Here is a 55,991-nt window from a genome sequence, read left to right as displayed (position 1 = left end):
CGCATGAAGGCGCTGAAGGCCGCCAAGCCCGACCTGGTGATCGGCGTGGGCGGCTGCGTGGCCAGCCAGGAAGGCGCCGCAATCGTGTCGCGCGCCCCGTACGTGGACGTCGTGTTCGGGCCGCAGACGCTGCACCGCCTGCCCGACCTGATCAACCGCCGCCAGTCCACCGGCCTGTCGCAGGTCGATATCTCGTTCCCCGAGATCGAGAAGTTCGACCACCTGCCGCCGGCCCGCGTGGATGGCCCGAGCGCCTTCGTGTCGATCATGGAAGGCTGCTCGAAGTACTGCAGCTACTGCGTGGTGCCCTACACGCGCGGCGAGGAAGTGTCGCGTCCGTTCGAGGACGTGCTGGCCGAAGTGGCCGGTCTGGCCGACCAGGGCGTGCGCGAGGTGACGCTGCTGGGCCAGAACGTGAACGCCTACCGCGGCACGATGGGCGGCACCAGCGAGATCGCCGACTTCGCCCTGCTGATCGAGTATGTGGCCGAGATTCCCGGCATCGAGCGTATCCGCTACACCACCAGCCATCCGAAGGAATTCACCTCGCGCCTGGTGGAACTGTACGAACGCTGCGACAAGCTCGTGAACCACTTGCACCTGCCCGTGCAGCATGCGTCGGACCGCGTGCTAATGGGAATGAAGCGCGGCTACAGCGTGCTGGAGTACAAGAGCATCATCCGTCGCCTGCGCACGATCCGCCCGGACATGTCGATGTCGTCGGACTTCATCATCGGCTTTCCCGGCGAGACCGATGCGGACTTCGACAAGCTGATGGCCATGGTCCACGAGATCGGCTACGACACGTCGTTCTCGTTCATCTTCAGCCCGCGCCCCGGCACGCCTGCCGCGAACCTGCACGACGTCACGCCGCATGACGTGAAGCTGCGCCGCCTGCAGACCCTGCAAGCCGCAATTGAAGAAAATGTGGTGCGGATCAGCCAGAACATGGTTGGCACGATGCAGCGCATCCTGGTGGAGGGCCCGGCCCGCAAGGACCCGACTGAATTGCACGGCCGCACCGAGAACAACCGGGTGGTCAACTTCGCGCTGCCGGGCATTCCCCAGGCCCAGCGCGACCGCATGGTCGGCCAGATGGTGGATGTCAGCATCACGCAGGCGTTCCCGCACTCGCTGCGCGGCGAAATCGTCGTGCGCCAATAAGCTTTATGAAGATTCCGACAGCAGAATTCGTCGCGCCGAAGAACGACAACACGCGCCTGCAGAACCTGTGCGGCCCGCTGGATGAAAACCTGCGCCAGATCGAACAGGCGCTGGACGTGACGATCCAGCGCCGCGGCCACCGCATGACGGTGCGTGGCGAGCGCGCGCAGGATGCCGCGCTGGCGCTGGAGCGCTTCTACAACAACGCCAAGGTGGCACTGTCGATCGACGACGTGCAGCTGGGCCTGGTGGAATCGCGCCAGATCGCCGCGCACGGCGCCTACCTGCCCGGTAACGAGGACAACGCCGGATCGTCGAATCCTGAAGACGATTCGCCGGTGCTGCACACACGCCGTGCCGGGCTGCAGGGCCGCACGGCCATGCAGCGCGAATACCTGCGCAACGTCCTGTCGCACGACCTGACGCTCGGCGTCGGCCCCGCCGGTACCGGCAAGACCTACCTGGCCGTGGCCTGCGCGGTCGACGCGCTGGAACGCGATTCAGTCAAGCGCATCGTGCTGACGCGCCCGGCCGTTGAAGCCGGTGAGCGACTCGGCTTCCTGCCGGGCGATCTGGCCCAGAAGGTGGACCCGTACCTGCGTCCGCTGTACGACGCGCTGTACGACCTGCTGGGTTTCGATCGCACGCAGAAGATGTTCGAGCGCCAGATGATCGAGATCGCGCCGCTGGCCTACATGCGCGGCCGCACGCTGAACCACGCCTTCATCATCCTGGACGAAGCCCAGAACACCACGCCGGAGCAGATGAAGATGTTCCTGACGCGGATCGGCTTCGGCTCCAAGGCCGTGATCACCGGCGACACCACGCAGATCGACCTGCCGCGCGGCCAGAAGAGCGGCCTGGTGGAGGCGCAGCACGTGCTGCGCGAAGTGCGCGGCGTCGCTTTCACCCGCTTTTCCAGCATCGACGTGGTGCGCCATCCGCTGGTGGCCCGCATCGTCGATGCCTACGACGAATATCACGCCCAGCACAAGGACGCCTGATCTTGACCAAGAAGTCTCCCGCAACAAAGACGCCCGACGCCACGCGCGTTGTCCTGTTCGATGCCGACGGCCGTGCCCGCAAGGCATCGGCGCACGCGCTGCGCATCCAGCTGGCCGACGGCCGCAGCCTGACGCTCGACCTGTCCCAGGCCAATGACGGCGTGGTGGCGCTGCTGGCCGAACACACCGACACCCGCCAGCAGGCCGGCCTGCTGGTGCGCCCGGACAACGCCGACGCGCTGTCGGTGGCCGTAACCGCCACGCCGATCGTCACCACCACGGGCACGCCGGCCACGCCGGCCGAGGTGGAACTGGACATCCAGTTCGGCGACGGCACGCGCAGGCGCCGCGGCGTACCGACCCCGAAGCAGATCGAAAAGTGCGTGAAATCGGCCTTGTATGACGATGCCGCGCTGACCATCCGTTTTGTCGACGAGGAAGAAGGTCGCACGCTGAACCGCACGTACCGAGGCAAGGACTACGCGACCAATGTCCTGACATTTGCCTATGCCGAGAGCGCCGACGATCCGGTGACCGGCGACATCGTGCTGTGCTGCCCGGTGGTGGAAGCCGAGGCGAAGCAGCAGAAGAAGCCGCTGGAGGCGCATTACGCCCACCTGATCGTCCACGGCGTGCTGCACGCGCAGGGCTACGAGCACGAGGACGACGCCGAGGCCGAGGAAATGGAGGCCATCGAGACCGAAACGCTGCAGGCGCTGGGCTTCAGCGATCCGTACCAGCCAGTGCGCGAATAAGCACAAAAGGCTGACACCCGTGCCGCCGGCGCCGTTGCAATCCTGGCGTCACGGGGCTGCAAGCCTTTTAGTGTATGCTTCAGACGATCTCCACCACGCGCTAGCCGCGACATGAACGACCCCTATCCCAGTTCGAAGCCTGCCAGCTACAGGCAGCAGGATCGGCCCCGATCCCTTCTCGAACGCCTTTCGGATTTCATTTCCCCCGAGCCGGACACCCGCGCCGAACTGCTGGAAGTGCTGCAGGACGCGCATGAGCGCAACCTGATCGACGCGGATTCGCTCTCGATGATCGAGGGCGTGTTCCAGGTATCGGAGCTGACGGCGCGCGACATCATGGTGCCCCGCGCCCAGATGGATGCGGTCAACATCGCGGATACGCCAGAAGCGTTCATTCCCTTCATGCAGCAGACCGCGCACTCGCGCTTTCCGGTGTATGAGGGCAATCGTGACAACATCATCGGCATCCTGCTGGCCAAGGACCTGCTGCGCTACTACACCGACGAGAATTTCGACCTGCGCGAGACACTGCGCCCGGCCGTGTTCATTCCGGAGTCGAAGCGACTGAACATCCTGCTGCGCGAATTTCGTATCAATCGCAACCATATTGCGATCGTTGTCGACGAGTACGGCGGCGTGGCAGGGCTGGTCACGATCGAGGACGTGCTCGAACAGATCGTTGGCGACATCGAGGACGAGTTCGACCTGGACGAAGACCAGGACATGATCCTGCCGACCACGGACGGCGCATGGCGCGTGCGTGGCCTGACCGAGATCGAACAGTTCAACGAGTCGTTCGGCACGGCGTTTCCGAACGACGACGTCGATACGGTGGGCGGCCTGCTGACCAATCACGTGGGCCATGTGCCGCATCGCGGCGAGATCATCACCTTGCCGCCGATCCGCTTCGAGGTACTGCGCGCCGACGCGCGCCAGGTGCATCTGCTGCAGGTACACCGCGAGGCTCCGGCCGAAACCAACGGCGTGGCCGACGCATGAAGCGCGCCGGCGCGCCCGACGCCGTGGGTACCCGCCGCGCCGATCCGCTGATCGGCGCCGGACCATCTTCCCCTTCCTCCCAGCCGGCCGGCGCCGCCCAAAGCGGATCGCGCCAGGGTGTGCTGTTCCGGCTGCTGATCGCCGCCGCGCTGGGCGTGGCCCATACGCAGGCTTTCGCGCCACATGACTGGTGGTGGCTGCAGATCCTGTCGCTGGCCGGGCTGGTGGCACTGGTTGCCGATGCGGGCCGCCCGCGTGCGGCAGCCGCCACGGCGTACGCATTCGGCATGGGCTGGTTCCTGTCCGGCATCTGGTGGCTCTATATCAGCATGCACGTCTACGGCGAGATGCCGGCGTGGATGGCCTCGCTGGCCGTGGTGCTGTTCGGCGCATACCTGTCTCTATGGCCGGCACTGGCCGCCGGCGTCTGGCATTGGCTGACCCGGCGCGGCCGGGGCGGCATCCAGGCTGCGCTGGCGTTCGGCGCGGCCTGGGCCTTGGCGGAATGGCTACGCGGTGTGGTCTTTACCGGCTTCCCCTGGCTGGGTAGCGGCTATCCCCATACCGACGGCCCGCTGTCGGGCTTTGCGCCGCTGGTCGGCGTCTACGGCATCACGTTCCTGGCGGCGACGACATCGGCATTGCTGGTCACGGCCGTCCGGGCCGCGCTGCGCCGCGCCGAACCGGGCGCCCGCCGCGCCGCCGGCTGGTCGGTCGGACTGGTGGCCGCCACGCTGGGCGGCGGCCTGGCGCTGGTGCCGGTGGCGTACACCACCCCAATCGGCATGCCTGTCAGCGTGCGGCTGCTGCAGGGCAATGTGGCACAGGACATCAAGTTTGAACCGGTGGGCATCCAGCGCTCGCTGGAGTTGTACCGCGACATGATTACGGCGGCCCCGGCGGACCTCGTCGTGACGCCAGAGACCGCATTCCCGGTGATCCTGCAGGACCTGCCGGTGGATATCGCCCGGGATGTGCGCACCTATATGGAGAAGACCGGCACGACGGTCGTCTTTGGTGCGGCAGGCGCCGATTCGCCAGTGGACTTCACCAACAGCGTGTTCGCGATCGGGCCGGAACTGGACGCCCTCTACCGGTACAACAAGCACCACCTGGTGCCATTCGGCGAATTCATCCCGTTCGGCTTCCACTGGTTCGTCAACATGATGAAGATGCCGCTGGGCGACTTCCGGCGCGGCACGCTGGATCAGCCGGCCGTGCCGGTGCGCGGCATCCATGTGGCGCCCAATATCTGCTACGAGGATCTGTTCGGCGAGGAAATCGCCGCTACCCTGCGGCAGCAGGCCACACCCGCCAACCTGCTGGCCAACGTGACCAACCTGGCCTGGTTCGGCGACACCATCGCGCTGGACCAGCACCTGCAGATCTCGCGGATGCGGGCCCTGGAAATGCGCCGGCCGATGCTGCGCGCCACCAATACCGGCATGACGGCCGTGGTCCGGCCAGACGGGACGGTGCAGGCGAAGCTGCCGACATTTGAAGTGGGTACGCTGACGGCCGACGTACAGGGCATGCGGGGCCTGACGCCGTATATCCGCTGGGGCAACGTGCCGGCACTGGCCGGCAGCGTGCTCGTGTTGTTGCTGGCGCTGCGGGGGCGGCGCCGGGTGCTGGATTAACCGACCAGCGCGGTCGCCATCGACACGGCGGCGGCCGCCACCATCACGGCGATGGCAACGATATAAGGCTTGCGAGACAGCAGCGACATGACCAATCCCCTAAAGTTGTTGTTTCAAGCCCGCATCGCGTTATCGGCTGACAAGGCTGAAAGCTGACGCTTCCGGCCCCACCGGCCCGCAATCCGACCTGGCGGCCATCTGTTTTTTGATTCGGTGACCGCGTGCTTTAACTGTATACAAAAACGGTATCGGCACCTATCGGACAGTTCTGAAACCCATGTCAGGATTTACCCGACCCGTTGCGCCCGCCCGACACCCGTCACATGCACGATTCGTGCCCTGCGACACCGTTTTCCTGCCTGTTCGCGGCTGAGACAGGCCAAAAACCCGATAGAATCCAAGGTTTGGCAAACCCGGCGCGAGACGGTTCGCGCACTTGCCCGCCAGCTTTCCATTTCGTCTTCCTATGCTGACCTTCCAACAAATGATTCTGACCCTGCAGGCCTACTGGGACCGGCAGGGCTGCGCATTGCTGCAACCGATCGATCTGGAGGTCGGCGCCGGTACATCGCACGTGCATACGTTCCTGCGCGCGATCGGCCCCGAGCCGTGGCGGGCCGCCTACGTGCAGCCGTCGCGCCGGCCCAAGGACGGCCGCTACGGCGAGAACCCGAACCGCCTGCAGCACTACTACCAGTACCAGGTGGTGCTCAAGCCGGCGCCCGAGAACATCCTGGAGCTCTACCTGGGCTCGCTGGAGGCACTGGGCCTGGACCTGAAGCAGAACGACATCCGCTTCGTCGAGGACGACTGGGAAAATCCGACCCTGGGCGCCTGGGGCCTGGGCTGGGAAGTCTGGCTCAACGGCATGGAAGTGACGCAGTTCACGTACTTCCAGCAGGTGGGCGGCATCGACTGCAAGCCGATCACCGGCGAAATCACCTACGGCATCGAACGCCTGGCGATGTACCTGCAGAAGGTGGAAAACATCTACGACCTGGTCTGGACCGAGTGGGAAGAGAACGGCGTGACGCGCCGCCTGACCTATGGCGACGTCTACCACCAGAACGAGGTGGAGCAGTCCACCTACAACTTCGAGCACAGCAACACCGAAATCCTGTTCCGCCATTTTGCCGAGCACGAGGGCGAAGCCCGTCGCCTGATGGGGGATGCCGGCGAAAAGAACGAGGATGGCACCCCGAAGCTGACCGACACCCGCCTGGCGCTGCCGGCGTACGAACAGGTGCTGAAGGCCGCCCACACGTTCAACCTGCTCGATGCACGCGGCGCCATCTCGGTGACCGAGCGCGCCGCCTATATCGGCCGCATCCGCAATCTGTCGCGCATGGTGGCGCAGGCCTACTACGATTCGCGCGAGGCGCTGGGCTTCCCGATGTGCAACGCCGGGGCTCGCGCATGACGGCCCGCGTGCGCGGCACGCTGGCACTGATGGCGTTTGCCGTGCCGGTTGCGCTGTCGCCTGCCGGCAGCGCGCTTGCCGCCGCGCGGACATCGCCCGCGCCGTCGCCGCAGGCCCTGTACCTGCCGGCCGACCTGGCCAATATCTGCGAGGCGGATACCCAGGCGCTGCAGCAGGCCATCACGCGGCACTGGCGGCCGTCGCTGTCGTCGATCGACCAATGGACGCAGCTGGTGCGCTCGTTCTCGTGCGACCTGTCCGGGTCGCGCGACCTTGGCTGGCACCGCGTGCCGCTACGCGCCTACGAGAGCGCCATCCGCTACCCGCTGCAGTGGGTCGAATGGGAAGACAACGCCGGGCGCTCGCGCCGCACGGTACGGACCTACTATTCCGCCGCGCAGCTGCCCGCGAAGATCGATTTCTGGGTGGGCGGGCGCATCGACGAGATCCGCTACGACCGCCGGACCCATCGCATCGACGCACGCTTCCCGGCCGCGGGCACCCGCGGCGCTTCCGGCGTGGCCGCGCAATGCGCCTACACCACGCTGCAATTCCGCCAGCAGAACGGCCTGTGGCTGCTGTCTGGCGTGGAACCCAATCTCGCGCCGCGCTGCTGACGCGCGCGCCCATACCTGTTGGATAGATTCATGTCGCAACCCATGACCGATTCGCTGCTGATCGAACTGTTCACCGAAGAACTGCCGCCGAAGGCGCTGTCCCGCCTGGGCGAAGCCTTCGCACAGGGGCTGTTCGATGGCCTCGGCGCACGCGATCTGCTCGAAGCCGGCGCCGCCGTGACGCCGTTTGCCACGCCGCGCCGCCTGGCCGCGCTGGTGACCGGCGTGCGCCGCACCGCGCCGGACCGCGAACAGCGCGAAAAGGTGCTGCCGCTGACCGTGGCGCTTGACGCCAATGGCGCCCCGACCGCCCCGCTGGCCAAGAAGCTGGCCGCCCTGGCCAAGTTGGTGGGCGTGGCCGAGATCGACTGGCAGACGCTGGAGCGCGCCTCGGACGGCAAGGCCGACGCGTTCTTCTACCGCTACACCGCCAAGGGCGCCACCCTGGCCGACGGCCTGCAGGCCGCACTGGACGACACCCTGGGCAAGCTGCCGATTCCGAAGCTGATGAGCTATCAGCGCCCGGACGGCACCACGGTGCATTTCGTGCGCCCGGCGCACAGCCTGATCGCGCTGTACGGTGCCGAAATCGTGCCGGTGTCGGTGCTCGGCCTGCCGGCCAGCAACCTCACGCAGGGCCACCGCTTCCTGTCGCAGGGCGTCATCGAGATTCCGCACGCCGGCGAATACGCGGGCCTGCTGGAGTCGCGCGGCCGCGTGGTCGCCAGCTATGCCGACCGCCGCGAGCGCATCCGCAGCGCACTGCTGAAGGAAGCCGGCGCCGACCAGGTGGTCATGCCCGAGTCGCTGCTGGACGAAGTGAATTCGCTGGTCGAATGGCCGGTGGTCTACCCCTGCCACTTCGAGGAAGCCTTCCTGGCCGTGCCGCAGGAGTGCCTGATCCTGACGATGCAGACCAACCAGAAGTACTTTGCGCTGACCGATGCCGCCGGCCACCTGCGCAACCGCTTCCTGATCGTCTCGAACCTGGCCACCGACACGCCGCAATCGATCATCTCGGGCAACGAGCGCGTGGTGCGCCCGCGCCTGGCCGATGCCAAGTTCTTCTTCGACCAGGACCGCAAGAAGACGCTGGCGTCGCGCGTGCCGCAGCTGGGCAACGTGGTCTACCACAACAAGATCGGCAGCCAGCTGGACCGCGTGCAGCGCCTGCAGCAGATTGCCGGCCATATTGCCGACGCGATGAATGCCGCCGGCGCGCCGGTGGACAAGGCCGCCGCGATGCGCGGCGCCGAACTGGCCAAGGCCGACCTGCTGACCGACATGGTGGGCGAATTCCCCGAGCTGCAGGGCACCATGGGCACGTACTACGCGCGCCATGACGACGAGGCCGAGGACGTGGCGCTGGCCTGCTCCGAGCACTACCGCCCGCGCTTTGCCGGGGACGCGCTGCCCGAGGGCAACGTCAGCACCGCCGTGGCGCTGGCCGACAAGCTGGAAACGCTGGTGGGCATCTGGGGCATCGGCCTGCAGCCCACGGGCGAAAAGGACCCGTTCGCGCTGCGCCGCCACGCGCTGGGCATCCTGCGCATGCTGATCGAGAAGCCGCTGGCGGTGTCGATCGACACGCTGCTGGGCCTGACCGCACAGGCGTTCGCGGGCATTGCCACCGTGAAGCCGGCCGGCGAGGCGATCTCCGACTTCCTGTACGACCGCGTGCGCGGCTACCTGAAGGACAAGGGCTACACCACGAACGAGGTGGAAGCCGTGGTGAGCCTGCGTCCGCAGAGCCTGCACGACATCCTGGCCCGCATGGAAGCCGTGCGCACGTTTGCCGCGCTGCCCGAGGCCGAGGCCCTGGCCGCCGCGAACAAGCGCATCACGAACATCCTGAAGAAGACCGACGAGGCCATTGGCACCGTCGACCGCGCGCTGTTCCAGGAAGCGGCCGAAGGCGCGCTGTTCGACGCCATCGAACAGGTGCGTCCGGGCGTGGAAGCCGCCTTCGCGGGTGGCGATTTCACCGCCGCGCTTCGCGACCTGGCCCAGTTGCGCGACGCCGTGGACCGCTTCTTCAACGACGTGATGGTGATGGCCGACGACGCGAAGCTGCGCGCCAACCGCCTGGCGCTGCTGGCCACGCTGCACGGCCTGGCCAATCGTGTGGCAGACATTTCCAAGCTGGCCGCCTAAGCTGTCTTCAAGCCGCCCCGGAGCCGCCATGCCACAGTCCCAGCCGAAGTTCGTGATCCTTGACCGCGATGGCGTGGTCAACCTGGACAGCGACCAGTTCATCAAGACCCCCGACGAATGGGTGCCGATCGCCGGCAGTCTCGAAGCCATCGCCATGCTGAACCAGGCTGGCTATCGCATCGTCATTGCCAGCAACCAGTCGGGCATCGGCAGGGGGCTGTTCGAGATGAGCGCGCTCAACGCCATGCACGAGAAGATGTACAAGGCGCTGGCCGCGCTGGGCGGCCGCGTCGAGGCCGTGTTCTTCTGTCCGCATACCGCCGCCGACAACTGCGACTGCCGCAAGCCGAAGTCGGGCCTGTACGAGCAGATCGGCGAGCGTTTTGGCGTCGAACTGCGCAACGTGGCCACCGTGGGCGATTCGCTGCGCGACCTGGAAGCCGGTGTGGCCGTGGGCTGCGTGCCGCACCTGGTGCGCACCGGCAAGGGCCTGCGCACGCTCGACAAGGGCGGCCTGCCCGCCGGCACGCGCGTGCATGACGACCTGGCCGCGTTCGCGCGCTGGCTGGTCGCCGAAGGGACGCACAAGACCCCCGCCCCGACCGCCCACGCCGCGCAGCCCGCGCCCTGAGGCACTGCCCCGCCCCCTGATTTTCGCCCCCATCGATGACCTTTATCCGCTCCCTGCTGTTCGCGCTGTACCTGGTGGTGCTGACCCCGCCCTACGCGTGCATGTGTTTCATCGTCTTCCCGTTCATGAACGCGGAAAACCGCTTCCGCTTCGTGCGTGGCTGGCCGCTCCTGGTGATCTGGGCCGCGCGCCTGATCTGTGGCATCCAGTACCGCATCGAAGGCATGGACAAGATGCTGGCGATGCTGGACAAGCCCGTGGTGCTGCTGTCCAAGCACCAGTCGGCCTGGGAAACCGTGGCCTACGTGGCGCTGATGCCCAAGCCGCTGTGCTTCGTGTTCAAGCGTGAACTGCTGTTCGTGCCGTTCTTCGGCTGGGCGCTGGGCATGCTCAAGATGGTCCACATCAACCGCAAGGACGGCACCCGGGCCTTTGCCTCGGCAGCCCGGCAGGGCCGCGAGCGGCTCAACGAGGGGGCGTGGATCATCATGTTCCCCGAAGGCACACGCACGCCGGCCGGCAAGGAAAACCCGCGCTACAAGAGCGGCGGCGCACGCCTGGCCGTGGAAACCGGCGCCTGGGTCTTTCCGATGGCGGTCAATTCGGGGCGCGTCTGGCCGCGCAATTCGTTCCTGAAGTACCCGGGCATGATCACGATCTCGATTGGCGACGCCATTCCGTCGGCCAACAAGACCGCCGACATGCTGAACCAGGAAACGGAAGCCTGGATCGAGGCCGAGATGCGCCGCATCGATCCGGAAAGCTACCGCCGCGCAGGGAGTCAGGCCACAGCATGAAGCTGCTGCGTCCCACCGCCGACCCCAACGCGCAGCTGGAGCTGCCGCTGGCCGACGCCACGCCAGCCGTCCAGCCCGGGCAGCAGAATTCGCTGGCGCCGACGCCCGACGCGCTGCCGGAGGCCGAGCGCGCCGGGGACCGGGTTGGTGACATCTGGCCGCCAGTGCTGCCGAATGGCCGCGTGCTGCAGGTGGGCGAACGGACCCTGCACTATTCGCTCAAGCGCTCGTCGCGCCGTACCATCGGATTCACGGTCGATGACCGCGGGCTGTCGATCACGGCGCCGCGCTGGGTGACGCTGGTCGACGTCGAGTCGGCCATCCTTGAAAAGCAGCGCTGGATCTTCGCCAAGCTTGGCGAATGGCGCCACCGCGAGTCGCGCCGCGTGCTGCCCACGGTGCAGTGGCGCGACGGCGCCGAACTGCCGTTCCTGGGCCAGCCGATCACGCTGCGGCTGGAATCCCCGGCCGGCGTGCTGTGTTTCGACGCCGATACGCGCGTGCTGCACCTGGCGCTGCCGGCGCACGTCGAAGAGCAGCAGATCAAGGACCGCGTGCAGGGGTGGATGCAGAACCAGGCCCGCCGGCTGCTGGCCGAACGGCTCGACGTCTACGCCGTCAAGCTTGGCGTGCGTCATACCGGCTTTGCGCTGACTTCGGCCGCCACACGATGGGGTAGCTGTACTGCCGATGGCAAGATTCGACTCAACTGGCGGCTGATGCACTTCCCGCTGTCAATGATCGACTATGTGGCCGCGCACGAGCTGGCGCACCTGAAGGAAATGAACCACAGCCCGCGCTTCTGGGAAACGGTGGAATCGATCTTCCCCGAGTTCCGCGACGCCCGCGCCCGCTTGCGCGCGCATCCGCCCGAACTGCTGCCGACGTTCTGACGTTCTGACGGCCCAACGTTCCGACGGGCCGAAGCGTGCCGACCCGCGCCCGATTCACCAGGCGTAGCGCGCGCCCAGCCGCAGCGCATATTGCCGGTAGCCCTGGCTGCCCCACTGCCCGCCGATGTTCCCCCATCTGCTCCAGCCGCGTGACAGCCTGGCATCGAGCCCGAGCTTGAGCTCGTAGCGGTCGCGCGGGAACAACTGCCCCAGCACCGTCTCGCTGAATCCCACCGATGTACTGGCCAGGTCGTGCCACCAGTTCAGGGTGGCGTACGGCTGCAGCCGCCCGCCATCGCCCCGATCCAGCGTGCGGAAGATCCGTACGCCGAGCCGGGTCACCACGCAGTTGGTATCGCCGCCATGGATCTGCGCGCCACCCGGTTCGGTCACGCTGACGCCGCGATGCCGCAGCCATGCCACCTGCGCCTGCGGCGCGACGCGCCATGACGACGACGCCAGCGGCAGGGCCCATCCCCCTTCGAGCGACACGTTCCACGCCTGGCTGTGATAGCCGACCTTGGGCAGCTGGTCGCCGCGCACGATGCTATCGAACCAGGTGTACTGGAACCAGGTATCGACATAGGGTCCCAGACCGGAAGCCGCCTGTTCGAACCACGTGGCGTACATGCCCGCACCATAGCCGTTCACCTCGCCTTGCGCCCGGGCGGTGTTGTCGGCGGCCAGGCCATCGGTTCGCACATTGCCGTAGCCCTGCATGGCGCCCACGTGCAGCCGGTCAGTGGCGCCGAGCAGCGAACCACGCGCGATGTCGCCACCGCCTTGCAGGATCACCGTATTGGCCCGCGCGCCGTAGTCATTGCCACGACTGCCGCTTTCGGCCGTCTTGCCCACCAGCCGCAGCCATCCGCCCGGTGCCGACGAAAAGGGCAGCTCGCCCATGCGGTCATGCAGGCTGTGCAGGAACAGGCTGGCGGCCGCGTACTCGTTGGCGATGTAGGCGGGCACTTCGGGCCGGTACATCGGCCGGAGCGGGGCTGGGGGCGCCGGGGATCGGGCGGCGTGGGTGGCGCAGGAGGGTCGGGTGGCGTCGTCAACTGCTGGGATCTCAGGTACCAGTTGCCGTCGGCAGGGTTCTGCGTGCTGCCCCGATACAGCCGGTACTCGTAGGGCCCCGCCACGGCGCGGCCCGCCAGCGCAAACGTGCCGGCCGGGGCGCTGCCGCCGTTGATGGCCTCGATCACGCGGATCCCCTCGCTCGTCAGCGCGCCCTTGCCGCCGGCGTTGACGATGCGCAGGGCGGTCGCACCGGTGACGGTACCGCCGTCGATCACGAGCTTGTCTGCCGGCGATCCGTCGCCGGCCAGCGCCGCCATCAACCCCAGTGCGCCCCCCTCGCTGTGGTATCCCCCCAGCGTGAGCGAGTGAAACGCGCCGTCCGTGGGCGGCACAAAGGCGACCGCGCTGCCGATGCTCTCAAGGCGCGTCAGGTTGGAGTCGCCGGTGGTCAGCCAGGCCGAGTTGTCGCGCAGTGCCAGCCGCACCGCATGCTGCCCGCCACCCTCGGCAGGCATGACCAGCGATGCCCCGCGCAGCGCCGAGCCGCTGGCGGTGACATCCACCACGATCGGGCCGATACGGGCATCGACGCTCAGCAAGTAGGCGCCCGCCACGCTGCTGCCCGTGATCGCCGCCGCTGCCGGGCCTCCCAGGAACGCCAAGGCACTGCCCTGGTTCGCCAGGAGCGTGCTGCGCGTGATTTCGGCCGTCTGCACCATCGAATCGTCGGTGCTATACATCGACAGCGCACTGCCCCCCCCAGGCCGGCGCTGATCGCGCTGCCGTTACGCAACGCAATATGGGCCTGGTCGATGACCTGCATCGCCGTTGCGGCCGTGCCCGACACCGTCACGGCCGTGCCATCGGCCACGATCTGGCTGCCGGCCCCGCGAGCGGAAAGGCCTTGCGCCCCCGCATCAGCGTGGTGACGCTGCCGCCCGCCAGGGTCACGTTGCCGCCGTCGATGGCCTCGACGCCCACCGACCCGGGCCCCGTCGTGACGATCGTCGAATTCTCGGCCTGCACGGTCGTGGCACTTTGCGCCAACACGCCGAAGGCGGCGACGCCGCTGGTAGTGATATCCACGCCGCGCAGCACGATCGTGCCCGAGCCTTTTGCCGATGCCGCGCCCGGCGATTCCATGCCACTGGTCTGGATGGGAATGCGTGCGCCCTGCCCGTCGACGACGACATTCGATTTCGACGACGTCAGCGCCACGCCGGGCGCGATATCGCCGGTGGTGGTGATGGCACTGGCCCCGAGCAACGAGATCGAGCCCGTGGCCACGGCAATGCCGGTACTGTCCCGGAAGCATCGCGTCATACAGTTTCCCCTCTGTCAGAGAAAGCCTGTCGCGCGACCTTCGGCGCCGCGCCGTGATGGACCGGCGTAGGCGTTCGTGCAGCTGTCGAAGCAATGTGGAATGTAGCAATTGCCCGGCATCCGCGCGGGCGCCGTCGATGTGAAATTTTCTTTGCGGCATGTTTAGCGGTGCCACCGTGGGCAATCCGGCACGATGGCGCAGGCAGGACTAAAATGACGGACTCTGTTGTCTCAACAACCCACAGAAGGTCCCCCCTATGCGACTCCTCCACACCATGCTGCGCGTTGGCGACTACCAGCGCTCGATCGATTTCTACACCCGCGTGCTGGGCATGCAACTGCTGCGCGAGAGCGACAACGCCGAGTACAAGTACCGCCTGGCCTTTGTCGGCTACGGCCCGGAAAGCGAGACCGCCGTGCTGGAACTGACCTACAACTACGGCGTGGACCAGTACGACCTGGGCACCGCCTACGGCCATATCGCCCTGGAAACCCCCAATGCCGCCGAAGCCTGCGACCGCATCCGCGCTGCCGGCGGCAAGGTCACGCGCGAGGCCGGCCCGGTCAAGGGCGGCACAACGGTAATCGCCTTCGTCGAAGACCCGGACGGCTACAAGATCGAGCTGATCGAACGCAATTCCACCCGCGACGCCGCCCGTCCGTAAGCGACGCGGCGATGTCCACACAACTGATAACAAGGCGCCCGCTGGACAGCACGGCCATCGGACTGATGGTCTTGCTGTGCGCCGCATGGGGACTCCAGCAGGTGATCATCAAGGTCACCGCTCCGTTGATGGGCGCCGTGCTGCAGGCCGGCGTCCGCTCCGCCATCGCCGCGCTGCTGGTATTCGCCTTCGCCGCGTGGCGTGGCACCCCGCTGTGGGAGCGCGACGGCACGCTGCGCGCCGGGCTGGTGGCCGGCCTGCTGTTTGGCGCGGAGTTCTTCTGCATCTTTGTCGGGTTGGGCCACACCACGGCATCTCGCATGGCCGTGTTCCTCTACACGGCGCCGATCTTCACCGCGCTGGGTCTGCACCTGTTCGTGCCGGGCGAACACCTGCAGCGCAGCCAGTGGACCGGCGTGGCACTGGCGTTCCTGGGTATGGTGCTGGCTTTCGCGGACGGCATCGTCGCGGCATCCACGCAGTCGAGCACGCTGCTGGGCGACGCGCTGGGCGTACTGGCCGGCGCCCTATGGGCCGCCACGACGATCGTGGTACGCGGCAGCAAGCTGTCGCACGCGCCCGCCAGCAAGACGCTGCTCTATCAGCTGGCGGTTTCCGCCGTCCTGCTGCTGGTGATGGCAGTGGCCGCCGGCCAGATTCATCGCGTGGAAGTCACGGGGTTCGTAGTCGCCAGCCTGTTCTACCAGTCGGTGCTGATCGCATTCGCCAGCTATCTGATCTGGTTCTGGCTGCTGCGTCAGTATCTGGCATCGCGGCTATCGGTATTCTCGTTCCTGACCCCGCTGTTCGGGGTCGCCTTCGGCGTGCTGCTGATGCACGACCAGGTCGGCGTGCGATTCGCGCTGGCGGCAGTGATGGTGCTGGGGGGGATTGTGCTGGTGAACCGGAAGGCCTGAGCGGCCTGTCGGGGACGCGCCCCTCCCGTCTGGCGGGAGGGACGCCTGGCGCGGCAAGCGCCGATTACTTCGGGAACGAGAACATGCCCACGGCGTTGCGCACTTCGTCCAGCGTCTGCTGGGTCAGTTCGCGGGCGGTTTCCGTGCCCTGCTTCAGGATGTCGAACACGTAGCCCGGGTCCTGCGCCAGTTGCTCGCGGCGCTCGCGGATCGGGCGCAGCATTTCCTGCAGGATGCCTTCCACACGGCGCTTGAGCACCATGTCGCCCAGGCCGCCGCGCTGGTAGTGGTCCTTGAGCGCCTGCACTTCCTCCACGTTCGGATCGAACGCGTCCAGGTACGTGAACACGATGTTGCCTTCGACCTGACCCGGGTCCGACACCTTGAGGTGGTTCGGATCGGTGTACATCTTGTGCACGGCCTCGCGGATCTGCTCCGGCGAGGCGCCCAGCGGAATCGAGTTGCCCTGCGACTTGCTCATCTTGGCCTTGCCATCGACACCGGGCAGGCGGCCATGCTTCGGAATCAGCGCGGCGGCCTCGGGCAGGATGTCACGACCCACCTGATGGTTGATGCGGCGCACGATCTCGTTGGTCTGCTCGATTAACGGCGCCTGGTCCTCGCCCACCGGCACCAGCACGGCCTTGAAGGCGGTGATGTCAGCGGCCTGCGATGCCGGGTAGCACAGGAAGCCGGCCGGGATGTCGCGGCCAAAACCGCGCGCCTGGATTTCTTCCTTGATCGTCGGGTTGCGCTCCAGGCGCGACACCGTGACGAAGTTCAGGTACATCAGCGTCAGTTCGGCCAGCGCCGGCAGGTGCGACTGCACCGTGATCGTGGTCTTGGCGGGATCGATGCCCACGGCCAGGTAGTCCAGCGCCACTTCCAGCACGTTGCGGCGGACCTTGTCCGGGTCATGCGCGTTGTCGGTCATCGCCTGCGTGTCGGCCAGCAGCACATACTGCTTGTGCGTTTCCTGCAAGGCCACGCGGCTCTTCAGCGAGCCAACGTAGTGGCCCAGGTGCAGCGGGCCGGTGGGACGATCGCCAGTCAGGATGACGGGACGCGGATCGGTCTTGGTCTGTTCGGTCATGAGCGTCGCGATTGCTTCAGGATGTTCGGGATATTCAGCGAAAAAATCGAAATCGATGTCGGCGGCGGTGGGTTGCGGTCTCAGGCCGCGCCGCGCGCCGGCGGCACAGAACTGTTGCCGACGATGCGGGCCAGTTCAACATACTCGGCCACCGGCACTTCCTCGGCACGGCGGCCCAGGTCGAAGCCGAGCGCATCGAAGTCCACCTGGTCGCGCAGGAACGACAGCGTGTTGCGCAGCACCTTGCGGCGCTGCGAAAACGCGGCCGTCACCACATCGCCAAGCACGCCGGGATCGCACGCCGGATACGGCGAGCGCAGCGTACCGTCTTCGGCACGCGGCCACGGAATCATGCGCACCACGGCCGAGTCGACCTTGGGCGGCGGGTTGAACGATGCCGGCGGCACGTCGAGCACGTGCTCCATGTGATAGCGCACCTGCAGCATGATCGACAGCCGGCCAAACGCCTTGCTGCCCGGCTCGGCCACCATGCGCTCGACCACTTCCTTCTGCAGCATGAAATGCTGGTCGCGGACGTGATCGGCGAAATCCATCAGATGGAACAGCAGCGGGCTCGAGATGTTGTAGGGCAGGTTGCCCACGATGCGCAGTGCGCGGCCCGACTCCTTGAGCTTGCCGAAGTCGAACGCCAGCGCGTCGCCGGCATGCACGGTCAGGCGGTCGTTGTAGCGGTTGCGCAGGCGCTCCACGAGATCGCGGTCCAGCTCCACGACCTGCATGCTGGGCAGGCGTTCGAGCAGCGGATTCGTCAGCGCGCCCAGACCTGGCCCGATTTCGACGACAACGTCGTCCGGCTGCGGATCGATCGCGTTGACGATGCCGTAGATGATGCCGTCATCGACCAGGAAATTCTGGCCGAATCGTTTGCGGGCCACATGGCCCTGATGCACGTTTGGACGCATAAGTCAGTGCCGACCGTTGGCGGACGCGCCGTTGCCGTGGCGTCCGCTGGCATGGCCGGCCATGGTAATGGCACACCGGATGGCCTCGATCATGCTGCCGTGCTCCGCCCGGCCGGTGCCGGCCAGGTCGAGCGCGGTGCCATGATCCACCGATGTGCGGATAAAGGGCAGGCCCAGCGTGATATTGACGCCGTGGCCGAAGGTGCCGTACTTGAGGGGGGCCAGACCCTGGTCATGGTACATCGCCAGCACGCAGTCGGCATCGCGCAGGTGGCGGGGCTGGAACAGCGTGTCGGCGGGATACGGCCCGCGTGCGTCGATATCGGCGTCGCAGGCCAGCGCCAGCGCCGGTCCGATGACGTCGATCTCCTCGCGGCCCATATGCCCCGATTCCCCGGCATGCGGGTTGAGCCCGGTGACGAGGATGCGGGGGCGGGCAATGCCGAAGTGGCGCCGCAGATCGTGGTCGACGATCTTCAGCGTTTCCTGCAGCAACGGGATCGTCAATGCGTCGGGCACGGCGCGCAGCGGCAGATGCGTGGTGGCCAGCGCCACGCGCAGCATGGCGTTGTCATGCGCGGGCTGCGGCCCGGCCAGCATCATCACCACGCGCGGCACGGCGGCGCGCTCGGCCAGGTATTCGGTATGGCCCGTGAACGGCACGCCGGCGTCGTTGATCGTGCTTTTCTGCACCGGCGCGGTGATCATGGCCGCGAAGCGGCCGCCCTGCAGGCCATCGACGGCGGTATCGAGCAGCGCCAGCACGTAGCGGCCGTTGCGGGCATCGAGCTGTCCGGCCTCGCAGGCCACGCCCAGTGCCACATCCTCGACCACCACGTCGCCATCGGCCAGCCGCCGCTGCCACGCATGCGCCACGCCCAGTGCCTCGGCCCGCTGCGCCAGCAGGCGCACGTCGCCAATCACATGGAACCGGTACGCGCCATGGCCCATGCCATTGGCCGCGCCGCCAAGCTGCAGCAGGGCACCGATGGTGATATCGGGACCGATGCCGGCGGGTTCTCCGGTCGTGATGGCAAGCGCCAGTGGCGCGGGTGCAGGGTCGGGCATGGCAGGAGCGGCGCGCGTCAGCGCTGTCGGTTGATCCGGTATTCCACGTACGCCGCGCTGCGCAGCTGGCGCACCCAGTCATCATAGGCGGCGCGCAGCTTCTGTTCCCGCACTTCCTGGCGGGCGAAGTCGCGCTGCTTCTCGGCGGAGACCTCGGTCTCGCGGCGGTTTTCCACCTGGATCAGGTGGACGCCGAACTGTGTGACCACGGGCTCGGAGATTTCACCCGGCCGCAGGCGGTTCATGGCCTGCTCGAATGCGGGCACCAGTTCGCCCGGCGACACCCAGCCCAGCTCGCCGCCCTGCTGGGCGGACCCGTCCTGCGAGTACCGGCGTGCGGCATCGGCAAAATCGGCACCGTGCACCAGGCGGTCGCGCAGCGTCGCCATCTGGCGCGTGGCTTCGGCTTCCGGCATGTTCGGACCGGTCCGGACCAGAATGTGGCGCACCTGCGTCTGGGTAATACGGTCCGCCGCAGCTTGCTGCGTCGGCGCGGCGGTGCGCTTGGCGGCCAGCTTCAGCACATGGAATCCATTGGCCGATTCCACCACTTCCGGCACCACCTTGCCCGGCTGCAGATCGACCACGGCGTTGGCGAACAGCGCCGGCAGGCGGCCGATTTCGCGGAACCCGATCGCGCCGCCCTGCGACGCTTCCGGCGCGTCGGAATTGGACTTGGCCAGCTCGGCGAAGTCGGCGCCCCCCTGTGCCTGCTTGAGCAGGCCTTCAGCCTTGGCCTTGAGCTGCGCCTTCTGGGCTTCGGATGCGTCATCCGGCACGCGCACCAGGATCTGCTGCACGTTGTATTCGGCCGGGCCCACGGCAGCGGGCTTTCCGCTGCGCGCTGCCAGGAAGTTGTCGATCTCGCCGTCGTAGACCTGCACCTTCGAGTCCACTTCGCGTTCGCGCAGGCGGATCACCTGCACCTGCTTGCGCAGTTCGTCGCGGTACTTGGTCCAACTCATGCCGCTGGCTTCCACGCGGCTGCGCAGATCCGTGGCAGACATCTTGTTCTGCTGCGCGACAGATTCGATCGCCCGATCCACTTCCTGGTCGGTCACCTTGATGCCGGCGTCCTGCGCGGCCTGCGACTGCACACGCTCCATCACCAGCCGTTCCAGCACTTCGCCAAGCAGGTCCGGGCGTTCGGGAATCGGGCGATTCGCCGCGCGCATCTGGTTTTCGATCTCGTCTGCCCGGTCAAGCAACTCGCGACGCGTGATCACGCTGTTGTTGACGATGGCAACGACTTCGTCCACCAGTTGCGAGCGCTTCTGCGCCGGCTGCGGAATGCCCATCTGCGGCTGGCTTGGGGCCACCGTGCTCGTCTGGCCACTCTGCTGCGGCATGAAGATGCCCTGGGTGCGCCCTCCCGGGGCGCGCAGTTGCGCGGCGACCGGGGCGGCCAGCGTGACGAGTACCGCGGAGAGCAGCACCTGCTGCCAGGGGTTCAGGCGGGACATAACCGAAATAACCGAAAAGGCTTGACGTTTCATCTTGGTCCGTCATTCATAGTGATCGTACGGGGACGTGGGCACTGGTCGTGCGGTCACGGGCTCGTAGCCCGGCACGTTCAGGCGCAGCATGTCCAGCGGATTGGAACCGACTTTCGACAATCCGCGGAATTCCACCTGCAGGAAGACCCGGCCGGTGTATCCGTTCGTGGTGTTGCGGAAACGCTGGTACACGAAGCGGCCAACCCAGCAGTCCGCCGTGTATTCAAAGCCCGCCAGCGCATCCACCAGCTGGCTGGCCGACTGGTCATACGCCACGCGCCCAATGCCGTAGACGCGCTGCGTGACCGGCCACTGGCCCGACACCTCGAACTGGTCGATCGCGGTATTGTCCGTCACCGACGTCGGCCGGCGGTAACGGTAGCCCACGTTGACCAGCTTGCGCGATTCCGGACGCCACTGGAACGCCAGGTTCGAGTAGTTGACGCGGTTCTGGTCCGGATTCCATTGGATCCCGGCGTCCAGGTAGTAGCCACGGAACAGCTGGATCGTCGTCGCCGCCAGCAGGTCCGAGTAGGTCGGCTTGGTGTCCGTCAGCGTGCCGCCGATCTGCACGCGCTGGCCCGTGAAGTCGATCCGTTGCGCAATCGTGCCACGGAATCGCTCGACGCCGGTATCCGACTCGATCAGGCGGGTGGTCAGGCCCGCGGTCAGCTTGTTGTTGTCGGCAATCCGGTCGTTACCGCTGAACGGATTCTCGGAGAAGATCTGGCCGTAGCCGAAGTCCGACTGCACCGTGTCGAACAGCGGGAACTGGCTCTGGTCCCGGAACGGCGTGTAGACATAGAACAGGCGCGGTTCCAGCGTCTGCGTATAGTTCACGCCAAAGAGCCGGCTGATGCCTGGCGCGTCGCGGTCGAACGTCATGCCCGAATCGATGCTGACCGTCGGAATCGAGCGGCTCAGCGTGTTGGACGCCCCGGTCGTGTTCGTGCCCGCGTCCATGTTGTACTGCGCCGCGTTGAAGATCACCTTCGGCGTCACGTACCAGCCCGGCCGGACGATCGGATAGCTGATCGACGGGTTGAAGTAGGCGCGACTGCCCTCGGGCTGCTGGAATCCCGTGGACGTCAGCGGAATCCTGAAGCGCGTGTAGTCGGTATCGAGGGCGATATCGAAACCGCCCAGGTCAAAGCGCGTGTACTTGGCATTGATCTGCGGCTCGCGCTCGTACGAGGGCTCGCTGGGGCGCAGCGTCTGGAACTTCTGCACCCGCGCCAGGAACGTCCAGTTCTGCCAGTTGTAGACCACGCCGCCTTCCTGCGTGTACTGGCGCAGGGTCGACTGCGACACGGTGCGCGTCAGGTCGTCCGGATACTGGTCATCCGACACCTTGCTGACGTTCGCGTACGCCGTCATGCCGGAGATGATCCGCTGGCTATGCTGGATCGAGTACGCCCAGCGGTCGCGGCCGGCCTTCTTGTCGTCCGGCAGGAATTCCGCGCGGATACGGCCGCTGTAGCCGTCGCCGAGGTAGCGGAAGTCACCCCCCAGCTGCACGCCACGCGACGACAGGATACGCGGGTACACCGTCAGATCCCGGTTCGGGGCCAGGTTGAAGTAGTACGGGACCGTGATGTCCGCCCCCGACTTCGAGCCGTAGCCGAACAGCGGCGGCAGTACCCCGCTGCGCCGGTCGCTGTTCAGCGGGAACGAGAACGCCGGCGCGGCCGCCACGGGCACGCCGAAGAAATTCAGCACCCCGCCGTAGGCCACGCCCACTTCGCGGTCGCTGTCCAGATCGAGCTTGCGCGCGCTGAAGTACCAGTCGGCGTTGTCAGGCGAGCAGGTCGTGTAGGTAGCCTTCTTGAGCGTGCTGCGGTCCGGATCCAGAAAATCGATCCGCTCGGCGGTGCCCGCGCCACCGGTCTGGTTGAAATAGTAGTCCGGCGACAGCATGTAGCCTTCATTGGCCTGCACGCGCAGCTTCGCCTCCGGACCCACGGCCAGCGTGCCACTCTTGGACAAGCGCACGTTGCCCGTCGCGTGGGCTTCGTCGGTGTCCTGGTCGTAGGTCAGCTTGTCGCCCTTGACCACGCCGCCATCGCGGCGCAGTTCGGCGTTGCCTTCGAGTTCGACGCCCTTCTCGTTGTACCCGGTCATCCGGTCGCCCGAGACATAGGCCGGCGCATTCGGATTCGACGGCGTAGACGACGCCGTCCCGAGCGCGCTGTTGCTCGCATTGGCGGGGTGGCGCGGCGGTTCGGGCAGGCGCGGCACCAGTTCGCCCGCCTCCGGCGGCGGCGGCTCGGGCTCGGCGGCCTGCGTGACGATCGGATCGATCATCTCGATGGTGGGAATGGTGGAGGCGGCGCCGTACTGCGCGTGCGCGTTGACCGAAAGGCCGGCCATGGCCAGCACGAGCGGTCGCAGGGCGCTGGCGGGCACGCGGGCACGCCGGGGCTTCCCCTGGAGCGCAGGCGGTCGGGTGGCCGGATGATGCGGTTGTCGTTGTTCGGTCATGCAAACGGTTATCGGTCGGCTCGGCGGCGGGCGCTGCGCGGGGGCGTCGCAATGCGGCTTCCCGCGCCCCCCAGCCCAATGCCGGAGCGGGCTGCGGGGCGACAAAGGCCCCTCCCGAGGGCCACCCGGCGCCCGGGTCTGGTCGGGTATTATACGGGGCATCGTATTCTCCCTTTCCGGCATGGCAGCACTTATTGACGACCCGGGCCACGACCCGCGTATCGAACAACTGAAATCGTGGGTTGGCGAACTCGGCACAGCATGGTCGATCGACCCTGCTTCGTGCGCGCCCGCATCGGCCGACGCCAGCTTCCGCCGCTACTTCCGCGTGCGGACCGGCCACCCCCGACATCCGACCGCCATCGTGATGGACGCGCCGCCGTCCCATGAGGACTGCCGCCCGTTCATCCACGTGGCGAAGCTGTTCGGCGACGCGGGCGTGACCGTCCCCACCGTGCTGGAGCAGGATCTGGCGCGGGGCTTCCTGCTGCTGGCCGACCTGGGCAGCCAGACCTACCTCTCACGCCTGGACGCCGCCTCGGCGCGCCCGCTGTATGGCGATGCCGCCTCCGCGCTTGTGCAGATCCAGCTGGCCACGCGCCCCGGCGAGCTGCCGGCCTACGACCGCTCCCTGCTGCAGCGCGAACTGGACCTGTTCCCGCAGTGGTATGTCGCAAAGCACCTCGGGGTCACGCTCGACGACCGCCAGCAGGCCGACCTGCGCGAAGTATTCGACACGATCCTGGCCAACAACCTGGCCCAGCCGCAGGTCTACGTGCACCGCGACTACCATTCGCGCAACCTGATGGTGCTGCCCGAAGGCGCCACCGTGGGCGCCAATCCGGGCATCCTGGACTTCCAGGACGCCGTGATCGGCCCGATTACCTACGACGCCGTGTCGCTGTGGCGCGACGCCTATATCGAATGGGAAGAGGAACAACAGCTTGACTGGCTGATCCGCTACTGGGAACAGGCGCGCAAGGCGGGCCTGCCGGTGGCTGCCGACTTTGGCGATTTCTACCGTGATTTCGAGTGGATGGGCCTGCAACGCCACCTGAAGGTGCTGGGCATCTTCGCGCGTCTGTACCATCGCGACGGCAAGGATGGCTACCTGGCCGACATGCCGCTGGTGCTCAAGTACACGCGCAACGTGGCGGGCCGCTATTCCGAGACGCGCAAGCTCGTGCGGCTGCTGGACGCGCTCGAAGGCACCGAGCGCCCCACCGGCCTGACGTTCTGACCGTGGCCGCCCCGCTGGAATCGCCTCCGGACCCCACCATCACCCGCCGTGGCGAGTGGTGGGCCGGCGTCTGTGCGCTGGCGCCGATGCTGCTCGGCGTGGTGCCGTTCGGGCTGATCTACGGCGTGCTGGCTGTCAATGCCGGCATGCCGGCCTGGCTGGCCTGCGCGATGAGCGCCATTGTCTTCGGCGGCGCGTCGCAGATGATCCTGACCCAGCTCTGGTCCGCCGGCACGCCGGCCCTGATCATCGCCTTCACGGTGGCCATGGTCAACCTGCGCCACGCGCTCTATTCCGCCACCATCGCGCCGTCGCTGGCACCCCTGCCGCGCCGCTGGAAGGCGCTGGTGGCCTACCTGCTGACCGACGAGGCCTTTGCCGCAATGACACGGCGCCTTGGCGACAGCGGTCCGCGTACCCGCTACCGCCACTGGTTCTATTTCGGCGCCGGCATCGCGCTGTGGTCGAGCTGGCAGCTGTCGACGCTGGCCGGCGTGCTGGTAGGCGCCCAGGTACCGCGCGACTGGCCGCTCGATTTCTTCCTGCCGCTAACCTTCATCGCGATCATCGTGCCGAATCTCAAGCACCGCGCACAGGTGGTAGCCGCGCTGGTAGCTACCGCGCTGGCCGTGGCCTGCTACGCGATGCCGCACAAGCTCGGCATCATGGTGGCGGCGCTGGGCGGCATTGCCGCCGGCATGCTGCTGCTGGAACGCAACCATCGCGGCGGGCAGCAGGCGGCCGCCGGCGCCCCCGACAGCAAGGAGCATGTGGCATGAGTTCGCTAACCCTGCTGTGGGTGTTCATGGGTGCCGGATTCGCCACGTATTTGATCCGACTTTCGTTTATCGCCGTGGAAGGCCGGCTGCGCCTGCCGCCGTGGTTCCGCACCGCGCTGCAGTTCGTGCCCGCCGCCATGCTGTCTGCGCTGATCGCGCCCGACCTGCTGATGCACGACGGCGCGGTGTACTTGAGCCCCTACAACACGCGCCTGGTGGCTGGCCTGGTGGCCATCGTCGTCGCGGCCCGCACACGCAGTGTGGGCTGGACCATTGCCAGCGGCATGGCCACCCTGATCGGCCTGGAGACCCTGTTTTGAAAGCGATGATCTTCGCCGCCGGGCGCGGCGACCGCATGCGCCCGCTGACCGATACCACGCCCAAGCCCCTGCTGGCCGTGGGCGGCAAGCCGCTGATCGTCTGGCAGATCGAGGCGTTGGCCCGCGCCGGTTTCAGCGATATCGTCGTCAATCATGCCTGGCTTGGCGACAAGCTTGAAACGGCGCTGGGCGACGGGCGGCAGTTCGGCGTCCGCATCCACTGGTCGGCCGAGGGCACGGCGCTGGAAACGGCAGGCGGCATTGCCCACGCGCTGCCGCTGCTGACCGCCGATGGTGGCGACGGCGTCTTTCTGGCCGTGTCGGGCGACATCTTCTGCGACTTCGACTACCGCCAGTTGCTGCCGCGCACCCGTGCAATGGCGTCTGCCGCGCGCCCGCAGATGCATCTGGTGATGGTGCCCAACCCGCCCTTCCATCCGCACGGCGATTTCGTGCTGGGCAACGACGGCCACCTGCGCATGCCCACCGACGGCGCCGCCGGCGAGGCGCTCACCTTCGGCAATATCGGGCTCTACGACACCCGCCTGTTCCGCGATATCGCGCCGGGACAGAAGGTGGCGATGTCGCCGTACTACCGCGACGCGATCCGCCAGGGCACGGCTACCGGCGAGCGCTTCGACGGCCGCTGGGAAAACGTCGGCACCCCCGAACAACTGGCTGCCCTGGACCGCGCGCTGCGCGTCTGAACGTCCGGATCCGCACGGCGCGCACCCCTCGCGCGGCCTTTCAAGCGCCTTTCAGAGCGCATGTCACGTCCGCATAGCGCGCCGTCGGGTTTAGAATCGGCACATTCCCCTCACCGGCCTCCCTCCATGTCCGCACCCGATTCCGCTTTCCTTGGCGCGTGCCGCGACCGCCGTGCCCGTGTGCTGCAACACCTGCGCGCCCATGGCGGCGGCGTGGCCATCGTGCCGACCGCGCCGGAAGCCATGCGTAACCGCGACAGCGACTATCCGTATCGGCACGATAGCTATTTCTATTACCTGACCGGCTTCACCGAGCCCGAGGCAGTGCTCGTGCTCGTGGCGGGCGAAGGTGGCGACAGGAGCATCCTGTTCTGCCGGCCCAAGCACGAAGAGCGCGAAATCTGGGACGGCTTCCGCTTTGGTCCGGAAGGCGCCCGCGCGACCTTCGGCTTCGACGAGGCCCATTCGGTCGAAGACATCGACAAGGTGCTGCCGCTGCTGCTAGCCAACCGCGCGCAGCTGGCCTATCCGCTGGCCGCCACCACCGACATCGACGTGAACGTGCGCCGCTGGCTCGACACTGTGCGCATGCAGGGCCGCGCCGGCGTGTCGTCGCCGTCGGTGGCCGTGGATGTCCGGACGCTGCTCGATGAAATGCGGCTGTTCAAGGATGCCGCCGAAATCGCCACGATGCGCCGCGCGGCCGAGATTTCGGCCCAAGCCCACGTGCGGGCCATGCGGGCATCGCGCGCCGGGCTGCGTGAATTCCACCTCGAAGCCGAACTGCTCTACGAATTTCGCCGGCATGGCGCGCAGAGCGTGGCGTACAACTCGATCGTCGCGACCGGCCCCAACGCCTGCGTGCTGCACTACCGCGCCGGCCCGACCGAACTGCGCGACGGCGACCTGTGCCTGATCGACGCCGGCTGCGAGCTGGACGGCTACGCGTCCGACATCACGCGCACGTTCCCGGTATCGGGCCGCTTCACGCCCGCCCAGCGCGAACTGTATGACCTGGTGCTGGCCGCGCAGGATGCCGCCATCGCCGAGACGCGCGCCGGGGTGCCCTACAACGTGCCGCACGATGCGGCCGTGAAGGTGCTGGCGCAGGGCATGCTCGACACGGGCCTGCTCGACCGCAACAAAGAAGGCACGCTCGATGACGTGCTGGCCAGCGGCAGCTATCGCCGCTTCTACATGCACCGCACGGGCCACTGGCTCGGCATGGACGTGCACGACGTGGGCGAGTATCGCGTGCCCGGTCCGCTGCCGGCCGGCCAGGAAGGCGAACGCCCATGGCGTCCGCTGGAACCGGGTATGGTGCTGACCATCGAGCCGGGCATCTATGTGCGCCCGGCCGAAGACGTGCCCGAACGCTACTGGCATATCGGCATCCGTATCGAGGATGACGCCGTGGTGACCTCGGGTGAATGTGAACTGATTACGCGCGGCGTGCCTGCAAAGGCCGACGAGATAGAGGCACTGATGCGCGGCAATGGAGGATCGTCGCGATGAAGGCGTTGTTGAGCAAACTGTTTGGCGTGGGCGTACCGAAGCACCGGAGCACCGTTCACCCCGTGGACCCGAACCAGCCGTTTGTGGTGAACCTGTATGACGACCACCTGGTCGTGCATCGCCCGGACGGCCAGCGCGAGGAATTGTCGTGGGATTCGCTGGAGCGCGTGGTGGTGCGCGTTTCGGACCGCGCGCCCTGGGCGGGCACGCCGTGGCTGATCCTGGCCGGCGACGCCGACAGCCAGCAGGGCTGCGTGGTGCCGATGACCGCCGCCAACCACGATGCGCTGGTCGAACGCCTGCAGCAGTTGCCTGGCTTTAACCAGCAGAAGCTCGATAACGCGATGCGCGACGCAGCTGCCGGCAAGTCGCGCACCGATGCAAACCTGTGGAAGCGCGGCTCGGCCGAGGCGGCGCCCGTGCAGGAGGAAGCCAGCCATGACGCAAGCGGGCAACCCTGAGGCAGACCATGAAGGGGGGTCGGGCGTAACGGACGCCGAGCCGCGCGATATCGCCATCGTCGGCGGCGGCCCGGTGGGCCTGGCGCTGGCCTGCCAGCTGCTGCGCACCACGCAGTGGCGCATCACGCTGATCGACGCGGCCACGCCGGCCCGCGCGGCACGCGATCCGCGCGCCATCGCCCTGTCGCACGGCAGCCGCCAGTTGCTGGAGCAGATCGGCGCCTGGCCGGTGCCAGCGCAACCGATCGAACACATTCACGTGTCGCAGCGCGGCCATTTCGGCCATGTGAAGCTGCATCACGACGACTATGGCGTGCCGGCGCTTGGCCACGTGGTCAAGTACGGTGACCTGTGCCAGACGCTGGAACGCGCGCTGGCCCGCGCTGCCGACGCGGCGCCGGGCCGCCTGGAACGTGTGTTCGAGACGCACATCGACAATATCGACCAGGGTGACCGGGCCGACCGGCGCGACAACGCGGTGGTCCGGCTGACAGGCACCACGCACGTCGACCATGACGGCCTGCCGGTGGCCTATACGGCACGTATTGCCATTCAGGCCGAAGGTGGATTGTTTCACCAGCAGGTGCAGCGCCTGGCGCGCGGCACCGAAGTCACACGCCGCCGCGACTACGGCCAGACGGCCATCATCGGCCATGTCACCTGCTCGCAGTCGCAACCCGGCTGGGCCTGGGAACGCTTTACGGACGAAGGCCCGCTGGCGCTGTTGCCGCACGAGGATCACGGCGTGCCGGGCTACGCGCTGGTCTGGTGCTGCGCGCCGGATCAGGCGCAGCGACGCCTGGCCTTGTCCGATGCCGAGTTTGCCGAGGAACTGGGCCGCGCCTTTGGCACGCGTCTGGGCCGCTTCGCGCTGGTGGGCAAGCGGCACGCCTTCCCGCTTGGGCTGAATGCCGCCCCGGTGACCGTCAGCGGCAGGGTGGTGGCCGTGGGCAATGCGGCGCAGACGCTGCATCCCGTCGCCGGCCAAGGCCTGAACCTGGGCCTGCGCGATGCCTTTGCGCTGGCCGATTCCCTACGGGCTGGCTGCACGCCGCAGGCATTGCAGACATTTGCCGGCCGTCACCGCCTGGACCGCGCCATGACGATCGGCATCACCGATCTGCTGCCGCGCGTCTTCGGCGTGGGCGGGCCGCTCGCGGCCCATGCCCGTGGGGCGTCGCTGGCGGCTCTGGCGTGCGTGGCGCCGCTCAAGCACGCGCTGGCCCGCCAAATGATGTTCGGGGCACGTCAGTAGCGGCACAGGGCGGCTAAAGCGGCCTTCGTCCCGCTCTTCGCCCGCTTTCGCCCCCTTTCGTCACCTTTTAGTCCCCTTCGCCGGCCGCGCCAATTGTGCCGCCGGCGTCGGGCGCCGCCCTCCCGCCGCATGATATTTGCTCATTTATTGGGCAACCGTACCAGTTTGGCGGTAAAATCCCGGCCTCGCCCATGACCCCGACCACGCCGACAGCTGTTCCGGCAGGGGCATGTTTTTGCTAGTTCCCAGCCAGCTTCCAGCGTCACCATCGTGCAGATCGGTCCCCACGTACTCCGCAACAACCTCTTTGTCGCCCCCATGGCTGGGGTGACGGACCGGCCGTTCCGGCAGCTGTGCAAGCAGCTGGGCGCGGGGTACGCGGTGTCCGAGATGGTGGCGTCGAACGCCCAGCTCTGGAAGAGCGAGAAGACCATGCGCCGCGCCAACCACGCGGGCGAGGTCGAGCCGATCTCGGTGCAGATTGCCGGCGCCGAGCCGTCGATGATGGCCGAGGCGGCGCGCTACAACGTCGACCGTGGCGCGCAGATCATCGACATCAACATGGGTTGCCCGGCGAAGAAGGTCTGCAATGTGGCCGCCGGATCGGCGCTGCTGCAGAACGAACCGCTCGTGGTGCGCATCGTCGAGGCCGTGGTGGGCGCCGTGGGCGACCGCGTGCCGGTCACGCTGAAGATCCGCACCGGCTGGGACCGCGAGCACAAGAATGCACTGCGCGTGGCGCGCATGGCCGAAGACGCCGGCATCAGCATGCTGACGATCCACGGCCGCACCCGCGCCGACCTGTACCACGGCGAGGCCGAGTACAAGACTATTGCCGCGGTCAAGGCGGCGCTGCGCATTCCGGTGGTGGCCAACGGCGACATCACGTCGCCGCAGAAGGCCAAGCTGGTGCTGGAAGCCACCGGGGCCGACGCCATCATGATCGGCCGCGCCGCACAAGGGCGTCCGTGGCTGTTCCGCGAGATCGAGCACTTCCTGAAGACCGGCGAACTGCTGCCGGCGCCGGAAGTGGCCGAGATCCGCGCGATCATGAACCATCACCTGGCGGATCACTACGCGTTCTACGGCGAGTTCACCGGCGTGCGCACCGCGCGCAAGCATATTGCGTGGTACACGCGCGGGCTGAAGGGCGCGAACCTGTTCCGTCACCGCATGAACACGCTGGAAACCACGGGCGCGCAGCTGGAAGCGGTCAACGCGTTCTTCGACGAGCAGGCAGCCATCTCGGATCGCCTGGTCTATGTCGACGACACCGCCGCCACGGACGAAGAAGACATCCACAACAAAAAGAAACGGGAACTGCTTGCCGCATGAGCCGCAACGCTATCGACCAATGTATCCGGGACAGCCTGGATACCTATTTTCGCGATCTGGACGGCGAAGAGCCGTCCAACATGTACAACATGGTGCTGGAGGCCGTGGAACGGCCGCTGCTGGAAGCCGTGATGTTGCGCGCGGAGCGCAACCAGTCGCTGGCGGCCGCGTATCTCGGCATCAACCGCAATACCCTTCGCAAGAAGCTGCAGCAACACGGATTACTTTGAAGCGTTCCCCCAAGCCATGATCAAGCAAGCCCTTCTCTCTGTTTCCGACAAGACCGGCATCGTCGATTTCGCACGTGACCTGAACGCACTCGGCGTCACGCTGCTGTCCACCGGCGGCACCGCCAAGCTGCTGGCCGATGCCGGCCTGCCCGTCACCGAAGTTGCCGACTACACCGGCTTTCCCGAAATGCTCGACGGCCGCGTCAAGACGCTGCACCCCAAGGTGCACGGCGGCATCCTGGCACGCCGCGACCTGCCGGAGCACATGGCAGCCCTGGCCGAGCACAACATCCCGACGATCGACCTGCTGGTGGTGAACCTGTACCCGTTCCAGCAGACCGTGGCCAAGGATGACTGCACGCTGCCGGACGCCATCGAGAACATCGACATCGGCGGCCCGACCATGCTGCGCTCGGCGGCCAAGAACCACCGCGACGTGACCGTGATCGTCGACCCGGCCGACTACGCCGTGGTGCTCGATGAAATGCGCGCCAACGCCAACAGCGTGGGCTACGACACCAACTTCCGTCTGGCTACCAAGGTGTTCGCGCACACGGCCCAGTACGACGGCGCGATCACGAACTACCTGACCAGCCTTGGCGCCGACAAGTCGCACCAGGCCCGCAGCAGCTATCCGCAGACGCTGAACCTGGCCTTCGAGAAGGTGCAGGAAATGCGCTACGGCGAGAACCCGCACCAGTCGGCCGCGTTCTACCGCGACCTGAAGGCCGTGGACGGCGCGCTGGCCAACTACGTGCAGCTGCAAGGCAAGGAACTGTCGTACAACAACATCGCCGACGCCGACGCCGCGTGGGAATGCGTGAAGTCGTTCGACGCCGCCAACGGCGCCGCCTGCGTGATCATCAAGCACGCCAACCCGTGCGGCGTGGCCATCGGCGCCAACGCGCTGGAAGCCTACGACAAGGCCTTCAAGACCGATTCGACCTCGGCCTTCGGCGGCATCATCGCCTTCAACGTGGAACTGGACGAGGCCGCAGCCCAGGCCGTGGCCAAGCAGTTCGTGGAAGTGCTGATCGCCCCGTCGTTCAGCACCGCCGCGCGCAACGTGTTTGCCGCCAAGCAGAACGTTCGCCTGCTGGAAATCCCGCTGGGCCGCGGCGTGAACCAGTACGACCTGAAGCGCGTGGGTGGCGGCCTGCTGGTGCAGGGCCCGGACGCCCGCAACGTGCAGCCGAGCGAACTGCGCGTGGTGACGCGCCGTCATCCGACCCCGAAGGAAATGGACGACCTGATGTTCGCCTGGCGCGTGGCCAAGTTCGTGAAGTCGAACGCCATCGTGTTCTGCGGCAACGGCATGACGCTGGGCGTCGGCGCCGGCCAGATGAGCCGCGTGGATTCGGCCCGCATCGCCAGCATCAAGGCGCAGAACGCCGGCCTGGCGCTGGCCGGTTCGGCCGTGGCATCTGACGCGTTCTTCCCGTTCCGCGACGGCCTGGACGTGGTGGTGGACGCTGGCGCGACCGTGGTGATCCAGCCGGGCGGCTCGATGCGCGACGACGAAGTAATCGCCGCCGCCGACGAGCGCGGTATCGCGATGGTGCTGACCGGCACGCGCCACTTCCGCCACTAAAGCGAAGGCCCGGGGGAAAGAGGTTAATTCCTGTCGAACGCTGCCGTGCTGGATAACACCGACGGCTTTGCTCAATGTGGTGCCTTGTTAAGCCACCCCTCTCTCCCCCTGAGGGGAGAGAGAGCCAAGACCTCGCCATCTGGCCGCATTCGGGCGTGGCTGGCGGCGTTAGCCGCCAAACAACCAGCAAGCTTGCAAGGGTTTTTGTCTCCCGCGTAAAGGTGAGAGGGAGCAAACCCACCACGGTGCTCACCCCCTCCCCTGCGGCGTAATCCACTACACTACGCCCATCTGTCTTCCCTCCCCCGCTTCATGCGCATTCTCGGCATCGATCCCGGTCTGCGGACCACCGGCTTCGGCGTGCTCGAAAAGCACGGCAACAAGCTCGCCTATGTGGCCTCCGGCACGATCCGCAGCAATGGCGACGAAAGCCTGCCCCTGCGTCTGAAAACGCTCTATGACGGGATTGCCGAAGTCGCGCGCACCTATGCGCCCGATTGCGCGGCCATCGAGAAGGTCTTCGTCAACGTCAATCCGCAATCGACCCTGCTGCTGGGCCAGGCGCGCGGCGCTGCCATCTGCGGACTGGTGGGACAGGGTCTGCCAGTGTTCGAGTACACGGCGCTGCAGCTGAAGGTGGCCGTGGTTGGCTACGGACGCGCCAACAAGGAACAGGTGCAGGAGATGGTGATGCGGCTGCTGGCGCTGTCCGGTCGCCCCAGCAGCGATGCTGCCGACGCGCTTGGCGTGGCGATCTGCCATGCCAACGGGGGCGACACCCTCGGCACGCTGGCCACGATGGCACCGGAACTCGCACGCAAGGGGCTGCGGGTGCGGCGCGGCCGCCTGATCGGCTGAGCTGGCTGACTCGCTGGCTGCGCTGCCTGACTGATCGGCCAGGCGGCTGACGCGCAGGGGTCGCAGGGCCTGACACCGGCGTCGCTTAGAATCGGCGTTCGAGAGCCCGCCCAGGAACGCCCCAGATGCCGCAATCCCTCGTTGTCCGTTTTTCACTGGCTGCCGCAACCGCCACGCTGGTGGCTGGCTGTGTGACGGCGCCGCGTGCCCCGGTGGCCACCGCGACACCGCCGGCCACGGCACCCGCGCCGGCGCCGGCTGCGTCCGCGCCCGCCACGCCGGCGCTGGTCATCGGCCATCGCGGCGCCAGCGCTCTGCGGCCCGAGCACACGCTGGCGTCATACCAGAAAGCCATCGACGACGGCGCCGACATCATCGAACCAGACCTCGTCGCCACAAAAGACGGCGTGCTGGTGGCCCGCCACGAGAACGACATCACCGGCACTACCAACGTGGCCGAAGTGCCAGCGTTTGCCGGGCGCCGCCGCATCAAGGTCATCGACGGCGAACGTGTCGACGGCTGGTTCACCGAGGACTTCACGCGGGCCGAACTCAAGACGCTGCGCGCCCGCGAGCGCATCCCCAAGCTGCGCCCCTACAACGCGAAGCTCGATGACCAGTTCGAGATCCCCACCTTCGACGAAATCCTGAAGCTGGCGGCGCAGGCTGCCAACCGCCGAGGCACCCCGGTGGGCATCTATCCCGAACTGAAGCACCCGAGCTATTTCCGCGGCATCGGCCTGCCGCTCGAAGAAAAGCTCGCCGCCGCGCTGCAAGGCAACGCCTACGCCGCGACCGCACCGGTGTATGTGCAGTCGTTCGAGGTGGGTCCTCTGCGCACCATGAAGCGGTTGCTGGGCGCGGCCATGCCGAACGTGAAGATCGTGCAGCTGATCGGCAACGCCAGGCAGCGTCCCGCCGACTGGCGCCTGGCGGGCGACAGCCGCACCTACGCGTCGATGCTGACGCCGCTCGGCCTGCGCGAAGTGGCCACCTACGCCAACGGCATCGGCCCGGAAAAAAGCCTGGTGATTCCGCGCGACGCCCAGGGCGGCCTGGCGGCGCCCACGCCGCTGGTGGCCCACGCCCATGCCGCTGGCCTGGTGGTACACCCATACACGTTCCGTCCCGAAAACAGCTTTCTGCCGAAGCCGCTGCGCGCGCCAGGCGACGATGCCACACGCAACCCGGACGGCATGGTGCGCGAAGTCCAAGCCTTCCTGGCGGCCGGCGTCGACGGCTTCTTCACGGACGATCCGGCGCTGGGGCGCAAGGCTGCCGACGGTGTTCTCCCCTCTCCCGCCAGCGGGAGAGGAGCGGTGGAGAGGGCAGGCCGTTGAGGTACTAACGCCGTCCCTTGCCGGCGATACGCCCACCCTCTCCCCTAACCCCTCTCCCGCTGGCGGGAGAGGGGAACACGCCACGGTCCGCGCTACACTTGCGCTCAATTCACACTTCACATCCATCATGATCGGACGCATCGCCGGCACCCTGCTTGAAAAGAATCCCCCGCATCTGCTGGTCGACTGCCACGGCGTCGGCTACGAGATCGATGTGCCGATGAGCACCTTCTACAACCTGCCGGCCACGGGCCAGCCCGTGGTGCTGCTGACGCAGCAGATCATCCGCGAGGACGCCCACCTGCTGTTCGGCTTCGGCACGGCCACCGAGCGCAATACCTTTCGCGAGCTGATCAAGATCACCGGCATCGGCGCACGCATGGCGCTGGCCGTGCTGTCCGGCCTGTCGGTGCCCGAACTGGCCCAGGCCGTGACGATGCAGGAAGCCGGACGCCTGACGAAGATCCCCGGCATCGGCAAGAAGACGGCCGAGCGCCTGCTGCTGGAACTCAAGGGCAAGCTGGGCGCCGACCTGGGCCACGTGCCCGGGGCCGCGTCCGTGCCCGACAGCGCCGTCGACGTGCTCAACGCGCTGCTGGCGTTGGGGTATTCGGAGAAGGAAGCCGCGCAGGCCATCAAGCAGGTGCCGGCCGGCACGGGCGTGTCCGATGGCATCAAGCTCGCGCTCAAGGCGCTATCGAAGGGATAACGCGGCGGGCGTCGGATCGCGCCGGGCCGCACGCACCGGCAGCGTAGAATGGCGCCATATTGCTTTCCATTGCCATGATCGAAACCGACAAGCTGACCGGCGAGCGCCCGCCGGAGCGCGTGATCTCCGCCACCCCCGCCTCCACCCAGGAAGAAGCCTTCGAGCGCGCGCTGCGCCCGAAGCTGCTCGACGAATATGTCGGGCAGGAAAAAGTGCGTGGCCAGCTCGACATCTTCATGCACGCGGCCCGCAAGCGCCGCGAGGCGCTGGACCACGTGCTGCTGTTCGGCCCGCCGGGCCTGGGCAAGACCACGCTGGCCCACATCATCGCGCGCGAAATGGGCGTGAACCTGCGCCAGACGTCGGGGCCCGTGCTGGAGCGCCCCGGCGATCTGGCCGCGCTGCTGACCAACCTCGAAGCCCACGACGTCCTGTTCATCGACGAAATCCACCGCCTGTCGCCCGTGGTGGAAGAAATCCTGTACCCGGCGCTGGAGGACTACCAGATCGACATCATGATCGGCGAGGGCCCGGCCGCGCGTTCGGTCAAGCTCGACCTGCAGCCGTTCACGCTGGTGGGCGCCACCACGCGCGCCGGCATGCTGACCAACCCGCTGCGCGACCGCTTCGGTATCGTGGCGCGGCTGGAGTTTTATACGGCAGACGAACTGGCTCGCATCGTGGCGCGGTCTGCACAACTGCTCAACGCGACCATTGACCCGGCCGGCGCGCTGGAAATCGCGCGCCGCGCGCGCGGCACCCCGCGTATCGCCAATCGGCTGCTGCGCCGCGTGCGCGACTTTGCCGAGGTCAAGAGCGATGGCACGATCACGCGCGAACTGGCCGACGCGGCACTGGTGATGCTCGACGTGGATAGCGTCGGCTTCGACGTGATGGACCGCAAGCTGCTGGAGGCGGTGCTGCACAAGTTCGACGGCGGCCCGGTAGGCGTGGACAACCTGGCGGCAGCCATTGGCGAGGCCCGCGACACGATCGAGGACGTGCTGGAGCCGTACATGATCCAGCAGGGTTATCTGCAGCGCACGCCGCGCGGGCGGGTGGCTACCGCCGCTGCGTATCGCCATTTCGGGCTGGCCTCGCCGCAGGGCAACAGCAGCGGCGAAATCGCCGACGCCCCCTGAGCAAGACGCAGGCGGCCGGCTGCGCGGCCGCCAATTAAACGTTTTCGCGAGCCCTGCAAATTTTTTCGAAGTGGATTGCTGGCCTATGCCCAGTTGTCCACAATGGCTGCATCCTTTTTACAAGATGCGCACCCGCGCCATGAGGACAGCTATGAAAATCCGAGCCCAGCACGCCCTTTCCACTGCCGCCTGCCTGATGTTCGCCTGGGCCGGTGCCGTCCATGCCCAGAAACCATCGACGCCCGCGCCAATCGGCGTGGCCGAGGAAGCGGTGGTCAGCGGCAGGGTCGTCAATGTCGATCCCGACTCGCGGGCCGTGCTGGTCAAGGGCCCGGGCGGCAACCTGGTCGAGATCATCGCCGGCGAGGAAGCCAAGAACATCGGCAACGTCAAAAAGGGCGACATCGTCACACTGACGCGCGGCGCGGCCGTGGTGGCCGGGCTGGAACCGCTCGGCAGCAAGGACACCGCGCTGATGGAGCAGGTCGAGCGCATCTCGCACGCGCCCGAGGGCGGCAAACCCGGCGTGATGCGGGAAATCACCACCACCATTACCGCACAAATCACCAATGTGGATGTTGCCAAGCGCACAGTCACGTTCCGCGGCCCACGTGAGACTTTGCGCACAGTGAAGGTCCAGGATCCCAATATCGATCTTGCCAGTATCAAGAAAGGCCAGATGGCCAAGTTCGTGATCAAGGAAGTGGTAGCGATCACGGTCAAGTCGCCACCCGCTGGCTGACCGGTCCGGCAACCCTGCCGCATCGCCTCTGACGCAGTACCTTTCCCCTCCAGGAGAACAACACATGGATCGACGTCAGTTTGTCACCCGGGTTGCCGGGTCGGGCCTGCTGGTCGCCACGGCCACCTTTGCTGCCGGTTGCACGACGACGGGCAGCAAGGCGGGCACCGATTCGGCGGCCCAGCGCAGAGAAATCGACGCCGGCGCCGATGGCGCGCTGAACCGGCTCTACTCGTCGGTGAAAAGCGCGCAGGAACTGGGCAACCGCGCGCAAGGCATCCTGATCTTCCCGCGCGTGCTGTCCGGGGGACTCGTGGTCGGTGGCGAGTATGGCGATGGCGCGCTGCGCAGCAAGGGCGCCACGCAGGGCTATTACCGTACGATCGCGGGCTCCATCGGCCTGACCGCCGGCGGCCAGTCCCGCTCGGTCATCATCATGTTCATGACGCCCGAGGCGTACAACAAGTTCGTGCAGTCGAAGGGCTGGACTGTCGGCGCCGATGCCAGCGTGGCGCTGGCCAAGGTGGGCGCCAACGGCACCATCGACACCGTCACGGCCCAGCAGCCTGTCATTGCCTTCGTCCAGACCAACGCTGGGGCGATGGTCGACGTTTCGCTGAACGGTGCCAAGATCAGCAAGCTCGACATCTGACCCCTGGCGCCGGCTCCGCCCTGTCGGGGCAGCAAGGCGGCAAATGGAAACGCCCGGCTTCGGCCGGGCTTTTCCATGCGCGCGCCACGCGCTCGCGCCGCCACTGGCATAATCGCGCGAATCACGCCAGTCGCCCGCGCCCCCGGATGCCACCCATGCACGAACCACTTGCCGCCACCGCCACCACCGGTCACGCCGGGCGCGTCTATCGCTACTACGACCTCGTGATGGTGGCCTTTGTCACGGTGCTGCTGTGCTCGAACCTGATCGGTGCCGCCAAGGCGGCGCAGGTCACGCTGCCGGTGATCGGGCCGGTCACGTTCGGCGCTGGCGTGCTGTTCTTCCCGGTGTCGTACATCTTTGGCGACGTACTCACCGAGGTCTACGGCTATGGCCGCGACCGCCGCGTGGTGTGGGCTGGCTTTGCCGCCTTGGCGTTTGCCACGTTCATGGCCTTCGTGGTGCTGCGCATGCCCGTGGCACCGTTCATGATCGACTACCAGAAAAGCCTGGAAGACGTGTTCGGCAACACCTGGCGCATTGCGCTGGGATCGCTGATCGCGTTCTGCTGCGGCAGTTTCGCCAATAGCTACACCCTGGCCAAGATGAAGCTCTGGACCGGCGGCCGCTGGCTCTGGACGCGCACGATCGGGTCGACCCTGGCGGGCGAGCTCGTCGATTCATCGCTGTTCTACGTGATTGCGTTCTACGGCATCTGGCCGCTGGAAAAGGTCATCCAGGTGGCCATCGCGCAGTACATCCTCAAGACCGGCTGGGAGGTCGTGATGACCCCCGTGACCTACAAGGTGGTGGGGTTTCTGAAGCGGGCGGAAAACGAGGACTGGTATGACCGGAACACCAACTTCACGCCGTTCCGGCTGCGCGTGTAGGCAGCCAGGCCGGGCCGCGCATCACGGTACGCGGCGATCCACCTCATCGAGTGTCAGTGCCTCGAGGTGGCTGACATCGGCCCATTGCAGCAGCGTCAGGTTGGCGCTGTCGCAACGCAGCCGGTTGACGCTGGCATTGAGCAGCTCATGCGAGCGCGGCGCCTCGAGCGTCATGCCCGTGGCCTCGCGATAGAGGCAATCGAGCACGCCGCCGTGCGCCACCAGCGCGATCCGTTCGCCCGGGTGGCGACGCGACAGTGACAGCGCCACCTCCACCGCCCGTTCGTGGAATTCGCGCAGCGATTCACCGGCCGGCGGCGCGTAGTCAGGCACGCGCGCCTGCCAGCGGGCAAAGTCATCGGGCCGCTTTTCCGCCACTTCCGCGTAGGTCATGCCTTCAAGCTCGCCATAGCAGCGCTCGCGCAGGCGCGGCTCGGCGCGGACGGACACACCCAGCGCCTGCGCCAGCGGCGTGGCCGTTTCCAGCGCACGTCCCAGGTCGCTGGTGTACACCGCATCGATCGGCTCGCCGGTCAGGGCTTCGGCCAGCGCGCGTGCCTGGGCACGGCCCGTGTCATTGAGCGGAATGTCGATCTGGCCCTGCAGCCGCCTTTCGCGGTTCCAAGCAGTCTCGCCATGGCGGATCACGATCAGGTGGGTGTAGGCCAGCGACTGCGGGCCGGTACTTTGCAACATGCCGGTTCCTTGGGGGCGACGGATTTTGGCGGATTCTGGCTGGCCGCGGGGTCCGGCCAACCTGTTACTTCACAAGCTTCGGGTTCAGCGTGTAGGTGCCGGTGTAGCTGGCCTGCGCCAGTACATGGCCCTCGATCGCGCGGCGCACGTCGGCACCGGTGAACTTGCCCTCGACCGGCACGCGGTCGATGTCGAGTGCATACACGGTGAACACGTAGTGGTGCACGATGGCATCGTTCCACGGCGGGCACGGGCCGTCGTAACCGAAGTAGTCGCCCTTCATATCGGGGTCGTTGGCGAACCAGCCCGTGTAGTCGTTCAGGCCATGGCGCAGGCCACCGGCCGTGGCGGTACCCACCAGCGCCTCGGGGCCCGGCTTGCCGCGCGCAATGACGCCATCGCTATGCGTGCCGGCCGAGATCGTGCTCAGGCCGGGCGGAATGTCGACCAGTACCCAGTGGAAGAAGTCCACGCGTGGCAGCGATGCCGGCACCTCGCGGCCTTCCTGGTTCACGTCGTCGCCCTGGCTGGGCACGTCGGGATCGTGAACGATCAGCGCGAACGACCGGGTACCAGCCGGGAAGTCGTCCCAGTGCAGGTCAGGGTTGCGGTTCGACGACAACGCCACGTGGCTGGCGGCATCGGGTACGCAGAAGGCAAACTCGCCGGGAATCGGCGCGTTGTCGGCAAAAGCCTTGCTCCAGAGTTTCATGGGGATCTCCTTCGATATGTCAGGTTGTTCCGGCGGGCGGCACGCGCAGCCAGAACGTCACGGGACCATCGTTGGTCAGGCTGACCTGCATCATGGCGCCGAACTCGCCGGTCTGCACCGACGGATGCGCGGCGCGCGCGCGGGTCACGAAATGATCATAGAGCCGACGGCCGTCCTCGGGCGCTGCCGCCGGGGTGAAGCTCGGGCGCGTGCCGCTGTTGGTATCGGCAGCCAGCGTGAACTGGGATACCACCAGCAAGCCACCCGCCGTGCCCTGGCCGTCGATGTTCTGCACCGGCAGGTTCATTTTGCCCTCGGCATCGGAAAACACCCGGTACGAGAGCAGCTTGGCCAGCAACCGCTCGGCCTGCGCCTCGGTGTCGCCGCGCTCGGCGCAGACCAGCGCCAGCAGGCCGGCGCCGATTTCGCCGGCGGTGCGGCCGTCCACGGTCACGCGCGCCTGCGATACGCGCTGGATCAGGGCGATCATCGCCGCCTCAGGCCAGCGTCACGCGCGCAAAGCGGCGCTTGCCCACCTGCACGACATACGTGCCGGCAGCCACCTTCACCGCCTTGTCGCTGACGGTCTCGCCATCGATCTTCACGCCGCCCTGCTCGATATTGCGGTTGGCTTCGGACGTCGACGGCACCAGGTTGGCCAGCTTCAGCAGCTGGCCAATGCCCAGCGGGGCGCCTTCCAGCGTCACGGCCGGGATGTCGTCGGGAATGCCGCCCTTCGCGCGGTGGTTGAAGGCTTCGAGCGCGGCCTCAGCGGCGGCCTGGCTGTGGAAGCGCGCGACGATTTCCTGCGCCAGCGCCACCTTGCAGTCGCGCGGGTTGCGGCCCAGCGCGATCTCTTCCTTCATGAGATCGATCTCGCTCATGGGGCGGAACGACAGCAGCGTGAAGTACTGCCACATCAGATCGTCCGAGATGCTCATCAGCTTGCCGAACATGTCGTTCGGGGCCTCGGTCACGCCGATGTAGTTGTTCTTGGACTTCGACATCTTCTCGACGCCGTCCAGGCCCACCAGCAGCGGCATGGTCAGGATGCACTGCGATTCCTGGCCATACTCCTTCTGCAGCTCGCGCCCCACCAGCAGATTGAACTTCTGGTCGGTGCCGCCCAGTTCGAGATCGGACTTCAGCGCCACCGAATCGTAGCCCTGCATGAGAGGATAAAGGAACTCATGGACCGAAATCGGAATCCCAGAACGGAACCGTTTGGTGAAGTCGTCGCGCTCCATCATGCGGGCCACCGTGTATTTGGCTGCCAGCTGGATCATGCCGCGCGCGCCGAGTGGGTCGCACCATTCGCTGTTGTAGCGGATTTCGGTCTTGGCCGGATCGAGCACCAGGCTCGCCTGCTTGTAGTAGGTCTGGGCGTTGGCCTCGATCTGCTCGCGGGTGAGCGGCGGGCGGGTCGAATTGCGGCCGGACGGATCACCGATCGTCGACGTGAAATCGCCGATCAGGAAGATCACCTGGTGGCCCAGGTCCTGGAGCTGGCGCAGCTTGTTCAGCACCACGGTGTGCCCGAGATGGATGTCCGGCGCCGTGGGGTCCAGGCCCAGCTTGATGCGCAGCGGCACGCCGGTGGCTTCGCTACGTGCGAGCTTCTGGAGCCACTCGGATTCAACCAGCAGCTCGTCGCAGCCGCGCTTGGTGATCTCCAGGGCGCGCATCACCGACGGCGTAAGTGGATAATTGGGCGCGGCGGCCGAGGACACTTCACTCATGGCGTAAGTCTTTGAAATCTATAAGGAAATTGCGACGGACGACCGAAGCCATTCTGGTATAATCCGCGCTTCGTGCCAGACGGGTCAGCCGTCGGCAAACCGCCACTCCAGGCGGCAATCAGACAACGCCCGCACCGCACCTCGGGGGAGGAAGGCAGACGAGAGATATCGTCGCGGCAGCGGCCTTGGCAATACCTAAAGCTTGAATTCTACGTGATGTGGTCTAGTCTCCGCGAAGTTTTCGCGCGTGAGCTGGTGGTCCTTGTTGACCCTACGAATCCCCAGCATACGCGCCGCCGCAAGCAGTTGACCGTTGCCGTCGGCACGGTCTTCACGCTTGGCATGGCGGCTGCGATGGGCGTTGCCCCCCGCAACGCCTACGATGATCCGCTCGCCCCGCGCGTGCTGCAGTCGCTGCGCATGCCCGACGTGCGCGAGCAACTCGAACAATTGACCGAAGTCGACGGCAACAGCGTCTACGTGCGCCAGGAACGCATGCAGCGCGGCGACACGATCGCCACGCTGCTGCGCCGCCTTGGCGTCGAAGATCCCGACGCGCAGTCCTTCATCCTCAAGAATCCCACCGCGCGTGGCCTGTTCAACCTGAATCCCGGCCAGACCGTGCAGGCCGAGATCGACGACAGCAACCTGCTGGTGTCGCTGCAGGCCAACCTGGGCGGCGACGCCGGGGCCTCGCGCGAACTGGTGATCGAACGCGTGGCGCCGGCCAAGGAAGGCGGCGACTTCACGTACAAGGCCCGCATCGCCACGGTCGACAACGACCTGCACTACGAGATGGCATCGGGCGCCATCGACACCAACGGCTTCTTCAAGTCGATGGATGCCGCCAACGTGCCCGACGAAGTCGTCAGCCAGATGATTTCGATCTTCTCCGGCGTGATCGACTTCCACCACGACATTGCGCGCGGCGACCGCTTCCGTATCGTCTACGAGGCCGGCTTCCGCGACGGCGCATTCGTGCGCAACGGCCGCGTGGTGGCGATCGAGCTGATCAACCGCAACACTTTGTACCAGGCGCTCTGGTACTCGCCGCAGGACGGCGAGCCAAGTGCGTATTACACGTTCGACGGCCGCAGCATGAAGCGTCCGTTCCTGCGTTCGCCGGTGGAGTTCTCGCGCGTGTCGTCGGGTTTCGGCGGCCGCGACCATCCGCTCCACCACAAGTGGGCGCAGCACAAGGGCGTGGACTTCGCCGCGCCGCAGGGCACCAAGGTGCTGGCGTCGGGCGAAGGCACGGTGGACTTTGTCGGCCAGCAGAACGGCTACGGCAACATCATCGTGCTGCAGCACGCGGGCGGGTATTCGACGTACTACGCCCACCTGTCGGGCTTTGCGGGCATCCGCGAAGGGCAGCACGTGGGCCAGGGCCAGGTGATTGGCTACGTGGGCTCCACGGGCTGGGCCACCGGGCCGCACCTGCATTACGAGTTCCGCTATAACGACGTGCCGCAAAACCCACTGACCACGACGCTGATGGAAGCGCCGACGCTCACCGGCAAGTCGCGCGCCGAATTCCTGAACTATTCGAGCGCCATGCTGAGCCGCATCAACATGCTGCGCACCTACAACGTCCTGACCGCCAGCAACTGATCCATGCCCACGGTGCCCAGCGACTGCTATATCGGCCTGATGTCGGGCACCAGTATGGACGGCGCGGACGGCGTGCTGGTGGATTTTTCCGGCGCGCACCCGGCGGTACTGGCCGCGGCGCATGCGCCGTTCCCGCCGGCGTTGCGCGAGGCGTTCGGCGCGTTGCAGCAGCCCGGTGAGGACGAAATCCACCGGGAGGCCGTGGCCGCGAACGGGCTGGCGCGCGTCTATGCCGAGTGCGTGGCCGAGCTTCTGCGCCTGGCCGATGTCGCGCCCGGGCACGTGACCGCCATCGGCGCGCATGGCCAGACCATCCGTCATCGTCCCGGGCTGTATGACGGGACTGGATACACGCGACAGACCCAGCATCCGGCCCTGCTGGCCGAGCTGACCGATATCGATGTCGTGGCCGACTTCCGCAGCCGCGATATTGCCGCGGGCGGCCAGGGGGCGCCGCTGGTGCCGGCCGTCCATGCGGCGCTGTTCGGTGCCCGCGACGAAACGCGCGTGGTCTGCAATATCGGCGGCATCTCCAATATCAGCATCCTGCCGGCCGCCCATTCCGGGCGACCGGTGACGGGCTTCGACTGCGGCCCCGGCAATGCGCTGCTTGACCACTGGGTGCAGCGGCATCGCGGCCAGCCGTTCGACGATCGCGGTGCCTGGGGCGCCAGTGGCAACGTCGCCGCTGACCTGCTGGCGCGCCTGCTGGCGGAGCCCTACTTTCGCGCGCCGCCGCCTAAAAGCACGGGGCGCGACCTGTTCCATCCGGCCTGGCTGCAAGAGGTGCTGAACAGCCTGCCCCGGCAGATCGCGGCCGCCGATGTGCAGGCGACCCTGGCCATGCTGACGGCCACGGCCATCGCCCAGGACGTCCAGATGCATGCCGGGAGTGCGCAGCGTCTGATCGTGTGCGGGGGCGGCGCATGCAATGACTACCTGATGGCGACGCTGGGCCGGCTACTGCCGGGCATCACGGTGCAGACGACTGAAGATTTCGGGGTGCCGGTGTCGCAGGTGGAAGCCATCGCCTTTGCATGGCTGGCGCGTCAGTGCGTGCGCCGGGCGCCGGGGAATGTCCCGACGGTCACGGGTGCGGCGGGGCCGCGCGTGCTGGGCGCCATCTATCCGCGCTGACTGGCGGGTGGGTTGCCCACGGGAATAAAAAAAGCGCACCGAGGTGCGCTTTTTTTGGCGTGATCGGATCGATCAGACCGAGAACGACGAGCCGCAACCGCAGGTGGTCGAAGCGTTCGGGTTCTTGATTACGAATTGTGCGCCGTTGATGTCTTCCTTGTAGTCGATTTCGGCGCCCACCAGGTACTGGTAGCTCATCGAATCGATCAGAAGCGTAACGCCATTCTTGACCAGCGTGGTGTCGTCTTCATTGACGTCTTCATCGAACGTGAAGCCGTACTGGAAGCCGGAGCAACCGCCGCCCTGCACGAACACGCGCAGCTTCAGCTCGGCATTGCCTTCTTCCTCGATCAGCTGCTTGACCTTGTCGGCGGCGCTATCGGTAAAGACGAACGGTGCCGGCATTTCCTCGGTAACAGGTGCCTCTGCGACTGCGTTCATGGGGAATTCTCCTGGTTAGATACGCCCGTATTCTAAGCGCTACTCACAAATCGTGCCGAAGCCCTTTGTTTTCAAGGGGCTCTGGACGTTTGGGCCACTTCAGGCCGTCACACTGGCGCCATCCGGCGCCTTCTCGCCGACCGTATCGGCCTCCGGCTTCACTTCTTCGGCCGTCTTCTGCTCTTCCTTGACCTCGGTCGGCTGTACATGGTTCGGCAAGGCGCGAATTTCACCTTGCACCAGCGGCACCAGCCGGCCTTCCACAATCGCTCCCTGATGCATTTCGAGCGCCGCATAACGCACTTCGCCGTAGACGCGCGCATGGGGTTGCAGTTCGAGCAACTCGGCGGCATGGACCGGGCCGGTCACGGTGCCGTTCAGGATCAGATGATCCACCCGCACCTCGCCTTCGACCACGCCTTTCTCGCTGATCACCAGCATGCTCGACTTGCCGTCTGCAGCCACGACATTGCCGCGCACGCGACCGTCCAGCCGCAATCCCCCGGAAAAGGTCACATCGCCTTCGATGGTGGCGTCCTGCCCTACCAGCGTGTCGATGGACAGGCCCTTCTTCTTAGAAAACAGCATGTTGTACTCCCTCTTTGCGCGTACTACGGCGTTGCGGTCTGCGTGGTCCGGACCTGGCCGTTCTGGACGATGCGAACCGATACGGCGCGGACTTCGGCGTCCTGCGGAATCGCCAGGTCGCCCTCGATGCGTTGGTAGTGCGTCAGCCGGATTGCCGGCAGCGGCGCATCGCCCGGCTGCGGCAACGTCAAGGTTAACGGCTTGTCATGTCGATTTGCCGAGATTGTGAATTGCACATCACCCTTAAATTCGGGCTGCTCCACAAACGCCTTTGACCCGCCCTGCATGATCAGCAGCCGATAGTGCAACGCACGGGGCTGCGTTTCATCCAGGGCAACCCGGAAGCTGCGTACGTGAATACCGGACGTGTCTCCCGTGGCGGGTAGCAGGGACTCGAAGAATCCCAGGTCCTCTTTCAGCTGAGCCACCTCGGCCTGGGCCGACTTGACCTGCTCGGCCATCCGCTCATGTGCTGTATGCGCCATTTTCAACTGGGCCTCGGCCGTGTTGGCGCTCTGCCGCAGGCTGTCGCGTTCAGTGGACACGTCGGCAAACTGCTGGCGCAAGCGGTCATGTGCCGCAACCAGGTCGGCATCGGTGCCGCGCGGTGCCGCCGAACGGCGCCCAGCCTCATACGCTGCCACACCCGCCACCGCTCCAACCACGCCCACCAACACAGCAACGAACAGCCAGCTTCGCCATGGCCGGTACGTCCGAACAATGGCCCGCCCTGCCCGCAGCCTGCCGCGTGGCCGCAGCGGCCGGTACTTCACCCCCATCGCAACATCCGTCCGGAATTTCTGTGACCCATCGTCTATTCCCCCGATCTGCAGGCCCGTGATTGTATCGCCGGGTGATCATTGCGCGAATGAAAAGTGTAAGAAATGGCAAGCGTGCATCAGGCTTGGGACGATTCCGCGGGCGGGCTGCACGGAGTACAGGCGAAAAAAAACCGCACGAGCAATCGTGCGGTTTTTTGGGCTGCCAGATCCGGCGAAACCGGATCCACGGGCAACAGCGAATTAACGCTTCGAGAACTGCTTCCGGCGACGTGCCTTGTGCAGACCGACCTTCTTACGTTCGACTTCACGAGCGTCACGCGTAACGTAGCCAGCCTTCGACAGGGCCGACTTCAGCGTTGCATCGTAGTCGATCAGGGCGCGGGTGATGCCGTGGCGAACAGCACCGGCCTGGCCGGTTTCACCACCACCGGTCACGTTGACCTTGATGTCGAACGTTTCGGCGTGAGCAGTCAGTTCCAGCGGCTGGCGCACGATCATCAGCGAGGTTTCGCGAGCGAAATACTCTTTGATGGGCTTGCCGTTGACGATGATGTCGCCCTTGCCCGACTTGATGAAGACACGAGCCACAGCGCTCTTGCGGCGGCCAGTACCGTAATTCCAGTTACCGATCATGGATATTGGCCCCTTTAGATTTCCAGCACCTTGGGCTGCTGTGCGCTATGCGGATGCTCGCCTTCGGCATAAACCTTCAGCTTCTTGATCATCGCGTAGCCCAGCGGACCCTTCGGCAGCATACCCTTGACAGCCTTTTCCAGGGCGCGGCCCGGGAAACGTTGCTGCATCTTGCCGAACGTGGTTTCGTAGATACCGCCCGGGTAACCCGAGTGGCGGTAGTACTTCTTGTCCTGTTCCTTGGTACCCGTCACGCGCAGTTTGGCTGCATTGACGATGATGATGAAATCACCGGTGTCGACGTGAGGAGTGAATTCCGGCTTGTGCTTGCCGCGCAGTCGGCGTGCCACTTCGCTGGCAACACGGCCGAGGACCTTGTCCGTCGCGTCAATCACGTACCAGTCGCGCTTTACCTCTGCAGGCTTGGCGGAAAAGGTCTTCATGATTTTTTCCTGATTTTGAATACTGCCCGAGATGACGGTCGCCGTTTTAGCGTCCTGTCAGCGGCCGGCCCTTTGGACCTGGCCTTCCTGCTTGTATTTGCAGGCTCTCCCTGAATCTTTTTCCGGGGGCAATGACCGGAAAGCCGACGATTATACGGGGCGTTCTCGCGATCGCACAAGCAAAGTTGTGGCTTTTCGTCAAGCTGACAGCATCAATCGGCCAGAAAAGCGCCGTCTGCGCCGCAGCAACTGGGGCGGCATCGGGGGCCGGGCTTGCGGTCGAACTGCAGTCGACCCTTGCAATCGACGAAAAAAAACCCAAGTCGTGTTGGACTTGGGTTTGAATCCACCAAAGGAGGAGGGTGGAGGAGACACCGGGCGATCGACGGGGCCGGTCATGGCGGGCGGTGCGGCGAGCGATTCGGGTACGTTACCGGCTTTCGCTTTCGCACTCTGGCGCGCTTCTCAGTGCCGTCGTTCGATGAAATGGATTATACATACGGCCCCTTCAGATGCAAGAAAATTTGCACTACGAAATGTGATTTCATAAAGTGAAATGACGTTGGCACCATCCAATTCTGACATTTACATTTATAAATCAATAACTTGATACGAAATCAGGCATGGTGCATGGGCGCCACACTAGAGGAAACCTTCAGAATCTTAGGGGTAATCCCGCACCTAAAGCCCGGGTGGCGATTGCCCTATACTCGCGGAATGCAAGCAGTACAACGCGCGCCGGCGTGAGCGTAAAAACACAATCAGGAACCGAGGAACGAAAAAAATGGAATGCAAAGTGACATGGTCCGGCCCCGAGGGCATGAGCTTCATCGCCCAGACCGGCAGCGGACACCTCGTAGCAATGGACGGCGCGCCCGATGGCGGCGGCAATAACCTCGCACCGCGCCCGATGGAAATGGTGCTGCTGGGCACCGGCGGCTGCACCGCCTATGACGTGGTGCTGATTCTCAAGCGTGGCCGCCAGGACGTGCGCGGCTGCTCGGTCAAGCTCGAAGCGGAACGCGCCGACGCCGACCCGAAGGTCTTCACCAAGATCAATTTCCACTTCACGGTGACCGGCAAGAACCTGGACCCCGCCAAGGTGGAGCGAGCCATCGAGCTGTCGCACGAAAAGTACTGTTCGGCGTCGATCATGTTGGCCAAGACGGCCGAGATCACCCACACCACCGAGATCGTGGAAGGCTGACCGGCCTGGGCGGCAAGCCCCGTCTCGCCTGCAAAGCAAAACGCCCGGCGCAGGGTCCCTGCGCCGGGCGTTCTTGTATCCGAAAGAGCAAAGCAGGCCGATAAGCCGGATTCTGTGCATACCGCGCGCCTTTGCAGGCACACGGCATGTGACAACCATTCCTCTAGGCCGGCCGTTACCGGACGGCTCCAGCTCCCTACCCGCAGACTCGGCGGGCCGCTTCATCGTCTGCCTATTTGGGATTGCTCCAGGTGGAGGTTACCGCGTTTCACCCTTCCCGCCAGCCGAAGCCGGCGGCAAGACTCGTCTCTGTGGCCCTATTCCGCACGTTGCCGTGGATGGCTGTTAGCCAACACCCTGCCCTGTGGAGTCCGGACTTTCCTCCCCTCACCCCCTTGCGAGGGCAAGCAGCGATTGTCTGGCCTGCTTTGCGGGCCGCAGTCTAACACCGAAGCCGCCCGCGGTCAGCCCTGGATGAGGTCGGCGGCCACCCGGCGTCCGGGACGGAACACGCTGGTATCGGCATAGAACGACGGATAGACGTTGTCATCGGACCAGCCCGGAATGCCCAGCACGGGCAACGGCGCGAAGCTGCGGCCGCCGGCAAGCCGGGCGGTGTCGGCGGCCCCGCCGAGCGAGCCGGCCAGCCGCCGATCGATTTGATCGAGCGGGGTATCGGGCGCAGCCGGAATCCACCATGCATGGGCCGTGACCGACTTGTACGGTTGCGTCAGCTTTTCCAGCAGTGCATGGCCGAACGGCACCACGGTACATCGGGTGTGCCACGCCTCGCGCTGCGAGACGAATAGCGCGTGCCACGCAAACCCGCGCAGCGCATCGAACAGCGAGGCATCCTGACTGACGAAAATGGCCGCATTCTCGTCGAACAGCGTTGCCGCATCACGCAAGCCGCCCCGCACCTGGCCTACGCCGTCGCGGGCGATGGCCTCGGCCTGCAGCCGGTTCAGCAGACGCTTAGTTTCGGGGAAATGCAGCCAGACGAGTGCGTTGAACGCATCGTGGAGATTGTCGCGCGTCGGCACCTGGCCGGTGGCGTGGATGTGGGTTTCGTAGGCGACGCCTTCGGGCAGGTCGGCCTGCGGCACGAACCGCAGCGGCAACCCTTGGGCGTTCCGCAGGTGAGGCAGCTGCGCGGCGCTCGCATTGAGCGCCTGGCGCAGGTCCCCGCCGGCAAAGGCCGGGGTGGACGCGGCAAACCCCGCAAACGGCCGGAACCACGGCCGCGTCCAGTCGATGGCGGACAGCAAGCCGCTCAGCTCGCCTTCCAGCGCAGCGTTTCGCCGGCGCGCAGCGGCACCAAGGTGGTATCGCCATACGGCAGTTCGGCCGGCAGTTCCCAGTCTTCGCGCGTCAGCGTAAGCGTGCCGGTGTTGCGCGGCAGGCCGTAGAACGCCGGGCCGTTGAAACTGGCAAACGCCTCGAGCTTGTCCAGCGCGCCGGCCGCATCGAATGCCTCGGCATAGAGTTCCATCGCGTGCAGCGCCGTGTAGCAGCCGGCGCAGCCGCAGGCGTGCTCTTTCAGGCCGCGGGCGTGCGGGGCGCTGTCGGTGCCCAGGAAGAAGCGCTCGCTGCCCGACGTGGCCGCCTTGACCAGCGCGTCGCGGTGGATTTCACGCTTGAGCACCGGCAGGCAGTAGTAATGCGGACGAATGCCGCCGGTGAAGATCGCGTTGCGGTTGTAGAGCAGATGGTGCGCGGTGATGGTCGCGCCGATCGGGCCTTCGGCCTCGGCCACGTACTGGGCGGCGTCGCGCGTGGTGATGTGCTCGAACACCACCTTCAGCTCCGGCATGTCGCGGCGCAGCGGCTTCATCACACGGTCGATGAACACGGCTTCGCGGTCGAAGATGTCGATGTCGCCATCGGTCACCTCGCCGTGCACCAGCAGCGGAATGCCTTCGCGCTGCATCGCTTCCAGCGTCGGATAGCAGCGGCGGATATCGGTCACGCCCGCGTCGCTGTTGGTCGTTGCGCCCGCCGGGTACAGCTTCAGCGCATGCACGAAGCCGCTGGTCTTGGCCGCGACGATTTCCTCGGGCGGCAGGTTGTCGGTCAGGTACAGCGTCATCAGCGGCTCGAACGCCACACCGGCCGGCAGCGCGGCCAGGATGCGGTCGCGATAGGCACGCGCCAGCTCGACCGTGGTCACGGGCGGCTTCAGGTTCGGCATGATGATCGCGCGCGCGAACTGGCGCGCCGTGTCGGGCAGCACCGCCGACAGCGCGGCGCCGTCGCGCACGTGCAGATGCCAGTCGTCGGGGCGGGTAATCGTAAGCTTCTGGGTCATGGGGACAAGCACAACTTAGAGAATCAGGATGGCGCGGTAATCGTTCACATTGGTGCGCGTGGGGCCGGTCACCACCAGGTCGCCCACGGCGTCGAAGAAGCCCCACGCATCGTGCGTGTCGAGCTTCTGCCGGGCCGAGACACCGGCTGCTTCGGCGCGGGCCAGGGAATCGGGCGCCAGCAGCGCTCCGGCATTGTCCTCGGACCCGTCGATACCGTCGGTATCGGCCGCGATCGCATGGATATCGGCCGCGCCGTCCAGTTCGATCGCCAGCGACAGCAGGAATTCCGAACAGCGGCCGCCACGGGCCCGTTCCGACGCCCCGCTCGGCAATGTGACCGTGCATTCACCGCCCGAAATCAGCACCACCGGCACGGAGAACGGCGCATTGTACTTGCGAATCTCGCGCACCAGTGCCGCGTAGACACGCGCCACCTCCTGCGCCTCGCCGGTGACGGTATCGCCAAGCAGCACCGGCTGGATGCCCTGGCGCCGGAACTGCGCGGCCGCGGCATCCAGGCTGCCATGGGCCGTGGCGATCATCCGATTGTCCACGCGGGCGAACAGTGCATCGCCCGGCTTTGGCGTTTCGGCGATCTCATCGCGTGCGCCGCGTTCCAGGTGCGCCTGGACGGTCTCGGGCACCGTGGCGCCGTAACGCTTGAGGATGGCCAGCGCATCGGCATAGGTGCTGGGGTCGGGCACGGTCGGCCCCGACGCAATCGCGCTGGGGTCGTCGCCGGCCACGTCGGACACGATCAGCGTGGTCACGGGTGCCCGGCTGGCCTGCGCGAGCCGTCCTCCCTGGATGCGCGAAATATGCTTGCGCACGATGTTCATGTCGGTGATCGGCGCGCCGCAGCGCAGCAATTCGCGCGTCGTCGCCTTCAGATCGGCCATCGGAATGCCTTCGGCCGGCAGAGACAGCAAGCTCGATCCGCCGCCCGACACCAGCACGATCAGCCGGTCGTCCGGACCCAGCGACTGCACCTGGGCCAGGATGTCGGCGGCGGCCTGTTCGCCGGCTTCGTCGGGCACCGGATGGCCGGCCTCGATCACGCGGATATGGTCGGTCGGCAGGCCGTGCGCGTACCGCGTCACCACCACGCCTTCGAGCGTGGCCTTGCCTGCGTAGGCCCGTTCGACGGCCAGCGCCATCGACGCGGCGGCCTTGCCGGCGCCCACCACCAGCGTCCGTCCGCCGGCATGGGGCGGCGGCAGGTGGCTGGCGACGATTTCCAGCGGATCGGCGGCCGCCACGGCGGCACGGAAGCTCTCAAGCAGCAAGGTACGGGGGCAGCCCTGGAAGTTCACAGCGCCCCCGCGATGGCCTGGCCCAGATCGGCCGTGGAGGCGGTACCGCCAATGTCGCGCGTCAGCGGCGCATGTCCCGGCCCGGCGGCCAGCACCTTTTCGATGGCCTGGAGCACGGCCGCGCCTGCCTCGGGATGGCCCAGGTGCTCCAGCATCATTGCACCGCACCAGATCTGGCCGATCGGGTTGGCGATGCCCTTGCCAGCGATATCGGGGGCCGAGCCGTGCACCGGCTCGAACAGGCTCGGATAGACCTTGTCAGGATTGATGTTGCCCGAGGGCGCCACGCCAATCGTGCCCGTGCAGGCCGGGCCCAGGTCGGACAGGATGTCGCCAAACAGGTTGCTGGCCACCACGACGTCGAACCAGTCCGGATGCTGCACGAAGTGCGCGGTCAGGATGTCGATGTGGTACTTGTCGACCTTCATGCCGGGGTAATTGGCGGCCATCGCTTCCACCCGCTCGTCCCAGTACGGCATCGTGATCGAGATGCCATTGGACTTGGTGGCCGACGTGAGATGCTTCTTCGGCCGTTTCTGGGCCAGCTCGAAGGCAAATTTCAGGATGCGGTCCACGCCATGCCGGCTCATCACCGTTTCCTGCACCACGATCTCGCGGTCGGTGTTCGGATACATACGCCCGCCGATGCTGGAATACTCGCCCTCGGTGTTCTCGCGCACCACGTAGAAATCGATGTCGCCGGGCTTGCGGTCGGCCAGCGGGCTCTTGATGCCCGGCATGAGGCGCACGGGCCGCAGGTTCACATACTGGTCGAACGAGCGCCGGAACTGCAGCAGCGACCCCCACAGCGACACGTGGTCGGCGATCTTCGCCGGCCAGCCCACCGCGCCGAAGTAGATGGCATCGTACTTGACCAGCGTGTCGAACCAGTCGTCCGGCAGCATTTTGCCGTGGCGCTCGTAGTATGCGTAGCTGGAAAAGTCGAAGTGGTCCCACTGGAAGTCGATGCCGAAGCGCCGCGCCGCGGCGTCCATGACACGGATGCCTTCCGGCATCACTTCCGTTCCGATTCCGTCTCCGGGAATGACAGCGATCTTGTATTGACTCATGGCTGGGAAGGGCGAGGTGGCGGGGGGCGCGGGCGCCCGGCTTGGCAGCATCGGGCACGCGCATGATAATGGCTGCATTCTATTGCAAAGCGGCAGCCCCCTGCCGCACGGTGCCCTCGCCATGTGCCAGCTGCTAGGCATGAACTGCGCCACGCCCACCGACGTGACGTTTTCCTTTACCGGCTTCGCCGCCCGCGGCGGTGTGACAGACCATCACGCCGACGGTTTCGGCGTGGCGTTCTTCGAGGACAAGGCCTGCCGGCTGTTCATCGACAACCAGTCGGCCGGCACGTCGCCAGTGGCCGAGCTGATCAAGCGCTACCCGATCAAGTCGAAGAACGTCATCTCCCATATCCGCAAGGCCACGCAGGGTACGGTGCTGCTGGAAAATTGCCACCCGTTCATGCGGGAGCTATGGGGCCGGCACTGGATCTTTGCCCACAACGGCGACCTGAAGGGCTTCACGCCGTTCCTGTCCGGGGTCTACCAGCCCGTGGGCGATACCGACAGCGAACTGGCCTTCTGCACGCTGATGCAGGGGCTGCGCAAGCGATTTCCGGGGTCGCAGCCGCCGCTCAACGAGCTGGGCCATGCGCTGGCGGACATCACCCGCGACATCACGCTGCATGGCGTTTTCAACTTTCTGCTATGTAACGGCCAGGCGCTGTTCGCGCACTGCTCCACACGGCTGTACTACATCGTGCGGCAGTGGCCGTTCTCGAAGGCGCATCTGATCGACGCGGACCTGTCGATCGACTTCGCGCAGGTCACCACGCCGGACGACCGCGTGGCCGTGATCGCCACCGCACCGCTGACCGACAACGAGACGTGGACCCAGTTTGCCCCGGGCGAGCTGATCATGTTCGAGGACGGCCGGCCCACCATGACGTGGACGGTACCGATTCCGCCCGAGGTACAGGCGAAGAACGCGGCCAATACGGCGTGTACTTGAGAGGGGCTGGGGGAGAGGGCGAGCGTGTCGGGCGCGACCATGCCGGATGACACCGACGGCCTTGCCTGATGTGGTTCCTTGCTGAACCACCCCTCTCCCCCCCTCTCTCCCCATGAGGGAAGAGAGAGCCAGGACATCGCCGCCTGCCCGCACCTGGGCGCGGCACGCGGCTCTGGCCTGTCAAACAACCGACGGCCAGACTTACGGCTTTCAGTGCTGCAGGATCTTCGACAGGAACTGGCGGGCGCGTTCCGAACGGGCTTCGATGTTGCCGAAGAACTCTTCCTTCGCGCAGTCCTCGACGATCTTGCCGGCGTCCATGAAGATTACGCGGTTGGCCACCTTGCGGGCGAAGCCCATTTCGTGGGTCACGCACATCATGGTCATGCCTTCCTGCGCCAGCTGCACCATCACGTCCAGCACTTCGTTGACCATTTCGGGGTCAAGCGCCGACGTCGGTTCATCGAACAGCATGCAGATCGGATCCATCGACAGCGCGCGGGCGATGGCCACGCGCTGCTGCTGGCCACCCGACAGCTGACCCGGATACTTGGCCGCCTGGCTCTTCAGGCCCACGCGCTCCAGGTACTTCAGGCCCTTGGCGGTGGCCTCTTCCTTCGAGCGGCCCAGCACCTTCATCTGGGCGATGGTCAGGTTCTCGGTGATCGACAGGTGCGGGAACAGCTCGAAGTTCTGGAACACCATGCCCACGCGCGAGCGCAGCTTGGGCAGGTTGGTCTTCGGATTGCCCACCGACGTGCCATCCACCAGGATGTCGCCCTTCTGGAACGGCTCCAGCGCGTTCACGGTCTTGATCAGCGTGGACTTGCCCGAACCCGACGGGCCGCACACCACCACCACTTCGCCCTTTGCGACCTGCGTCGTGCAGTCCGTCAGCACCTGGAAGGCGCCGTACCACTTGGAAACGTTATTAATTTCGATCATACGGCCACCTTTTTCTGATAACGCTTGACCAGCAGCGAAGCGGAGAAACAAATGATGAAGTACACGAGGCCGGCGAACAGCAGCATCTCCACGATGCGGCCATCACGCTCGCCAATGCCGTAGGCCTGGCCGAAGAAGTCCGCCAGCGCGCTCACGTACACCAGCGACGTATCCTGGAACAGGATGATGCCCTGCGTCAGCAGCAGCGGCACCATGTTGCGGAACGCCTGCGGCAGCACCACCAGCCGCATGGTCTGGCCATAGGTCATGCCCAGCGCCTGCGCGGCAAACATCTGCCCGCGCGACACGCTCTGGATACCGGCGCGGATGATTTCCGAGTAGTACGCGGCCTCGAACAGCGAGAACGCGATCAGCGCGGAAGTCATGCGAAGGTCCGAAGCCGCGTTCAGGTTGAACACCTTCTGCAGCAACTGCGGGATGATCAGGAAGAACCACAACAGCACCATCACCAGCGGGATGGACCGGAACAGCGTCACGTACGCCTGCGCAAACCAGTTCAGCGGCTTGCTGGACGACAGGCGCATCATTGCCAGAATCGTGCCCCAGACGATGCCGACGATCACCGC

At 66.2% G+C, this 55,991-nt stretch carries 55 protein-coding genes, 1 other RNA gene and 1 pseudogene (1 of these 57 running past the window's edge); 34 read left to right on the top strand and 23 right to left on the bottom strand.

Annotated elements, in window-relative coordinates; all coding sequences use genetic code 11:
• From miaB to CYJ10_RS03370, 11 genes are all read left to right on the top strand, one after another.
• Positions 1-1,164, top strand: partial view of a tRNA (N6-isopentenyl adenosine(37)-C2)-methylthiotransferase MiaB gene (miaB, locus tag CYJ10_RS03420; RefSeq protein ID WP_101680129.1) — the 3' portion only. It extends 189 nt beyond the left edge of the window; the window shows 1,164 of its 1,353 coding nt (coding positions 190-1,353); its start codon lies beyond the left edge, outside the window; it ends in the stop codon at positions 1,162-1,164.
• A gap of 5 nt (positions 1,165-1,169) precedes the next feature.
• Positions 1,170-2,168 carry a PhoH family protein gene (locus CYJ10_RS03415; protein ID WP_101680128.1) on the top strand — a complete coding sequence of 333 codons (999 nt, stop codon included), beginning with the start codon at positions 1,170-1,172 and terminating at the stop codon, positions 2,166-2,168.
• Complete coding sequence (ybeY, locus tag CYJ10_RS03410) at positions 2,168-2,923, top strand: rRNA maturation RNase YbeY (protein ID WP_374703225.1); 756 nt, start codon at positions 2,168-2,170, stop codon at positions 2,921-2,923. Before CYJ10_RS03415 ends, ybeY begins: the two co-directional genes overlap by 1 nt.
• 111 nt (positions 2,924-3,034) lie before the next feature.
• A complete protein-coding gene (locus tag CYJ10_RS03405) occupies positions 3,035-3,922 on the top strand; it encodes an HlyC/CorC family transporter (protein WP_101680126.1) in 888 nt (295 codons plus the stop codon).
• On the top strand, positions 3,919-5,562 hold the full coding sequence (gene lnt / locus CYJ10_RS03400; protein WP_101680125.1) for an apolipoprotein N-acyltransferase: 1,644 nt from the start codon (positions 3,919-3,921) through the stop codon (positions 5,560-5,562). Before CYJ10_RS03405 ends, lnt begins: the two co-directional genes overlap by 4 nt.
• Positions 5,563-6,028: 466 nt before the next feature.
• The gene (gene glyQ / locus CYJ10_RS03395; RefSeq protein ID WP_101680124.1) at positions 6,029-6,982 is read left to right on the top strand and encodes a glycine--tRNA ligase subunit alpha; all 954 of its coding nucleotides are present in this window, start codon (positions 6,029-6,031) and stop codon (positions 6,980-6,982) included.
• Positions 6,979-7,599, top strand: coding sequence for a hypothetical protein (locus tag CYJ10_RS03390; protein ID WP_101680123.1), 621 nt, complete (start codon positions 6,979-6,981; stop codon positions 7,597-7,599). Before glyQ ends, CYJ10_RS03390 begins: the two co-directional genes overlap by 4 nt.
• 30 nt (positions 7,600-7,629) lie before the next feature.
• A complete protein-coding gene (glyS, locus tag CYJ10_RS03385; RefSeq protein ID WP_101680122.1) occupies positions 7,630-9,753 on the top strand; it encodes a glycine--tRNA ligase subunit beta in 2,124 nt (707 codons plus the stop codon).
• A gap of 28 nt (positions 9,754-9,781) precedes the next feature.
• Complete coding sequence (gmhB, locus tag CYJ10_RS03380; RefSeq protein ID WP_101680121.1) at positions 9,782-10,384, top strand: D-glycero-beta-D-manno-heptose 1,7-bisphosphate 7-phosphatase; 603 nt, start codon at positions 9,782-9,784, stop codon at positions 10,382-10,384.
• Between the two features lie 35 nt (positions 10,385-10,419).
• The gene (locus CYJ10_RS03375; RefSeq protein ID WP_101680120.1) at positions 10,420-11,181 is read left to right on the top strand and encodes a lysophospholipid acyltransferase family protein; all 762 of its coding nucleotides are present in this window, start codon (positions 10,420-10,422) and stop codon (positions 11,179-11,181) included.
• The gene (locus CYJ10_RS03370; protein ID WP_101680119.1) at positions 11,178-12,074 is read left to right on the top strand and encodes a M48 family metallopeptidase; all 897 of its coding nucleotides are present in this window, start codon (positions 11,178-11,180) and stop codon (positions 12,072-12,074) included. The genes CYJ10_RS03375 and CYJ10_RS03370 overlap by 4 nt, the downstream gene beginning before the upstream one ends.
• A gap of 54 nt (positions 12,075-12,128) precedes the next feature.
• Here the strand turns inward: CYJ10_RS03370 and CYJ10_RS34540 are convergent.
• Together CYJ10_RS34540 and CYJ10_RS03355 are read right to left on the bottom strand one after the other, a co-directional pair.
• Positions 12,129-13,609: pseudogene (locus CYJ10_RS34540) on the bottom strand (autotransporter family protein).
• A 334-nt stretch (positions 13,610-13,943) separates the two neighbouring features.
• Positions 13,944-14,417, bottom strand: a complete 474-nt coding sequence (locus CYJ10_RS03355) for a hypothetical protein (protein ID WP_101680116.1) — start codon at positions 14,415-14,417, stop codon at positions 13,944-13,946.
• A 257-nt stretch (positions 14,418-14,674) separates the two neighbouring features.
• Between CYJ10_RS03355 and gloA the strand changes: the two genes are divergently transcribed.
• Both gloA and CYJ10_RS03345 read left to right on the top strand, forming a co-directional pair.
• The gene (gene gloA / locus CYJ10_RS03350) at positions 14,675-15,082 is read left to right on the top strand and encodes a lactoylglutathione lyase (RefSeq protein ID WP_101680115.1); all 408 of its coding nucleotides are present in this window, start codon (positions 14,675-14,677) and stop codon (positions 15,080-15,082) included.
• A gap of 11 nt (positions 15,083-15,093) precedes the next feature.
• Positions 15,094-15,999: a DMT family transporter gene (locus CYJ10_RS03345; RefSeq protein WP_101680114.1), complete on the top strand. Its 906-nt coding sequence runs from the start codon at positions 15,094-15,096 to the stop codon at positions 15,997-15,999.
• Between the two features lie 64 nt (positions 16,000-16,063).
• On the opposite strand, the gene trpS is transcribed toward CYJ10_RS03345, so the two are convergent.
• The 5 genes from trpS to CYJ10_RS03320 all read right to left on the bottom strand — a co-directional run bounded on the left by trpS (position 16,064) and on the right by CYJ10_RS03320 (position 23,060).
• Complete coding sequence (gene trpS, locus CYJ10_RS03340; protein WP_101680113.1) at positions 16,064-17,092, bottom strand: tryptophan--tRNA ligase; 1,029 nt, start codon at positions 17,090-17,092, stop codon at positions 16,064-16,066.
• An 80-nt stretch (positions 17,093-17,172) separates the two neighbouring features.
• Entirely contained in the window at positions 17,173-18,015 is an 843-nt protein-coding gene (gene rsmA, locus CYJ10_RS03335) for a 16S rRNA (adenine(1518)-N(6)/adenine(1519)-N(6))-dimethyltransferase RsmA (RefSeq protein ID WP_101680112.1), read from the bottom strand.
• A gap of 3 nt (positions 18,016-18,018) precedes the next feature.
• Positions 18,019-19,083, bottom strand: a complete 1,065-nt coding sequence (pdxA, locus tag CYJ10_RS03330; protein ID WP_101680111.1) for a 4-hydroxythreonine-4-phosphate dehydrogenase PdxA — start codon at positions 19,081-19,083, stop codon at positions 18,019-18,021.
• A gap of 17 nt (positions 19,084-19,100) precedes the next feature.
• A complete protein-coding gene (locus CYJ10_RS03325) occupies positions 19,101-20,579 on the bottom strand; it encodes a peptidylprolyl isomerase (RefSeq protein ID WP_101680110.1) in 1,479 nt (492 codons plus the stop codon).
• A gap of 9 nt (positions 20,580-20,588) precedes the next feature.
• On the bottom strand, positions 20,589-23,060 hold the full coding sequence (locus tag CYJ10_RS03320; RefSeq protein WP_101680109.1) for an LPS-assembly protein LptD: 2,472 nt from the start codon (positions 23,058-23,060) through the stop codon (positions 20,589-20,591).
• A 181-nt stretch (positions 23,061-23,241) separates the two neighbouring features.
• Between CYJ10_RS03320 and CYJ10_RS03315 the strand changes: the two genes are divergently transcribed.
• From CYJ10_RS03315 to CYJ10_RS03235, 17 genes are all read left to right on the top strand, one after another.
• Positions 23,242-24,300 (top strand): aminoglycoside phosphotransferase family protein, encoded by a 1,059-nt coding sequence (locus CYJ10_RS03315; RefSeq protein ID WP_101680108.1) that lies wholly within the window; start codon positions 23,242-23,244, stop codon positions 24,298-24,300.
• 86 nt (positions 24,301-24,386) lie between these two features.
• Positions 24,387-25,079 (top strand): AzlC family ABC transporter permease, encoded by a 693-nt coding sequence (locus CYJ10_RS03310; protein ID WP_257993078.1) that lies wholly within the window; start codon positions 24,387-24,389, stop codon positions 25,077-25,079.
• Positions 25,076-25,399: an AzlD domain-containing protein gene (locus CYJ10_RS03305; RefSeq protein ID WP_101680107.1), complete on the top strand. Its 324-nt coding sequence runs from the start codon at positions 25,076-25,078 to the stop codon at positions 25,397-25,399. The genes CYJ10_RS03310 and CYJ10_RS03305 overlap by 4 nt, the downstream gene beginning before the upstream one ends.
• Positions 25,396-26,106: an N-acetylmuramate alpha-1-phosphate uridylyltransferase MurU gene (murU, locus tag CYJ10_RS03300; protein ID WP_101680106.1), complete on the top strand. Its 711-nt coding sequence runs from the start codon at positions 25,396-25,398 to the stop codon at positions 26,104-26,106. Before CYJ10_RS03305 ends, murU begins: the two co-directional genes overlap by 4 nt.
• 126 nt (positions 26,107-26,232) lie before the next feature.
• Entirely contained in the window at positions 26,233-27,621 is a 1,389-nt protein-coding gene (locus tag CYJ10_RS03295; RefSeq protein WP_101680105.1) for an aminopeptidase P N-terminal domain-containing protein, read from the top strand.
• The gene (locus CYJ10_RS03290) at positions 27,618-28,082 is read left to right on the top strand and encodes a hypothetical protein (protein ID WP_101680104.1); all 465 of its coding nucleotides are present in this window, start codon (positions 27,618-27,620) and stop codon (positions 28,080-28,082) included. The genes CYJ10_RS03295 and CYJ10_RS03290 overlap by 4 nt, the downstream gene beginning before the upstream one ends.
• The gene (locus CYJ10_RS03285) at positions 28,060-29,337 is read left to right on the top strand and encodes a UbiH/UbiF/VisC/COQ6 family ubiquinone biosynthesis hydroxylase (RefSeq protein WP_101680103.1); all 1,278 of its coding nucleotides are present in this window, start codon (positions 28,060-28,062) and stop codon (positions 29,335-29,337) included. The genes CYJ10_RS03290 and CYJ10_RS03285 overlap by 23 nt, the downstream gene beginning before the upstream one ends.
• A gap of 270 nt (positions 29,338-29,607) precedes the next feature.
• Positions 29,608-30,672: a tRNA dihydrouridine synthase DusB gene (gene dusB, locus CYJ10_RS03280; protein ID WP_101680102.1), complete on the top strand. Its 1,065-nt coding sequence runs from the start codon at positions 29,608-29,610 to the stop codon at positions 30,670-30,672.
• The gene (locus CYJ10_RS03275) at positions 30,669-30,902 is read left to right on the top strand and encodes a Fis family transcriptional regulator (protein WP_066739474.1); all 234 of its coding nucleotides are present in this window, start codon (positions 30,669-30,671) and stop codon (positions 30,900-30,902) included. The genes dusB and CYJ10_RS03275 overlap by 4 nt, the downstream gene beginning before the upstream one ends.
• A 16-nt stretch (positions 30,903-30,918) precedes the next feature.
• Positions 30,919-32,493, top strand: a complete 1,575-nt coding sequence (purH, locus tag CYJ10_RS03270; protein WP_101680101.1) for a bifunctional phosphoribosylaminoimidazolecarboxamide formyltransferase/IMP cyclohydrolase — start codon at positions 30,919-30,921, stop codon at positions 32,491-32,493.
• 312 nt (positions 32,494-32,805) lie between these two features.
• Positions 32,806-33,351 carry a crossover junction endodeoxyribonuclease RuvC gene (gene ruvC, locus CYJ10_RS03265; protein ID WP_101680100.1) on the top strand — a complete coding sequence of 182 codons (546 nt, stop codon included), beginning with the start codon at positions 32,806-32,808 and terminating at the stop codon, positions 33,349-33,351.
• A gap of 125 nt (positions 33,352-33,476) precedes the next feature.
• The gene (locus CYJ10_RS03260; protein WP_101680099.1) at positions 33,477-34,691 is read left to right on the top strand and encodes a glycerophosphodiester phosphodiesterase; all 1,215 of its coding nucleotides are present in this window, start codon (positions 33,477-33,479) and stop codon (positions 34,689-34,691) included.
• A gap of 127 nt (positions 34,692-34,818) precedes the next feature.
• Complete coding sequence (gene ruvA, locus CYJ10_RS03255) at positions 34,819-35,400, top strand: Holliday junction branch migration protein RuvA (protein ID WP_101680098.1); 582 nt, start codon at positions 34,819-34,821, stop codon at positions 35,398-35,400.
• A 74-nt stretch (positions 35,401-35,474) separates the two neighbouring features.
• A complete protein-coding gene (gene ruvB / locus CYJ10_RS03250) occupies positions 35,475-36,542 on the top strand; it encodes a Holliday junction branch migration DNA helicase RuvB (protein WP_101680404.1) in 1,068 nt (355 codons plus the stop codon).
• Positions 36,543-36,693: 151 nt separating this feature from the next.
• Positions 36,694-37,284 (top strand): hypothetical protein, encoded by a 591-nt coding sequence (locus CYJ10_RS03245; protein WP_101680097.1) that lies wholly within the window; start codon positions 36,694-36,696, stop codon positions 37,282-37,284.
• Positions 37,285-37,348: 64 nt separating this feature from the next.
• A complete protein-coding gene (locus tag CYJ10_RS03240; protein WP_101680096.1) occupies positions 37,349-37,936 on the top strand; it encodes a BPSL1445 family SYLF domain-containing lipoprotein in 588 nt (195 codons plus the stop codon).
• Between the two features lie 155 nt (positions 37,937-38,091).
• Entirely contained in the window at positions 38,092-38,826 is a 735-nt protein-coding gene (locus CYJ10_RS03235; protein ID WP_101680095.1) for a queuosine precursor transporter, read from the top strand.
• Positions 38,827-38,847: 21 nt separating this feature from the next.
• Here the strand turns inward: CYJ10_RS03235 and CYJ10_RS03230 are convergent, their stop codons facing one another.
• From CYJ10_RS03230 to tyrS, 4 genes are all read right to left on the bottom strand, one after another.
• Positions 38,848-39,522 carry a histidine phosphatase family protein gene (locus CYJ10_RS03230; RefSeq protein WP_101680094.1) on the bottom strand — a complete coding sequence of 225 codons (675 nt, stop codon included), beginning with the start codon at positions 39,520-39,522 and terminating at the stop codon, positions 38,848-38,850.
• Between the two features lie 64 nt (positions 39,523-39,586).
• The gene (locus CYJ10_RS03225) at positions 39,587-40,234 is read right to left on the bottom strand and encodes a YbhB/YbcL family Raf kinase inhibitor-like protein (protein WP_101680093.1); all 648 of its coding nucleotides are present in this window, start codon (positions 40,232-40,234) and stop codon (positions 39,587-39,589) included.
• A 19-nt stretch (positions 40,235-40,253) separates the two neighbouring features.
• Positions 40,254-40,724 (bottom strand): D-aminoacyl-tRNA deacylase, encoded by a 471-nt coding sequence (gene dtd / locus CYJ10_RS03220; RefSeq protein WP_101680092.1) that lies wholly within the window; start codon positions 40,722-40,724, stop codon positions 40,254-40,256.
• Positions 40,725-40,731: 7 nt separating this feature from the next.
• Entirely contained in the window at positions 40,732-41,973 is a 1,242-nt protein-coding gene (gene tyrS, locus CYJ10_RS03215; RefSeq protein ID WP_101680091.1) for a tyrosine--tRNA ligase, read from the bottom strand.
• A gap of 216 nt (positions 41,974-42,189) precedes the next feature.
• Between tyrS and CYJ10_RS03210 the strand changes: the two genes are divergently transcribed.
• The gene (locus tag CYJ10_RS03210) at positions 42,190-43,584 is read left to right on the top strand and encodes a M23 family metallopeptidase (protein ID WP_101680090.1); all 1,395 of its coding nucleotides are present in this window, start codon (positions 42,190-42,192) and stop codon (positions 43,582-43,584) included.
• A 3-nt stretch (positions 43,585-43,587) separates the two neighbouring features.
• The gene (locus CYJ10_RS03205) at positions 43,588-44,721 is read left to right on the top strand and encodes an anhydro-N-acetylmuramic acid kinase (protein WP_101680089.1); all 1,134 of its coding nucleotides are present in this window, start codon (positions 43,588-43,590) and stop codon (positions 44,719-44,721) included.
• A gap of 72 nt (positions 44,722-44,793) precedes the next feature.
• Here the strand turns inward: CYJ10_RS03205 and erpA are convergent, their stop codons facing one another.
• From erpA to rplM, 5 genes are all read right to left on the bottom strand, one after another.
• Positions 44,794-45,162 (bottom strand): iron-sulfur cluster insertion protein ErpA, encoded by a 369-nt coding sequence (gene erpA, locus CYJ10_RS03200; RefSeq protein ID WP_066739489.1) that lies wholly within the window; start codon positions 45,160-45,162, stop codon positions 44,794-44,796.
• 99 nt (positions 45,163-45,261) lie between these two features.
• Positions 45,262-45,750 (bottom strand): bactofilin family protein, encoded by a 489-nt coding sequence (locus CYJ10_RS03195; RefSeq protein WP_101680088.1) that lies wholly within the window; start codon positions 45,748-45,750, stop codon positions 45,262-45,264.
• 23 nt (positions 45,751-45,773) lie between these two features.
• Positions 45,774-46,529 (bottom strand): DUF6776 family protein, encoded by a 756-nt coding sequence (locus tag CYJ10_RS03190; RefSeq protein WP_101680087.1) that lies wholly within the window; start codon positions 46,527-46,529, stop codon positions 45,774-45,776.
• 243 nt (positions 46,530-46,772) lie between these two features.
• The gene (rpsI, locus tag CYJ10_RS03185; protein ID WP_066739492.1) at positions 46,773-47,165 is read right to left on the bottom strand and encodes a 30S ribosomal protein S9; all 393 of its coding nucleotides are present in this window, start codon (positions 47,163-47,165) and stop codon (positions 46,773-46,775) included.
• 14 nt (positions 47,166-47,179) lie between these two features.
• Positions 47,180-47,608, bottom strand: coding sequence for a 50S ribosomal protein L13 (gene rplM / locus CYJ10_RS03180; protein WP_019447062.1), 429 nt, complete (start codon positions 47,606-47,608; stop codon positions 47,180-47,182).
• Between the two features lie 784 nt (positions 47,609-48,392).
• On the opposite strand from rplM, the gene CYJ10_RS03175 reads away from it, so the two are divergent.
• Entirely contained in the window at positions 48,393-48,815 is a 423-nt protein-coding gene (locus CYJ10_RS03175) for an OsmC family protein (RefSeq protein ID WP_101680086.1), read from the top strand.
• A gap of 85 nt (positions 48,816-48,900) precedes the next feature.
• Here CYJ10_RS03175 and rnpB read toward each other — a convergent pair.
• The 5 genes from rnpB to CYJ10_RS03150 form a co-directional block, all read right to left on the bottom strand.
• Positions 48,901-49,245: RNase P RNA component class A (gene rnpB / locus CYJ10_RS03170), an RNA gene on the bottom strand.
• A 34-nt stretch (positions 49,246-49,279) separates the two neighbouring features.
• Complete coding sequence (locus tag CYJ10_RS03165) at positions 49,280-50,083, bottom strand: DUF3025 domain-containing protein (protein ID WP_101680085.1); 804 nt, start codon at positions 50,081-50,083, stop codon at positions 49,280-49,282.
• Between the two features lie 5 nt (positions 50,084-50,088).
• A complete protein-coding gene (gene pyrC / locus CYJ10_RS03160; RefSeq protein WP_101680084.1) occupies positions 50,089-51,123 on the bottom strand; it encodes a dihydroorotase in 1,035 nt (344 codons plus the stop codon).
• A 15-nt stretch (positions 51,124-51,138) separates the two neighbouring features.
• A complete protein-coding gene (locus tag CYJ10_RS03155) occupies positions 51,139-52,437 on the bottom strand; it encodes a glycerate kinase type-2 family protein (RefSeq protein WP_101680083.1) in 1,299 nt (432 codons plus the stop codon).
• Positions 52,434-53,507: a tartrate dehydrogenase gene (locus CYJ10_RS03150; protein ID WP_101680082.1), complete on the bottom strand. Its 1,074-nt coding sequence runs from the start codon at positions 53,505-53,507 to the stop codon at positions 52,434-52,436. Before CYJ10_RS03150 ends, CYJ10_RS03155 begins: the two co-directional genes overlap by 4 nt.
• A 121-nt stretch (positions 53,508-53,628) precedes the next feature.
• On the opposite strand from CYJ10_RS03150, the gene CYJ10_RS03145 reads away from it, so the two are divergent.
• Positions 53,629-54,459 (top strand): class II glutamine amidotransferase, encoded by an 831-nt coding sequence (locus CYJ10_RS03145; RefSeq protein ID WP_101680081.1) that lies wholly within the window; start codon positions 53,629-53,631, stop codon positions 54,457-54,459.
• A 210-nt stretch (positions 54,460-54,669) separates the two neighbouring features.
• On the opposite strand, the gene CYJ10_RS03140 is transcribed toward CYJ10_RS03145, so the two are convergent.
• Positions 54,670-55,404 (bottom strand): amino acid ABC transporter ATP-binding protein, encoded by a 735-nt coding sequence (locus CYJ10_RS03140; RefSeq protein WP_101680080.1) that lies wholly within the window; start codon positions 55,402-55,404, stop codon positions 54,670-54,672.
• Positions 55,401-55,991: ABC transporter permease subunit (locus CYJ10_RS03135; protein ID WP_101680403.1), on the bottom strand; the 591-nt coding region annotated here is incomplete at its 5' end. The genes CYJ10_RS03135 and CYJ10_RS03140, both read right to left, overlap by 4 nt.

Source organism: Cupriavidus pauculus, from assembly GCF_002858765.1.
GTDB classification, from domain to species: Bacteria; Pseudomonadota; Gammaproteobacteria; order Burkholderiales; family Burkholderiaceae; genus Cupriavidus; species Cupriavidus pauculus_B.
Note: the sequence above shows the minus strand (reverse complement) of the source record. Positions and strands in the feature narration are given on the sequence as shown.

Coding starts and splice junctions, on each gene's coding strand:
- CYJ10_RS03415 (WP_101680128.1), top strand. CDS start 1,170: ATGAAGATTCCGACAGCAGAATTCGTCGCGCCGAAGAACGACAACACG.
- CYJ10_RS03405 (WP_101680126.1), top strand. CDS start 3,035: ATGAACGACCCCTATCCCAGTTCGAAGCCTGCCAGCTACAGGCAGCAG.
- lnt (WP_101680125.1), top strand. CDS start 3,919: ATGAAGCGCGCCGGCGCGCCCGACGCCGTGGGTACCCGCCGCGCCGAT.
- glyQ (WP_101680124.1), top strand. CDS start 6,029: ATGCTGACCTTCCAACAAATGATTCTGACCCTGCAGGCCTACTGGGAC.
- CYJ10_RS03390 (WP_101680123.1), top strand. CDS start 6,979: ATGACGGCCCGCGTGCGCGGCACGCTGGCACTGATGGCGTTTGCCGTG.
- glyS (WP_101680122.1), top strand. CDS start 7,630: ATGTCGCAACCCATGACCGATTCGCTGCTGATCGAACTGTTCACCGAA.
- gmhB (WP_101680121.1), top strand. CDS start 9,782: ATGCCACAGTCCCAGCCGAAGTTCGTGATCCTTGACCGCGATGGCGTG.
- CYJ10_RS03375 (WP_101680120.1), top strand. CDS start 10,420: ATGACCTTTATCCGCTCCCTGCTGTTCGCGCTGTACCTGGTGGTGCTG.
- CYJ10_RS03370 (WP_101680119.1), top strand. CDS start 11,178: ATGAAGCTGCTGCGTCCCACCGCCGACCCCAACGCGCAGCTGGAGCTG.
- CYJ10_RS03355 (WP_101680116.1), bottom strand. CDS start 14,417: ATGACGCGATGCTTCCGGGACAGTACCGGCATTGCCGTGGCCACGGGC.
- gloA (WP_101680115.1), top strand. CDS start 14,675: ATGCGACTCCTCCACACCATGCTGCGCGTTGGCGACTACCAGCGCTCG.
- CYJ10_RS03345 (WP_101680114.1), top strand. CDS start 15,094: ATGTCCACACAACTGATAACAAGGCGCCCGCTGGACAGCACGGCCATC.
- trpS (WP_101680113.1), bottom strand. CDS start 17,092: ATGACCGAACAGACCAAGACCGATCCGCGTCCCGTCATCCTGACTGGC.
- rsmA (WP_101680112.1), bottom strand. CDS start 18,015: ATGCGTCCAAACGTGCATCAGGGCCATGTGGCCCGCAAACGATTCGGC.
- pdxA (WP_101680111.1), bottom strand. CDS start 19,083: ATGCCCGACCCTGCACCCGCGCCACTGGCGCTTGCCATCACGACCGGA.
- CYJ10_RS03325 (WP_101680110.1), bottom strand. CDS start 20,579: ATGAAACGTCAAGCCTTTTCGGTTATTTCGGTTATGTCCCGCCTGAAC.
- CYJ10_RS03320 (WP_101680109.1), bottom strand. CDS start 23,060: ATGACCGAACAACGACAACCGCATCATCCGGCCACCCGACCGCCTGCG.
- CYJ10_RS03315 (WP_101680108.1), top strand. CDS start 23,242: ATGGCAGCACTTATTGACGACCCGGGCCACGACCCGCGTATCGAACAA.
- CYJ10_RS03310 (WP_257993078.1), top strand. CDS start 24,387: ATGCTGCTCGGCGTGGTGCCGTTCGGGCTGATCTACGGCGTGCTGGCT.
- CYJ10_RS03305 (WP_101680107.1), top strand. CDS start 25,076: ATGAGTTCGCTAACCCTGCTGTGGGTGTTCATGGGTGCCGGATTCGCC.
- CYJ10_RS03295 (WP_101680105.1), top strand. CDS start 26,233: ATGTCCGCACCCGATTCCGCTTTCCTTGGCGCGTGCCGCGACCGCCGT.
- CYJ10_RS03290 (WP_101680104.1), top strand. CDS start 27,618: ATGAAGGCGTTGTTGAGCAAACTGTTTGGCGTGGGCGTACCGAAGCAC.
- CYJ10_RS03285 (WP_101680103.1), top strand. CDS start 28,060: ATGACGCAAGCGGGCAACCCTGAGGCAGACCATGAAGGGGGGTCGGGC.
- CYJ10_RS03275 (WP_066739474.1), top strand. CDS start 30,669: ATGAGCCGCAACGCTATCGACCAATGTATCCGGGACAGCCTGGATACC.
- purH (WP_101680101.1), top strand. CDS start 30,919: ATGATCAAGCAAGCCCTTCTCTCTGTTTCCGACAAGACCGGCATCGTC.
- ruvC (WP_101680100.1), top strand. CDS start 32,806: ATGCGCATTCTCGGCATCGATCCCGGTCTGCGGACCACCGGCTTCGGC.
- CYJ10_RS03260 (WP_101680099.1), top strand. CDS start 33,477: ATGCCGCAATCCCTCGTTGTCCGTTTTTCACTGGCTGCCGCAACCGCC.
- ruvA (WP_101680098.1), top strand. CDS start 34,819: ATGATCGGACGCATCGCCGGCACCCTGCTTGAAAAGAATCCCCCGCAT.
- ruvB (WP_101680404.1), top strand. CDS start 35,475: ATGATCGAAACCGACAAGCTGACCGGCGAGCGCCCGCCGGAGCGCGTG.
- CYJ10_RS03245 (WP_101680097.1), top strand. CDS start 36,694: ATGAAAATCCGAGCCCAGCACGCCCTTTCCACTGCCGCCTGCCTGATG.
- CYJ10_RS03240 (WP_101680096.1), top strand. CDS start 37,349: ATGGATCGACGTCAGTTTGTCACCCGGGTTGCCGGGTCGGGCCTGCTG.
- CYJ10_RS03235 (WP_101680095.1), top strand. CDS start 38,092: ATGCACGAACCACTTGCCGCCACCGCCACCACCGGTCACGCCGGGCGC.
- CYJ10_RS03230 (WP_101680094.1), bottom strand. CDS start 39,522: ATGTTGCAAAGTACCGGCCCGCAGTCGCTGGCCTACACCCACCTGATC.
- CYJ10_RS03225 (WP_101680093.1), bottom strand. CDS start 40,234: ATGAAACTCTGGAGCAAGGCTTTTGCCGACAACGCGCCGATTCCCGGC.
- dtd (WP_101680092.1), bottom strand. CDS start 40,724: ATGATCGCCCTGATCCAGCGCGTATCGCAGGCGCGCGTGACCGTGGAC.
- tyrS (WP_101680091.1), bottom strand. CDS start 41,973: ATGAGTGAAGTGTCCTCGGCCGCCGCGCCCAATTATCCACTTACGCCG.
- CYJ10_RS03210 (WP_101680090.1), top strand. CDS start 42,190: ATGTGGTCTAGTCTCCGCGAAGTTTTCGCGCGTGAGCTGGTGGTCCTT.
- CYJ10_RS03205 (WP_101680089.1), top strand. CDS start 43,588: ATGCCCACGGTGCCCAGCGACTGCTATATCGGCCTGATGTCGGGCACC.
- erpA (WP_066739489.1), bottom strand. CDS start 45,162: ATGAACGCAGTCGCAGAGGCACCTGTTACCGAGGAAATGCCGGCACCG.
- CYJ10_RS03195 (WP_101680088.1), bottom strand. CDS start 45,750: ATGCTGTTTTCTAAGAAGAAGGGCCTGTCCATCGACACGCTGGTAGGG.
- CYJ10_RS03190 (WP_101680087.1), bottom strand. CDS start 46,529: ATGGGGGTGAAGTACCGGCCGCTGCGGCCACGCGGCAGGCTGCGGGCA.
- rpsI (WP_066739492.1), bottom strand. CDS start 47,165: ATGATCGGTAACTGGAATTACGGTACTGGCCGCCGCAAGAGCGCTGTG.
- rplM (WP_019447062.1), bottom strand. CDS start 47,608: ATGAAGACCTTTTCCGCCAAGCCTGCAGAGGTAAAGCGCGACTGGTAC.
- CYJ10_RS03175 (WP_101680086.1), top strand. CDS start 48,393: ATGGAATGCAAAGTGACATGGTCCGGCCCCGAGGGCATGAGCTTCATC.
- pyrC (WP_101680084.1), bottom strand. CDS start 51,123: ATGACCCAGAAGCTTACGATTACCCGCCCCGACGACTGGCATCTGCAC.
- CYJ10_RS03150 (WP_101680082.1), bottom strand. CDS start 53,507: ATGAGTCAATACAAGATCGCTGTCATTCCCGGAGACGGAATCGGAACG.
- CYJ10_RS03145 (WP_101680081.1), top strand. CDS start 53,629: ATGTGCCAGCTGCTAGGCATGAACTGCGCCACGCCCACCGACGTGACG.
- CYJ10_RS03140 (WP_101680080.1), bottom strand. CDS start 55,404: ATGATCGAAATTAATAACGTTTCCAAGTGGTACGGCGCCTTCCAGGTG.